A 57,671-nucleotide genomic window follows, 5' to 3' on the forward strand; every position below is an offset into this window, starting at 1 on the left:
GACGGCGGCGGCGTGAAGCCGTGCGAGAACGGCGAGGTGAGCAACAGCAGCACCAGCGTCGCGTGCACGAACGCGGAGAGGAGAAATCCTCCCGGGCCTTCGCGCTTTCGCCGCGGAGGGCCGGCGATGGCGGGCGATGCTTTGCGCGGCCTGGTCATATCAAATGATACGGCGGGCGAACCCAAAGGGTTCGCCCGCCGTGAAGAGCAGCACCACCAGCCTTACGATCCCGCCGGCGCCGCTTCCTTCGGCGTCACGCCGATCACCTTGACTCCCGCGCCGCGCGACACGTCCATCGCCCAGATCACGTCCGAGTACTTCACCGTCGGATGTCCCTTCACGAAGATGATCTTGTCGGGTCGCGGATCGTAGATCTTCTTGAGCTCCGCGTGAAGCGCAGCCTTCGCCACCGGCTGTTTGTTCACCTGAAAGACGCCGTTCGGCAGCACCTCGAGCACGATCTGCGCCGGGGGCGGCCCGGACGACGGTGGCGGGTTCGGATCCGGCAGCTGCAGATCGATCGCCTTCCGCGAGAGCGGGATCACCAGCATGAAGATGATCAGCAGCACGAGCAGGATGTCGATCATCGGCACGACGTTGGGCTCGTTGGCGAGCGTATTCCCCGCGCTCGAGCTTACGTTCATTCCCATTATTCCTGCCCTCCGGGGGGCGTCGTCGCCGTCGCCTCACGGCTCAGCAGGTTGTCACTCGCCACGAGAGACTGCGTCCCCGGGGTCTGGTCTGTGATCATCCCGGCCACCCTGACCCTGTTCTTCGCCGCGATATCCAGCGCGTCGAGGATCTTGGAGTACTCCAGATCCTTGTGCGCCTTCACGTACAGCAGAAAATCCTCTTCGCGATTTCCGAAAATCTCGTTCAGCCGCGCGCCGAGCTCGGCGTTCGGGATCGGCGCCCGATTCAGGTAGTACTGGCCGTCGGCGTCGATGCCGAGCACCTGATCCGTGTCTTCCTCCGGATGGGGCTTGAGGTTCTGCCCCTGCGGCGGGATCGCCTGAAAGCCGGCGCTCACCGCCGGGATGACGAGCATGAAGATGATGAGCAGGACGAGCATGATGTCGATCATCGGCACCACATTCGGCTCAGCCTTTATGCTGCGGCCCCCGCCTACGGACATTCCCATTGCCGTATCTCCTGGTCTAGGGGGTTATCCGGAGATCGGCTCGGTGCCGGCCGAAGCGGCGGTGTTGAATTCGCGCGTGAAGCGCGAGCGGCCGTATTCGCCGCTGACGCCGCGGATCAGGTAATCGATGAACTCCTTGGAGGTGTAGGTCATCTCCGCTGCGAGATTCTCGATCTTGACCTGGAAATAGTTGAAGGCCCACACCGCCGGAATGGCGACGAGCAGACCGAACGCCGTCGTGATCAGAGCTTCGGACACGCCAGCGGAGATCGCGCCGATACCGCCCGAGCCGGACACGGCCATTCCCTGGAACGCGTTGACGATACCCATCGTCGTACCGAGCAGTCCGACGAACGGCGCCGTGGCGCCGACGGTGGCAAGAATGCCGTTGCCGCGCTTCATGTCGGTCAACGTCATCAGCATCTCACGCTCGACCGCGCGCTCGGCCGAATTGATGTCGTTCACCCCCACCGAGCCGTCCTGGATCAGGGGCTTCACCTCGGCCAGCGCTCCGCCGAGAACGCGGGCCACGTGCGACCGCTTGTACCGCTCGGAGAGGTTGATCGCCTCGGTGATGTTGTCCTCCTCGAGGAACTGCGAGAACTCGGGCGCGAACTTGCGCGTCTCCGCCTGCGCCTTCCGCAGCTCCCACCACTTCTTCACGAATACGGACATCGACCAGATCGACATGAAGAGCAGAATGAACACGATGCCCTTCGCGAACCACATCATATCGTGCCACATGTCCAGCAGCGAAATCTGCATAACTCGGTGCTCTCCGGTTTCGGTTGGGAGTTGAGCGGTCTAGTTCTGGATGTTGAACACGAACGACTGTTGTACGAGCTGCCGGACCTTGCGCCCGCCGACTTCCGCGGGATAGAAGCGCATCCGCGGCAGGTGCGATCTCACGGCCGAGGCGAACATGTCGTTGGTGGCCTTGAGCACCTTGAAGCTGCCGCGCTCGATGCGGCCGAGCGTGTCGACCACGAACTGCGCGGAGACTTCACCGCCCACGCCCGAGGAGCGAAGCGCCTCCGGGAAGGCGACCTGCTGCGTGCTGGAAATGGGCTCCACCTGCTTTTCCACCTGGAACGAGAAGTAGGTCTGGTTGCTCGTAAGATCGATCGGCCTGCCGCCGACGACTCCGGTGGCAGTCCCACCAGCAACTCCCTTGCCGCTGAAGTCTTCTTCGTTGGTCACCCGCCTCGTGAGGTCGATCTTGGGGATCTCGATCGGGATCTCGACGGGCGCCCGCAGGACCTGGAAGCCCTTAGGCGGCGGAATCACCGCGATCTTGTCCGGCGGAGGCGGCTCGTCCTTCTTGACTTCGACTTCCTTGGGCTTGGGCGTCTCGATGAACTTGATGTTCTCCTGCCGTGTCTTCTCGGCCTCGATTCCGGCCGAAGCGGTCGCGTACACTGCCAGCAGGATGACCGCTGAATGCAGCACTACGCTCAGGACCGTCCCGCCAGCCTTCCTGTCCCTCTTGGCCCGCGACTCGATCAAGTTGTTGAACATGATTCGATCCTTTCCTCTCTCGAAAAAGCAATGGATGAGACGGGCTCGCTCCCGCCCGCTCGCAGCGATTCAAGTTCCCGGCGATTCAAGTTCCTATTGAACGTACCCCGACCTGGCGCTGATGGAATCCAGCGCGGATTAAGGTTCGATGAAGCTTTTCGGGGCGTCTTCAGCGGCGAGAGGCAGCGTCACCGTGAACAGGCTTCCCTTTCCCAGACGGGAAGTGACCGTCAGCGTACCGCCGTGCGCCTGCGCGATCCACTGACTGATCGCCAACCCGAGCCCTGAGCCGCCGCCCCCGCCTTCACCGGCGCGTCCGCGCGCGATGCTGCGGGAGCGAACCCGGTCCGCCCGCCAGAAACGGTCGAATACATATGGTAGGTCCGCGGCCGCGATGCCGATGCCCGTGTCGCGCACGACGAACGCGACGTGATCCGGATGCCGACCGAGCCCGATGTCGACCCGCCCACCGGCGGGCGTGTACTTGATGGCGTTCGTCACGAGGTTGAGGAACAGCTGCCGCAATCGCGGCGGATCGCCCATGACCACCGCCTCCGCGGTGAACGGCATGCTGACCTCGACCTGCGCCGACTCGCCGAGGATCAACGCGGTCTCGTACACGTCCCGCGCGATCGGGCCGAGCGACAGGGGCTCCATATGCAGGTCGAACCGACCCTCGTCGGCGCGCGCGAGCGTCAGCAAAGTCTCCACGAGGTCCGCCATTCGCGCGGTCTCATGCAGCGCCTCTTCCAGCGCGACCAGCTTCTCCGACTTCGACGAGCCGTCGCTCATCGCGCGCTCGACGTCCGCGCGCAGCACCGCCAGCGGCGTCTTGAGCTCGTGACTCGCGTCGGCGGTGAACCTGCGCAGGCCAAGAAACGACTGCTCGAGCCGGTCGATCATCGCGTTCAGCGTGGCCACGAGGTCCGACAGTTCCGCGCGGTTGTCATCCACCGGCAGCCGGCGATGCAGACTTCTGCCGTCGGTTATCGCCGCGAGCTCGTCAGTGATCCGCTTGAGCTGCTCGAACGGCTTGCCCAGCATCATCCACACCGCGACGAGCGCGGTCGCGAGGATCAAGGGGAAGAGGAAGAACACCGTTATCAGGTATTCGCGGGGCGCCTCCACTCTCCCGCCCACGTGCACGCCCGCGATCACGCGCGTGAGGACCGTGGTGGGGCCGCCGATCGAGCGCGCCACCAGCAGGACCCCGCCATCGACATCCAGCAGCGCGGCCGGACCATCGTCGGGAACATCGGTCAGCCCCGCCTGGATCGCCGCCCAATCGTCCCGGTCGAGCCGCATGAGGCGCTCCGACACGAACACGACGCTGCTGTCCCGGTCTACCACGATGAGATAGTCCGGCAGAGCCTCGAAGATTCGCCACAATCGCGGCGCGAGTATCCGGCGGGACGGCCCACCGGAAGCTCCGAGCAGCGGCTCCTCGGTGATGACCTCGCCCGCCTGCGCGGCCTCCTCGATCACGCGCACGGCAAGCGCGGCCTGCGCGGAGGCGTGCGCGCTCAGGTCGCGGTAGACGTACGCCCGGCGCGACAGCCACAGCGACGTCGTGACCGCCGCCAGCGCGGCGGTGAGCGTGGCGGCGAAGATGAGTGTGAGGCGAAGTCGGGTGGACATGGCAGGAGAAGCTATCAGCTATCAGCCTTTCCATCACCGCTCGGCCGGATCCCGGATCGCGTACCCTACGCCGCGCACCGTCGAGATCAGCTTCTGCGGCCGCCCTGCGTCGATCTTCTTGCGCAGATGGTTGATCACCACGTCCACGATGTTGGTGCCGGGGTCGAAGTGGTAGCCCCACGCGTACTCCGTGATGAGCGTACGGCTCATCACCCGCCCGGGATGCCGCATGAGATACTCCAGCACCGTGTATTCCTTGGGCGTCAGCTCGATCGGTTTGCCGGCGCGAGCGACCTGTCGCGTCGCGCGGTCGAGAACGAGATCGCCCACGCGCAGCTCCGGCAGCGCGAGCCCGGCGGGCCGGCGCGCGATCGCCTCGACTCTCGCGAGCAGCTCCTCGAGCGCGAACGGCTTGGTGACGTAGTCGTCGGCGCCCGCGCGCAGCGCGTCGACCTTCGCGTCCACGGCGTCCTGGGCCGTGAGCACCAGCACCGGCTTCTCGAACCCGCGCCCCCTGAGATCGCGCAGCACTTCCATGCCGGACTTCCCCGGCAGCCGCATGTCGAGAACGAGCACGTCGTACGAACCGGCTTCCGCGAGCCGCTGGCCCTCGTCACCCGAGGCGACCAGGTCGACCTGCCAGCGCTGCTCTTCCAGCCCTCGTTTGACGAACGTCCCGACAGTGGGATCGTCCTCGATGACGAGGACCCTCATCCGCCCTGCGCGTCGCGGGGCCGGACGAACCCATACTCGCGAATCTTCCGGTACAGCGTCTTGGACGAGATCCCCAGCTTCGCGGCGGCGTTGCCCTGATGCCAGTTCGTCTCCGCCAGAACCGCCTGGATGTGCTGCCGCTCGAGCTCGGCGAGCGGCATGCTGGACGAGGGAGCGGTGCGGCCCACGATGCCCTGAAGCGGCAGCTCCGGTCTGGTTATCAGGTCTCCCTTCGCGAGCATGGCCACCCGCTCGACGACGTTTTTCAGCTCGACGACGTTCCCGGGCCAGCTGTATTGCGACAGCGCGGTGATGGCGTCCGCATCGAAGACGCGGGCCTTTCCGCGCGAATACTTCTCCAGGAAATAATCCGCCAGCAGAACCACGTCGCCCGGCCGCTCACGCAGCGGCGGAAAGTCGATCCTGTGCGCCGACAGCTCGGCCAGCAGCGCCGAGGAGAACTTGCCTTCCGCTACCGCGACGGACAGGTCCCGCGACGTGGTCGCCATGACCCGCGCCGACGAGCGAAACGGGTCCTCCCCGCCGGCCCTGACGAACCGGCTCGAAGTAAGCAGCTGCAGCAGCTTGTCCTGGAGAGCTGGCGTCAGAGCATGCACGTTGCCGACTACCACGGTTCCGCTCCTGGCCGTCTCGAACGCGCCCGGCCGGGCCCGGTTCGCGCCCGGGTGCGAGCCAGCTTCGTGCCCGAACAACGCGCTGTCGACGTCGTACTCGGTGGGCCCGTCGGCGTCGACATTGACCAACTGCTTCGCCTGCGACGCCGCGCGGATCTCGTGGACGAAAATATCCTTTCCTGTCCCGCGCTCACCGGTGATCAAGACCGGGAGCCGGCTGTCCGCGATCTCCCGTATCCTCTCCACCGCGGCGAGCACGCGCGGGTCGCGACCTATGATCGGGTCGTGGTCCGCGGCTCTCCCCAGAGCGGACTGCAGGCGCGAGTTCTCGGCGGCGAGGTCCCGCTTCTCTCCCGCTTTCTGCACTACGACTTCGATCTCCCCCATCCGGTACGGCTTGGTCACGTAGTCGTAGGCGCCGAGCTTCACTGCCGTGATCGCGCTGTCTATCGTGCCCTCGCCGGTCATGATCACGACTTCGGGCGGCTCCGGCTCGTTGCGCATCTGGCGCAGAACCTCCAGCCCGTTGAGTCCCGGCATGTTGATGTCCACCAACGCGACATCGAACAGCTGCTCCCGAAGCCGGGCCAGCGCCGCCGTCCCATCCGCGACCGCCACGGTTGTGTGCCCCTTGCTCTTCAGATAGCGCTCGAGCAGAGCACGGAGGTCCTCGTCGTCCTCCGCGATCAGAACATACCGGTGGATACGAAGCTCCTGTTGGGTTGAACAAAGGGTATTAGAAGGACCACAATCGGTAAAGATGACCGAACGAGACTTTTGGTCGTGCCAACCTGGCAGACTGGAAAGCCAAAGCCATCGGCTCCCTTACCTTGGTCAAATCGGCAAGTCGTTGCAGGTACAGCGGTTGCGGAAAGCGCTAATCGCTCCGGGCGCGAGCATAAAAAAAGGCGAGTCTAGAAGACTCGCCTTTTTTGTCACTGCCTTGCAGATCCTCAGTGCACTTCGGTCCAGGCGCGCTCTACGAGTCGGCGCGGGGTGGACGACCCCCCGAGCGCCAGCTCGATCGCGCAGCTCGAGTAGTTAATCGTCGCGTCGCCGAGCACCGTATTCGTCTCCAGGTCTACGTTCGCCGCCATGACACCGCCGTTCAGCTTGCCGCCGGTGCCGGTGCTCTTGATGCGGCCGCGCACGATGACCGGGCCATAGAACTCGAATCCGCCGGAGATCTCGAGGTCGCCGTCCACTAGCAGAATGCCCTGGCCCTTGTTACCGGTAAGCTTGAGGGCGCCACCGGTTCCCGTCGCGTGGATGATCGGAAAATAGTTTTCGCACGCGTTCGCCGGCAGCGTGTGAGTGGGCGCGCCCCAATTGCTCAGCTGGCTCTTGTCGCACGCCCCGTTGGTCACCACAGGGTTGATCTGGCTGAGCGTGGTATTCGGCGGGATTATCTTCGTGGCAGCGGCCGTAAGCGTGGCCCAATCCTCATCGCCAAACTTGAAGTAGCTCGTGGTGTCGCCGGCGGACGGGTCCTGCAGGATTTGCGGCGAGCCGACCACGAGATGAGCATTACCAGAATAAGAGATCTGGGTAGAGTCGGCTATGGCGATGCCGGCCAGCACATCCGTCACGAGCGGGCAGGTTGCCCAACCCGCCGGATTGGTGTTGGCGCCGTTGATGACCGAGCTTCCGCCGATCTGCGTCGCTCCCCGCACGGTCAGAGCGCCCAGGAAGTCGAACTCCGGCGCCGAGAGGCGCACGCTGAGCAGCGTCTGCTTGCGCGAGCGCGCGAAGCGTCCCGCGCCCGCGGTCCCGGTAGAGAGCATCGAATACGCCCGCTGAGTGAGCTTGGTGACCACCACGGTGTCCACCCAGCCCGTCCCGGCATAGGCCAGCGTGCGCATCCCGCCGATGGGCATCGCGTACATATTGGGCGAGTCCCAGGTAGCGAGGGCGGTGTTGAGCCCGAGCTCCGCCGCTCTGAAGGCGCGCTCCTGCGCGATCGAGCCGCCGCTGATCTGGCTCTCCTGCGTGGACACGAAGAAGACTCCCGCTATCAGAGCGCCGATCACGACGATGCCGCCCAGGGCCGCGATGATCGCGATTCCGTTCCGTCTGGTGTTCATACGAGCACCTCTATCAAAGGCCTTGTCGCCGCGCATCATTGCCGGTTCCGGAGGGCCACGCTTAAGCGCAGCGAATCGCCGACTTGCGCGTTCTTGTATCCCAAGTCCACCAAACCTCTTGTTTGTCCTCGCACGACGATGCCGACCTGCGCGACGTTCGCCGGAACCGCGGTCACGTTCCCGGCCGCATCCTGGTAGCTGAACGCGACTCCAGCCGTCCCGGCGCCTGCCGGCAGAAACGGGCCTGCGATCGCTTGCGGCGCGACCCCCGCGCAGTCGGGCGAGCAGTAGCCCAGGTACCACGCGTTGTCCGCGGCCTGAAACAGGGTGTAGCGCGTCCGGCGGACGAACCGCAGCGGCGTGCCCTCGGATATGTCTGGGCGCAACGGCTCGCTCAGCGGAAACGCATACCGTGACGTCGTCGCATCCGCGAGCCCCGTCAAGCTGGCGCACTGAGCCAGCGACGATGTCGGCGGGCCGGTTATTCCGTAGGCATGCCAATAGTCGTCGCCCGAAGCTATCGTGCCGCCGTCATGGTACACGTATATCGTATCACCCGCTTGCGGTGTCAGCGTAAAGCTGGCGAGGATGTTGTTGTTGGCCAGCGCGAGCGGCGGTACGGCGATGCTGGTCGCCGAAGCGGCCGGCGCACAAGCCACAGCCTGGCCGATGGTCGCCCAGAAAAGCATCGCTGTTTCCGAGAGCTCGAGGATGTCGCCGCCCACGGTAGAGACGCCGCGAAGGTCGTAGGGGATGATCCCCGCCGCCTGCCGGATCTGGCTGCGAGTCTCGATCAGATCGGCGGTGCCGCGGTAGAACCGCTGCTGCCGAACGAGCACCGACGTAAGGCCGCCCATCACGATCGTGGACAGCGCCAGAATCACGATCAGCTCGACCAGCGAGAAGCCGCTTCGCCGCGCGCGGTGGTTTGTCATAGCGTGCACGCGATCGCAGTGCGGATTCCGATTTTCCGCGTCCCGGTATTTACGGCGTAGCTGACGGTGTCGTGCACGATCCTGGCGCGAGGGCCGAGCGGGGAGACCGTCCAGCTTTCGGTCATCCCCCGCACCGTGGCGGTCCCGCTCGTGATCGACGCGCACGGGTCCCCCTCGAGCTGCTCGAAGCGCGACTGCGCGATGGATACGGCTATCGTCTGGGCAGTTCCGCCCCGCGTCTGCTTGAGCACGACGGCGCCGACCGCGGCCAGCCCGAGCAGACCGATCGTGAGCATCAGCATCGCGACGATGAGCTCCACGAGCGTGAATCCGGCCCGACGACGTTTACGACCCTGAGTCGCTTTCATTAGAGCCCGCACGTTGGGGATATCATGCCGAGCCGAGTAACGCAGATGGAGTCGCTCGCGGACGCCTTGGAGACGACGAACTTCGAGGTCTGGGCCGGATAGATGGCGAAACCCCGCGCGTCGAATACGATCGAATCCGTCGTGGAGGTCATGGTGATGTTAAAGGTAGCCGCCAGGGGTATCGGCGGCGCGATGAGCTCCGGCGCGCCCGGCTGCTGAATCTCGATCCACATCGTGTCTGCCTGCGTCTTGAAGTTGGCACGCATCCCCCGGCGAATGGCGGACGCGCGCGCGGACGCCACATAGGCGCCGATCTGCTGCGTCGCCGACCGCACGGAGGCCTGGTCCCTGATTGATCCGAGCTTTGGCGCGGCGATTGCCGTGATGATCCCCATCAGCACGATGGCGATCATCAGCTCTATCATCGTAAATCCGCGTGGTGTGTGCATTCGCTAGTAGACGGCTGAGCGACCTGCACCGTCACAACTCCCGCGGTCGCCCCAGGTTGCGTGCTGCCAGCGCGATAGCTCGACGCGCTTAGCTCGAATGGTCGTGCACGGCCTTCCAGCCGGCTGCCGTGCGGGTCCAGACGAGGGTGAACCAACCGGTTTGATCAGGCTGACCGCCGCCGCTGAGGACGAACCGCCCGATTTGTAAAGCCGTATCGCTGTCGAGCCTGCGGATGACGATCTGCTCAAACCCCAATGCCTGCTTCGGTTTTCCCTCGCTGAAATAGACGCGGGAAAACTCCTGCTCGATTGCGCGAGCGCCGGTCCGGGGGCCGGTGCGCGTCATGAACGTCACGCTGTCGGCATAGATGGCGAGATGTCCCCGCAGATCGCCGCGGTTCCAGGCGTCGGCCGACGCGGTCGTCGCCGCGCGTATGGCGGCCTCGTCCGCTGCCCATGCGGATGCGGGCGAGCCATCACGCTGGCGGACCGCGCACGCTGTGAGCGCCGCGAGCGCGAAGGCGGGCAGGACGCGCACCAGGCGAGCAGACGCCATCGGTATCGCTCCTACTGCCGGGGCGGCGTGGGCGGCGTGGGCGGTGCGGGGGGTGGCGGCAACGGCTCGCGCGGCAGCAGCGTTGGCCTGTTCGCCGCGTGATACACGAAGCTCGCGACGATGACCGCGTTCTTCTTGAGGTCATCGGCGATCAGCCGCTCGTAGCTGTCCATGTTCGAGTGATGCGTGCGGCTGCGGTATTCGATCTCGTCCTGGATGAACTGAAAGCCCGGCAGTCCGACCGCGTCGAAGGCCTGGTGATCGGTCCCGCCCGTGTTCCGGATGGTGATGGTGGTCATGCCGAGGTCCTGGAACGGTTCCATCCACGCGCGGAAGATCGGTCCTATGGCTTCGTTCCCCTGGAGGTAAATGCCGCGAAACGCGCCGGTCCCGTTGTCCATGTTGAAGTACGCCTGGAACTTCGCGTGATCCGGCTTGAGCTGCATCGTGGCGCGGTCCGCGAAGTGATCGTTCACGTACGCGCGCGAGCCGAGCAGCCCCTGCTCTTCTCCCGTCCACAGCGCGAGCCGGACCGTCCGCCGGAGCGGCAGGTTGAGCGCTTCGAGGATGCGCATCGCCTCGAGCATCACCGCGCTGCCGGAAGCGTTGTCGGTCGCCCCGGTGGCGTAGTGCCAGGAGTCGAAGTGCGCGCCGAGCATCACTACTTCGTCTTTTTTGTCGGTGCCCGGGATTTCCGCGATCACGTTGAACGCCGTGCGGTCCTGCTCGTGCGCCGTGCTCTGCACGAACATCTCGAGCACGACCGGCAGCCCCTTCGCGAGCGTGCGCGCGATTCTATTGTAGTGCTCAGCGGCGAAGCCGAGCCCGATCAGGTTGGAGAGCGCGTCCTGCCGGCGCGTGCCGACGGAGGCCGCGGCGAACACCGTTCCGAAATCGTTGCGCGGGCTGCTCGATACGACGGCCGCCACGCCTTCATTCTCGAAAAACCGCAGTCTAGCGGCGGCTGACAGAGTGCCTTGCGGCTGCGGCGGGCCGAATTGCCCGTCGCCTGGAGAAGCGGGCGGGACGGCGATCGCGTCCAGCGCGCTGTCCGAGTAGCGCCGCGCATCCGGGCGGAAGCGCTGTGCGATGCCGGGCGGATCGGTGATCAGCACGAACTTGCCGCGCAGCTTCCCGGCGTACTTCGCGAAGACGCTGGAATCGGTCAGGTCGTTGACCATCACCGCTTCCCCGCGCACCCATCCGCTGGTGCTCGGCGTCCAGGCCGCCACGTTCGCGATGATCGGATACGCCTGCGGCTCGACCGCGCGCACGAACAGCGCCTGGTTGCTCCAGCCGATGCCGAACGTTCCCCACGGCTCCATACGGCCGTTGTCGATCCCCCACGAGGCGAGACGGCGAATCGTCCAGTCAGCCGCGGCGCGCGCATTGGGCGAGTTGGTCAGACGCGGGCCGTACACGTCGGTCAGCCAGCTCGCGGTCTCCATGACCTGCGAGCGGTTGAATCCTTCGTCCCGGATCCGGGTGACGACCGCCGTGTCGGCTCGGTCGGGTTGCTGCGCGTGCGCGGCCGCGGGCGAGAGGATGGCGAGCACGAGTATCGCCGCAACGGGACGCGCGCGGAAAGCGACCGGGTAGTACGACGGCATGACAGGCTTCCTTTGCTGAGGTCGTCGACGAATCGAAGATACGACAGCGCCGCTTCCGCCGCCTGCCGGACCATTTGCAATCTGCAAAAAATCAGGCAAAAAGCGAACGCGCAAGAACAAGCGAATACCGGCGAAACGGCATTACCAAAATCACCGCTGGCACGTCCGGGGAATAGAGAGATCGCGCTCCGCGCACGTGATGGAGGCATGCGCGGAGCACTACGTCCTTCTGGAGATTACCATGCGCACTCGTCAGAGCGCCCATAACTCGATGCACTCGGTAGTCCGGCACGCGGCCACAATCCTGTTTTGCGGCCTCGCCGCGCTCGGGTTGCTACGGCGTTCCGAGCCGGTTGGAATCCCTGTGGACCGCGACCTGGTGCTGCTGGAGCGGTTCGCCGCCACCGCGAACCCGAGCTCCGATCTCCTCGCCTCCGTGAAGCCACTGCTCGTCACCGAGAGATGGCGGCAGATGCTTCGATCCATCCGGGAGCGGAGCGCCAACGTAGCGCCGCGCTTCACGCATCTTGGCGGACCCGACTACGCGGTGACTTCGATTCCCATTGCGCCGGTCCCACGCCGGCCGGCACGCATCCCCATCTCGCGGACGACGACAATACCACCGGACTGATCGAGATCGGCTTCGACTTCAAGTTCTTCGGCACTACGCACTACTTACAACAAGATCAGCAGCGCCACGAACGGTATCGTCGGCTTCAACGCCGAGATGGGCTCGCGGTCACGCCCCGCCAGAGTACCTACTAACAGCAGTAGTGCGGGGCGGCCCGCTGGGGGCTGACGCCCAATCAAGGCCAAGTTCCCGGCGCAATTCTATCGCTGCAGAATCGCCGACAAAAATCTTACCGTTGATGAAGAATGTTGGGGTCCCGGTGACACCGTAGCGCTGCCCGTCCTGTAGGTCCTGTAAGACGACATTCTTCTTCTTCCCGGAATTTAGGCAGGCCTCGAACCTTGCCGTGTCCAGCCCGAGTCGCGCGGCGAACCGCGTGAGACTGTCGCGTGGAAATCTTGGCGACCGCTCGAAGAGTGCTCTATAGGTACTCCCAAAACTTTCCTTGTTCGAACGCGCATTCAGCCGCTTCTGCTGCCTTCTGTGCATTGGGATGCAGACTAGCTACAGGAAAGTTGCGCACGACATGAACGAAGGTGCCCCGCGTTAGCGGAGAGGAGTGTGTCGTACGTTTCCATGAAATGCCGAGCACAGTATGGACACTGGTAGTCCGTAAACTCGACGAGCGTCACAGCGGCGCGTTCAGGACCTCTCGCGGGGCGACCCGATATCCTCACAATGACTCCTGGGAAAGTCAGTCGCGACCGTAGGTGGCTGGCACCAGGAATTCGTGTGTCCCGCGATGCCTCACCGCGCCGCGGCAGTGGGGACTTCGCTCGAATTTACCCCGCCGACGAGGACGAACGATGCCCAGCTCGAAGGATGCGCGCGGTCCCCGCGACTCGTCGCCCATTCGCGCCGCATCTCCAGCAATGCCCCGGCGGGCGATCTGCCCTCGCGTACCCGTCCGTAGAAGCTGACCATGAAATCGGCTGCCAGCCGATCCGCTATCGGCCACAGCGTCACGACCACGCTTCGCGCACCGGCCGCGAGAAACGCATGCGGGAGGCCGATCACGCCTTCTCCGCGCATACGCTGGCCAAGGCCCGTCTCGCAGGCGGAGAGCGTCACGAGCTCGGCGCGCAGCGGCAGCTCCCGGATGCGCGCGAGGTCGAGCCGGCCGTCGACCAGAACGAGCGCCGTCTGCATTGCCTCGCGGTCGCTCACCTGAGCGTGTGCAGCGAAGTGGAGGTACCGGTAGCGCGCCGGCTGTATGGAAAGCCACCGTTCCAGAGTCGCTCTGCGGCCGACGAGTGCGTCGGCTCCCCGGCGGCGGAACATCTCGGCTATCGCCCGCGCCTCCTCGGCCGCGTGCGGCAAAGGGCGCAGCGGCGACGCGCGGTCCCCATCGGCACCGCGTCGAATCCATTCCCGGGCCTGGGATGGGTTGCCGACCGCGAGCATGGTGCGCGCCCAACCCTCGGATCTCGGCGCGCGGGCGAGCGCCAGGAGCACGGATGCCGACGGCCCATACGTGATATGCCGCGCTGTGCCCCATGGCAGTCCGCTTCGGGGGACGAGAACTTCCAGCGGCACATAGGTGAGCGGCCCGTCGGCCACCACGAACAACTCTTCCGCGTCCGTCGGGTTGAGCGGCGCGACGAAGACGTCGAAGGCGTGACGAGCCGGAGCTGTCCAGTCTGCGCCGGACGACGGGCTCTCCACGGCGCCGCGAAGGAAATCGGCGAGCGCCGCGAGCGAATCGGCGGCGCCGAGACGCGCTGCGCGCACGCTTTCCGCGGTGATCCACCATCCGTAGACCGCGCTGTCACCCCAGAAGTATGCGAGTATCGCGCGCTTACCTCCGAGAAGCTCGGATCGGAGATTCGACATCGAGGCCAAATGTGGATTGCCGATGGTGGCCCCCCCGCCGGCGGAGCGGTTACCGCGCTCGAGCAGCTCCAACTCGCGTCCGAGTCGGCCTACCTCGCTCTGGATCTGCTCGCGCAGATCGTTTCGGCGTACGGCGCCCGATGCCTCGTGCTGCTCCTGGAGCAGGCGCAAGAGCTCGGTGCGCCGTGAGCTTGTTCGGTCACTTCGCCCACGCTCGGCCATCATCTCGAGCAATAGGCGTCCTCGCGCCCGCTCCGCGACGAGGAACGCCTCCTCCGCGCGGCCGCGGGCGAGCAGCGTTCGGATAGCACCCTCGTACACCCCCAGCCGGGGCTCGGCGACGCCCATCCGCAGGTCGCCGAGTGCGAGCCGGCCCCGCCATGACTCGAGCAGCTCAATCACGTTCAGGTATGCTGCGGTCGCGTCGACACTTCCCGCCGCCTCCAACGCCGCGCCGTGCGCCTCCCCTGCCTCGTATTGCGCCTCGGGATCGCCGAGCGAGTCGGCGAGCAGTACCGCTTCGTTGGCCCACCGGCGTGCGGCGCGTGCGTCACCGCGCGCCACCGCTAGCTCGGCGAGAAATGCTCTCGCGCCCGCACGCTGACGTCCGTAACCCAACGAGTCGGCGAGTGTGAGCGTCTCGGTAAGCGCGCGCCCGGCCGCCGCCAGTGATCCTGTGCGCAGCTCAAGCTCGCCGAGGTTGAGCAGGATGACCGTCACGTTGTATGAAAGCCCGGCGCGCCGGGCGAAATCGAGCGCACGCCGGAGCGGCGCCCGGGCGGCCTCCAGATTTCCCGCCTGCAGGTACACGGTGGCGAGACCGGTCAGAACGAAGGCCTGCCCGCGAGGATCCTCGATCTGTTGGGTGAGCGGTACCGCTTCGGTGAGCAGGGCCAGGGCCTCGTCCCTCTCCCCGGACATCAGGTGGACATTGGCCAGATTGTTGAGCACGCGTGCCTGCCCCTCGGGGTTACCGTTCGCACGGTAGAAGGCGAGCGCCTGCCCGTAGACAGCGGCAGCGTCCGTGAAGCGGCCGAGATGCCGGTAATCAATCCCAAGCTCGTTGTACGCGTCCGCGATTTGTTTCGGCGACGCTCCGTCTGCCTGCCGCGCCGCCAGCAACCGCATGTGCGCGGCGAGGGCATCGCGGTAGCGACCGCTCAATGAGTGGATCCGCCCGAGCGCATTATGTGCGTCCCCCTGGCGCGCGAGATCGCCGCTCTGGCGTCCCAGCTCGAGCGCGCGGGTCGCCTCGGCGAACGCGAGGTCGAACTGCCCCTGCCGGTCGAGGAGCACGCTCCGCGTATAACGGGTCTGGCTCTCCCGCCGCGGATCGTTGCCTGCAAGCGCCATCGCCACATCGAGCGCTGCGGCTGCGCTGTCGCGTTGGCCGAGACGCATGAGCGCATCCGCCCACCAGAGCTGAGCGCGCCAATGACGCTGCGTATCGGGCGTCTGCGCGAGGGAGTCACGGAGAGCGCGGTAGTGATCAAGCGCCTCCGCGAACCGGCCTTCGAGACGGAGGCTGTCGGCAACGGCGAATATCGGATCGCGCGCCGGCTCCGCCGCGGATGGACGCCGGTCGCATGCGGCCGTGCAGAGGACCATGGCCAGGACAAGTGCCGGCGCAACGGACGCCCGCAAGCTGCAGGGCAATTGGCTTCTCTTCAGAATGATTCTACGGGCAGCTGAAGGCTCCTCGGCCCGGACCGGGCAACCACGCGGCGGAGTGCGTCGAGCGCCTGCACGTCCCAGTAAATCACCGAGCGCGGCGCCGCGCGCATAAGCGAGTCGATGGCGACAGAGACCGTAGTGGCGGCTGTCTCGCGCTCCATCAGCAGCGCGCCGCCCGCCGTCAGCAGGCGCACGCGGTAACGGTCGCCACCGCGCGAGGGTCTCCAGGAGGCAAACACGGAATCGGCGTCGGCCCGCGTCGTGACGGGAAGGGAGTCCACCTCGCCCCGAACCGTCTCCGTCAAGCCGGCGTTACCGCGTCCGTCCGCCTGCCATATGGCGACCGCCCCGAACATGATCGACGCCGCAGCGGCCACTGGCCACCAACGGCGAGCTCGGACGTTGCGCGACTGCAGCGGTACGACGCCAGGGGCAGAATTCTGGACCACCGCCGGGGGTGCATGACCCGCTTGCGCGTCCGCCGCTCCAGTCTCCGCGGCGCGTACATCGAGCGCGCGCTGAACTGCCGTCCAGCAACGCTCGCAGCCAAAGTAGTGCGCCTCGAACGCTTCAGCCTCTTCGGGCGGGAGTGTTCCGGCAAGGTAGCGCGCCTCCATGTCCCTCTCCTGAACCGCCGCGCAGGTCAGCTCGCGTGTTCCCATATACCCCCGTGTTCCCGATAAGGCCGGATCGTTTCAGGGTTCACGTTCGTCGAGCAGCTTGGCCAACCGATGTAGCGCCCGGTGCTTTCGGACGCGCAAGGCCGCGGCCGGCATGCCGAGTCTGCCGGCGATCTCACTGGCATCCAATCGTTCGAAAAAATACAGTCGAAGCAATTCGCGATCACTGTCTGCCAAGCGATCGAGTGCTGCTCGCACGGTCGCACGGCGCTCTTCGCTGATCAGCGCGACGAGCGCGTCGGGCGCCTCGGCCCCGCCGGTCGGTTCGTCGTGCAGCCGTGCCAGCGCGCGAGCCTCTCGTCCAGCCGAGCGCTGATGCTGGAGGCAAACGTGGGACGCCGTCTGGAACACGAAGCCAGGCAGTGCGAGCGGATTTTCGATACGGCCGGCGCGCATCGCATCGATCACCCTGCGCAGTGTCTCCTGCGCGACGTCCTCCGCGGCAGCAGCGTCCCGGAGCCGGCGTGTCGCGAACAGTCGCAATCGATCGCTGAAGCGAAGGACGAGCTCCGCCTCTGGGACAAGCAGGACCGCCCGAGGGGGTTCCGCCTGTGCCGAGGCGCCTGTCGCCGGGGTGTAACGCTTTCCGTCGAGCGGCGACATAGGGATGGAGAAGCCGGGTGGACGCGTGGACCAATCCTCATGGGCCAGAGGCGGCTACAGATCGATCGCCGAGCGCGTACGGAGATACTACCGCCTTCCAATGCCGGGAACAAGAAGCGCCGCCGATCGGCGCGAGCTGAAATAAACCCATTTCGAGTCACGAGGTTCCAATGCATCGTTCACACGGCTTCTTGCTAGCCGCATTGTCGGTCCTGACCCTGGTGCCGTTCGGCCGGCAGCCATCGGCTCAGCGAAGGCCGCCGGTTGCTCGTCCCACAATTGCTCGACCTCTGCCTCCCCCTCCCGCACCGGACTCGACGCCGAGCAAGCCGGGCACCAGGCCGGACGTGGCCGCTGTCGCGCCGCAGGATCTCCGCCGGTGGACGATGCCAACGATTTCTTACGGGCCTCCCCAGCCGCGCACGCTCGCCTCGCTCGCCTCGCTCGCCTCGCGCGGTGGACGCGACCTGTTCGCCGAGCCCGGCCCCGACGAGAAAGCGGTTCCGCGCGAGTTGACGACTGTCGTCGCTGGTCAAAACGTCACCAGGAAGGTCCTGCGTCTTCGCGGCCTGGATGACATCGAGCAGTCCGAGCTTCCAGACGGAGCCAAGCGACTCCTTCTCATGCACATGGGAACGATCGCCGCCGATCAATCCGATCAGTACATCGTCAATCCCGACCTGGCCGAAGAGTGGATGCGAACCCATCCGCCGGTGCCTTCCCACATCAAACCACCGGAAAAAAAGAAGGAGAGTCAGGGATGCAGCACGAGGCACATGTCGTGGAAGTGCGTGAAGAACGAGGGCCAGCAAGCCATAGACAAGGCCTCGGAAGAATGGGAGAACCTGCGCCGGGAGGCGCAGCGCGCCTGGAGCAACGCCTCCGACGAGCTGAGCCGGTCGTGGGAGATGGCGGAGGGCTGCTTTGCCGATCATACCCTGTCGCTCAGGGAGATCCCCGTTACGTTCGACATCGACCCCACCATGTCCATCCCCATCGAGGGGGGGGAAATGAAGAGCAGCTCAGTGAGGGGAGAACTCTCGGGAAGCGTGAGTCTCGGGATTCCGATGAAATCGGATTTCACCGCTCAGCTCGAGCTGTTCTACATCCCCTGCCTGCCATTCGTGCTCAGACCCAAGGCGCTCTCGGCGGATGGCAGCATGACGGTCGGCGAAACACTCACCGGCACCGTGACGGCCACGGGAAGATTCGGCCGGGAGTTCAAGATCCCCCCGGGCGGTGGTCCCTCGATTCCCATAGCGATGCTCCCGATCGTCGTGGGCGGGGTGCCGGTGGCAGAGCTCGATATAGCAGCATATATCGAGGGCTCGGTGACGCTGGCCGGGGACGGCAAGGCTGAGGGGAGCTTTCAGGTCAAGAACACGAACACCGTCGAGTTCGACGTCGCGTGCGATGGCGGCGGATGTAGCTCCAGGTCGCAGATGACACGCGACCCGATCATCGTCACCGAGAGCGCCCAGCTCCAGGGACAGGTATCTGTCGAGCCGGCCATCTATACGGCGCTGCAGCTCAACTTCAACTTCAACGCCCTGAGCTTGCGGGCGGGCCCGCAGCCGTATCTCCTGGCTGAGATGGCGGGCTGCATTGCGGGGGCCGCGCAACAGACAGAAGGCGGCGGCTCGAGGTCCAGTCACAACGAAGGGCTCATGGCCGATCTGGATTGGGGAGTCAAGTTTAGGGCAGAAGCGCTGGTCATGGGCGAGGTCGTCGGCAATCCCTACGTCAAGTCGGTCACGGGAAACAGGCACGTCATGTTCCGCGACTTGGTCCGTGAAGGCTCGACCGCGCTGGTGGCGGTCGTAGACACCGCGCCGCAAGTGACCGCGGGAAAGCCCGCCACGTACAGGGTGAGGATGCCCTCGTGCTACCCCTACACCACTCCGGTCCAGTACCGCATTTCATGGACGGGCGGCGCGACGGCTCGGCCAACCGAGGGCTGCGACTGGCAAAGGGGCATCTGCAAGTTCGACCCCAAGAAGGACCTGGTGATCGATCTCACCTGGCCGGCCGAGGGCAGCTATTCGCTGACAATCGTTCCGGTCGGCGATGAACACGGGACCGGCCGGAGCACACAGCTTCGCACGTTCGAGCCGGCGCCAAAGGCCACGGAGCTGAGCATCACCGTAATGCCAGAGGGTTGAGCTCATAATCGCTGCGAGCTGCGAAGAGGAGAGAAGGTAAGCGGCCTCAGAACCAACCTTTTACTAGAGGAAACGAGGACATGCAAAAACAGCTTCTAACCATTGTTCTGGCGGCGCTAATCGGAGGGATCGCGTCCGACGCTACGGCGCAGCAGCGTCCGGCGGTGCGAACCCAGACGTCGCCAGCAAGAGCGGAATGGCGCACCCCAATCCCGCGGACCGTGATCTACGGCGAGCTCAACGGAGCTCAGTTGATCGCCGTGGAAATGCTGAACCACAACGTTGGCTGGGCGCTTGGCCATGGCTCCCCGCATACCGTGCTATTCCGCACCGCCGACGGGGGTAAATCGTGGGAACGGCTGACGACGTTCGATGGCCAGATTTCCCATTTGAACGACATCGGTTTCGCGGACGCGAACAATGGGTGGATTGTCGGGTCCGCGCACATTCTTCGCACCACCGACGGTGGCGAGTCGTGGTCACCAGTGGACACCGAGAAGGTGACCGGAACCGGTTATTACGTTTCCGCGAAGGAGCTCCTCGTGCTGGGGCCGGACGCGATTGTTGTAGGCACAGACGGACAGAACAGACAGATCATGCGGACCCTCGATGGGGGCATTACGTGGGAGGCTATCGGGCTCGTAAAGGATGGCGGCGGAGGGGCGGCGAGCGAGAATACTGTGACGGGGCTCGCCCTTGCCCAAGGCACGAGGATATTTGCTACGACCGGCGGTCACGCTTACACCAAAGGAAGGATCTACCGCTCGGATGACGGCGGGCATTCCTGGGAGAACGTGGCGGAAGCCCAGGGGCCCCTGCACGGCATTGCCGTTCGGGGCCAGCGCGGCGTTGCCGTCGGGGAGAATGTTGCCTTCTTTACCGAGAATGGTGGCGATACCTGGCAGCGTGTAGTGATTCCCGGGAGGCGATACGCAGTCGATTTCCTCGATGGGAACTCGGTTATCGCGGTCGGCAGAGACCCCGGTGTGGTAATCAGCAGGAATGGTGGCAAGACATGGCAAGCCGCGACAAGTCCGGCCCTCGAATCGGGCGCGTTCATAGCTGTTGATGCTGTCGATCCGGGCTGGTGGTTCGTGGCGAGCACCCACGCGCTGCACCACTTCATCGATCCCAATCACACCGAACCGATCGTGAGCGGACGGTTTCCCATACCGGTCGATCTTCGGATTCCGGGCGGCCGCGCCCTGCCACGTGGCGTCTACGATGTCATGCTGGGCCATCGCGGCGATGAGCACGTGCTGAGACTCGATCGGAAGGGGGACGTAACCACCTCCCGCCCGGGAAGCTCGTCCGGAGAGCAGGAGTCCTCAGCCGAGCTGGACGCGGCAGTTGCTCGGCAACGGAGCCAGACACCACCTGCCTGCGCCGCGCCCTGTGCGGCAACGTTTCCCGCTGATGTCACCTATGAGAAGGAAGATGTCGCAGGGGAAGCCGACATCGGATCGTTCTTCCGGATCTCGCTCGAGCCGACCGGGAGCGGATTTGCCGTAGTGGTTCGAACCGCGCTTACTCCGCCACGCAATGTCGCGCTCGCGCTGGCCGCGGTCGGCGCGCCGCAGAGCTCGGAACAGGAAGTTCGCCAGACCGCGAGAAGCGCCGGTACCAGGGCCGGGGGGCTTCTCGGTCGGATCCAAAAGGCGGCTACGGGCGACGTGCGCGGGGCTGTCGCGGGATCTGGGCTCGACGCACGGGCGACGCAGGCACGATTGCGTGCGGCGAAAGCCGCTCCACCCGCTGTCTACAAAGTCACCCTCCGCCACTCGCTCGACCTGTTCGGTGAAAATAAGGAGTAACGACCCGGGGTACGTCCGGCGATCGGATCGTTGAGGATATGGAAGACTCCATCCCTAGTTTTGAGGATGCAACGAGAGCGACAATATTCACAAGGTCTAGATTTCGCGAATCAGACAGATCGCGAACTCCCTCGGAGATTGCAATGAAATGGAGGACGTTGGGTGCGGCGGCGTTTCTCATCGCCATGGGCGCGGTTCCCGTTGCGTCTCAAACGCTGACGATATCGGTGACCGGAACGGGCAAGGTTACCGGGACAGGAATTGACTGCCCTTCGGACTGCAGCGAGGCGTTTCAACAGACTTTGTCACGGGTACGCCCGGGCCGATCGCGTACCGTAGTCCTGACAGCAACGGGATGGGGAACCGACCCCGTCAATGGAGCGGCCACGTGGGGCAGCGGGCCCAACTGGGGCGGAGCGTGTCAGGGGACGACGGGCTCGACATGCACTGTTACGGTGCCGGCAGGTGGAGCGACCGTTTCGGCCGGATTCGCGACGGTCAGCATGCCGGATGTTGGCGGGATCTTCGGTTCGATGCAGGATGCGATGATTTTGGCCCCTTCTACTGTCGGCCCTGGCACCGTTACCAGCTCGACATCCGGTACCTCGCGGACGCACCGCGCCGAGCCGAATGCCGGCGCCTCATTTGCCGGCTGGTCGGGAGCGTGCACGGGGACTGATCTGGTTTGTACGCATTCCCTCGGCGGCACTGTGCAGAGCCTTAAAGCGAGCTTCGGCTGGCCGGTGACAGTGGTAATGATCGGAGGCGGCGGCCGTGTCACAGGCCCGGGAATCGACTGCCCCATGTCTTGCACAGCAGTGGCCGTGCCACCCACTCTTATTCTCGAGGCCACCGCGATCGCATCCGTCTCTCTCAAGGAATGGGGTGGCGACTGCAAAACGGCTGGGAGCACGACGTCTGGAGCCGTGTGTTCCCTCGCCATTACAGGACCGAAGAGCGTCAGTGCCGGATTCCAGGCTACCCTCCTCACCCCCTCCGGCGTCCCCCCTTCACCATGAACGGGGCGTAGTCCCGCTCGGATTCTGCGCGACTCTGTCCTGCGGTCTCGATATAGGGGAGGAAGCGGCACCGCAGTAACCCGCCCCATTGTTTGCACGAGCTGCCGCTAGTTCCCGCTGCAGGACCTGCCTGATCGCGAGTTCGTCATTCGGATTCGCAGTCGATGTTGACGCGCCATTCTGTTGCCCCTGCTGACAGGCTGTGATTGTCAGAAGTACTAGAGCTGTGCAACACGAAGTGGCCCACGGTCCACAGCATAGAAAAAGGCTCGACCGCGTAACCAGCGACCGAGCCTAGACATAGAGAAGTGGAGCGGAGGGGAATCGAACCCCTGACCCCCTGCTTGCAAAGCAGGTGCTCTCCCAACTGAGCTACCGCCCCGGCAGAAGAAATATAGTGATCAGTGATCAGTGATCACTGACTGCCGGTTGGCTCTTACTAGTCACTAGTCACTAGTCACTAGTCACTAGTCACTAGTCACTAGTCACCGTCACTCGTGCGCCGGCAGCGGCTCCATCGTCTTCGGATCCACCGGCACCTGCACCTCGTCGCGATACGGCGAAGTGATGAGCGTCACGCGCATCCGCGGGAACGCGTCCATGAACGCGACGTAGCACAGCCCCCACAGTCCCAGGTACCCTAGTCCGATGGCGATCTCCCAAATGCCGAACGGCAGATTCGCCGCCGCGCCGTAGATCGACGGATAGATCTCCAGATAGCGGTGGAACCAGAGCCCGACCACCGTGCAGCTCGTGAACAGCGCCAGCGTCGGCAGGTACACCTTCGCGGCGCGGGACAGCAGGCCGAAGAACGGCAGCACGAACATCAGCGCCACGACCGCCAGCGACAGCCCTATCCACGGATCCATCAGGCGCAGGCGCATCCAATGCGTCTCCTCCGAGATGTTGCCGTACCAGATCACCAGGTACTGGGCGAACGTGATGTAGCCCCAGAACGCGGTGAAGGCGAAGCACAACTTGCCGAGATCGTGGAAATGATGCTCGGTGATCAGATCGTCTCTGCGCAGGTGCCTCCGCCACGCTATCGTCAGCAGCGTGAAGCTCGCGAGCGCCGCCACCCAGCCGCTCATGAACACCCACCAGCCGTACATCGTGCTGAAGAAGTGCGGGTCCAGCGACATGGACAAATCCCACGCCAGCACGATCCAGCCGAAGGCGAACGCGAATGCCAGGAAGACGGCGAGCTTGCCCTGGAGCGAGTGCGTCGAGTGGATCTCACGCCGCTCGTCCCGGAACCCGCGCCGCATGCGCTCGCGCAGCGACCGTGCCCAGATCGCGCCGCCTTCCGGCGAGTGCCCGACGTCCAGCCGCACCGACGTGTAGATGTACCACAGGCTCAGGCCCGTCATGATCGCGAACACGCCGAGCACGCGCAGCGTGAAGAACAGCGTGTTGCCCAGGTAGAGCTGCTTCTCCGGCCCGGGGATCGGCTCGTGCGTCCACGGGAAGATGTGTCCCTTCCCGAAGCTGATCAGCAGCAGCAGGATCACGAACGCGACCGGGAGCCACGCCACGTACCCCTCGAGGAAGCGGATGATGGTGCGCGACCAGCGCGCGGTCGTGATCCGCTGCACGGCGACGAACATCACGCCGGCGGAGGAGATCGTGGTGAACACCAGCCAGTTGAAGTGCATGGACTGCCAGGCGCGATCCGGCGCGAGGAACAGCCCCACGAGAAAAGCGAGCAGACCGATCGCGGCCAGGACGATGCATGCGGTCTTGATCCACGCCGCAACCGGCTTCGAAGTGCCCGCGAGAATCTCCTCGCGCGTCAGGTGCGGGGCGTGCGTGTGCAGATTCATGGCTGCGGCCTCGCGGGCGCAGTCGCCGGGGCGACGGGAGCGCCGGCGCGCGCGGCGGGCGAATTGAAGTACGGCGACGGTCGCGTCGGGCCGCGGTGCGTCGCTCCGGGGATCTTGTCGCCCGTCACGCCCGGAGCCGCCAGCGGCCCGACCGCGACGGCCGCTCCGCTCTGCAGCGCGCGCACGTAATTCACCACGTCCCACCGGTCCGGCTCTTCGATCCGGTTGTACGTCGGCATCAGCCCGCGCCCGTTGCGGATCATCCCGTAGATGTAGCCGTCGCTCCGCCCGCGCGTGGCGTCGCCGGTTATCGCGATGCCCGGCATCCCGTACTTGGTCACAGGGCCGTCGCCCATCCCGCGGTCGCCGTGACACACCGCGCAGTTGATCTGGAAGTACATCCGGCCGTTCGCGAGCGACGCCGCGCTGCTCGGTGTCGGATTCGTCAGCCCCGACATCGAGTCCACCGTCGTGGGCATGCCGCTGTACGAGACCTCGAATCCGCTCACGGCCATCCCCGAGATCGGCACCGATCCCTGTGGATTGCCGCGCGAGGCGGTGAGCGTGTCCGGGCTCGCCCACGGATAGATCACGGGCTGCTTCTTGAAATCGGAAAACCACTCGCACCCGCCGAGCGGAACGAGCATAAGCAGTATTGCTCGAGCCGCGAGCCTGCGACAGCGCGCGATCGCCGTGCCGGCTGAGGCGGCGTGAGCGTTCGCAAGGCCGCCGGTCACGGCGCCGCCGCGAACGTCTCTAGCCGCCGATGCCGGCATGGCATCGCGCGCGGGCCATGGCGAGCGAACGTCTCTAGCCGCTGACGCCGGCATAGGCTGGCGCGCGGGCCATGGCGAGCTATCGCTCACGCCGCACCTCGGTCGCGCCTTTCGCGCGCAGCAGCTCCTCGCACCGCGCGGCGTCTTCCGGATCACACTCCACCCACACGCCGAAATCCCCGTGGCTGAATCGCGCATCATAGCCCACGGTGTGAGTCACCCTGGGCAGCCGCGAGTTGATGAACAGGCCGGCTACCGTGGACAGCGCCCCGACCAGCACCATCACCTCGAACCCGATGATCGTGTACGGCACCCACGACGCTATCGGCTTGCCGCCCACCACCAGCGGCCAGTAATCCGACACCCAGATCGCGATCCAGTAGCCGAACGTCACGCCCAGCAGACCGCCGATGAGCGTGTACTTCCGCACCGCGCTCGGGCCGGCCGAGATCACGTGCTCCAGCTCGTGCCGCGGCGTCGGCGAATACACGGTGATCGGGCCGTAGTCGCCCCGCTTCAGCTCCTCGATCGCCTCGACCGCCATGTCCAGCTCGCGGAAATGCCCGAGTACGCCGCGCATTACTCGTGCTCTCCCGGCGTCTCACGCTCGAAGGCGAGATGCTGCCCGGCAGTGTCGATGCCGTGATCGTGCGGCTTCCTGAGCCGCGGCTTCACGATCTCCTTCACCTCGGCGATAGCGATCACCGGGAACTGCTTGATGAACAGCAGGAACCACATGCTGAACCAACCGAAGCTTCCCGCCAGAATCGCCATATCGACCCACGTCACACGGTAGCCGGACCACTGCCACGGATTGTACTCGTGCGCCAGCGACGGGACCACGATCACGAACCGCTCGAACCACATCCCGATGTTGATGAAGATCGAGAGGATGAACAGCCAGGTCGTGTTCCGCCTGAGCCTCTGCGAGAACAGCGATAGGGGCAACACCATGTTGCACGTGTACAGGATCGCCGACGCCCACCAGTACTGGCCGAAGACGCGGTTCCAGAAATAATCCTGCTCCACCTGGAGCCCGCTGTACCACGCGATGAACCACTCGACCATGTACGCGCAGCCGACGACCAGCGACGTGAACAGGGCAAGCTTCGCCGCCGCGTCGAGATGATTGAGCGTCACGTAGTGCTGCAGCCGGAACCACTTTCTCACCGGAATGATGATCGTGAAGACCATCCCGAGTCCCGAGAAGATCGCGCCGGCCACGAAGTACGGTGCGAAGATCGTCGTGTGCCAGCCGGGGGGCAGGCCCATCGCGAAGTCGAAGGAGACGACGGAGTGGACCGACAGCACCAGCGGCGTCGAGAACGCCGCCAGGAAGAGATAAGCCCGCGCGAAGTGCCGCCACTCCCGGTCGCTGTTCCGCCAGCCGAGCGAGAGCACGGCGTAGATCCGGCGGCGGACCGGGTTTTTCTCCCGGTCGCGCAGCACCGCGATGTCCGGAATCAGGCCGATGTACAGGAACGTCGTCGAGACAGTGAGGTACGTGAGGATCGCGAACACGTCCCATACCAGCGGGCTCTTGAAGTTCGGCCAGATGTAGCGCCAGTTCGGGTACGGGATCAGCCAGAAGAACTTCCACGGGCGGCCGAGGTGCAGGATCGGGAACAGTCCCGCCGTCATGACCGCGAATACGGTCATCGCTTCGGCACAGCGGTAGATCGTCGTCCTGAATCCGGCCCGGAACAGGTACAGAATCGCGGAGATCAGCGTGCCCGCGTGTCCGATACCGATCCAGAACACGAAGGTGATGATGTACACGCCCCACATCACCGGCGGGTTGTAGCCCGCGACTCCGAGCCCCGAGTAGATCTGGTACATCCACGCCGCGATGCCGATCAGCAGGAACGTGATGGCGGTGAACAGCCCGATGTACCAGGCCCCGGTCGGACTCAGCGTCGCCGAGATCTCGTTGTCTACCTGCTCGTAATCCCGGACCGCGGGGAGCTGCACGTCCGCCGACGCGATGTTCGGCCGGTGCAGCACCTCCAGGTCGCGCGCTTCGTCCACGGGCTTGGCTGCGGCTGCCATGGCTAGTGTGCCGCCTGCGGAGCCGCGCCGGCTCCGGTGGTCGCGCCGGCTGCCGCGGTCGCGGCTCCCTCGCGTGGATGATTCACTTTCTTCAGATAGACGACCGCCGTGTAGGTGTTCAGCTCCTCGAACACGTGATACGCCCGCTCGTCGTCGATCAGCTTCGTCACGGCCCACGACGAGTCCGCCGCGTCGCCGAACGTGATCGCGCGCGACGGGCACGCCTGCGCGCACGCCACCGTGAACTCGTCCGCCTGCAGCGGCCGCTTCTCGGACGACGCTCTATGCTCCGCCTCGCGGATGCGCTGGACGCAGAACGTGCACTTCTCCATCACGCCCTTCCCGCGGACCGTGACGTCCGGATTGAGCTGCCAGTTGAGCGGCTCGGGGAACGCGTACTGCGACCGGTTCGGCTCGCCGTAGCCGAACCAGTTGAAGTAGCGGACCTTGTACGGGCAGTTGTTCGAGCAGTACCGCGTCCCGACGCAGCGGTTGTACACCTGCACGTTCAGCCCGTCCGGGGCGTGATACGTAGCGTACACCGGGCACACCGGCTCGCAGGGGGCGTTGCCGCAGTGCTGGCACAGCATCGGAATGAACCGCGTCTCGAAATCGCTCCCGCCGTCCTCTCCGCCCTCGAAGTACCGCTCCAGCCGGATCCACGCCATCTCGCGGCTGCGGACGATGTTCGCGCCGAAGCCGGTGCGATCCGGGAACACCTTCGCGTTCTGCCAGTCCCCGCCGACGGTGGGAATGTTGTTCTCCGCGTAGCACGCGGTAACGCACGCCGAGCACCCCGTGCAGCGCGCGAGGTCGATCGTCATCGCCCAGCGACGCTTCGCCATCCCGCTCCAGTGGTCGGGATGGTACATCCCCTTGTCGTTGGAGTTGGGGTCGCCGAGGTCGCCCTGCGCGTCGTTCGCGACGGGCGCGCGCAGTCCCGGGAGGAACTCGCGGCTCGCCATCCCTTCCATCTCGGGCACGACGTGTCCGTCTTCGTGGTGCCCGCCTTCGTCCGCGCCGTGCGCATCCGCCGCGGCGGGCGCGTGCGCCTGACCGAGCGAGCCGGCTGCTACCGCGCGCGCGATTCCGCGACCGTGCTGGCGCGCCGAGCCTTCGGTGGTGACCAGCTCGTGATGCCCGCCGGCCTTCGTCACCTGCGCCTTCGTGCTGACGTACGCCAGCGCGCCGCTCGAGTCGGCGGCGGCCGCGGGGAGCAGATCGAGCGCGTTCATTCCCGCTCGCGCGTACCGGCCCGAGTGGTCCCGCCCGCGGCCGATCGCGATCGCGACCGTGTCCTCGCGCACGCCGAGATAGACGAGCGCGGGGAGCGTGAGCGATCCCGCCGCAGTCTGCACCGTCAGGAGATCGCCGTTCTCGACGCCGAGCCGCTCTGCCGCGCGCGGATGAATCTCGGCGACCGTCTGCCAGCAGATCTTGGTGACGGGATCGGGCATCTCCTGGAGCCACGGCTTGTTGGCGCCGCGCCCGTCGCCGAGGAGCGGGTGCTGGTACAGCATCAGGTACATGTCGCCGCGCGTGGACTCGATCGCCGGGCTCGCCACCGCGGTGACCGCCGCGGCGCCCGTTCCGCCCGCGATGGCTCCAGCGGTCACGCCGCTCGGCAGCGCTTCCGTGAGGCCGCGCGCTCCTCCCGGGAACCGCGAGATCAGCCAGTTGCGATAGCCCGGCTCGGGGGTCTGCGCCGCCGTGGAGGGGCTGCGGCGGGACAGCTCGAGCAGGACGTCGGCCGTCGCGCGCGTGTCGAACACCGGCTCCATCGCCGGCTGCTGGAGTCCGATCGTGCCGCGCACCGGCGCCGCGTCACCCCAGCTCTCGAGCGAGTGGTTGTCCGGCAGGATGAGATCGCACAGCTCCGTGGTCTCGTCGGGCACGCTGGAGAAGCTGACCTTGAATGGAACCTTCGCGATCGCTTCCGCGACGCGCGCCGCCTTGCCGAAGGCATGCACTGGATTGACGCCTCGCACGAACAGCAGCGGAACAGTCCCGGCGCGCATCCGCTCCACCGCCGCGCGTACAACCGCGGGAGAATCCATGCCGTCGTAAGCGGTCACTGCTTCGGCGACGTTTACGGTCGAGCCGACGTTCCCCGCGTTCAGCGCGTTCACCGCGAGCGCGAGCTGCATGGCTCCCGGTCCGCTGCCGCCGGCCAGCGCGAGGTTCGGGCGCAGTGCGGTGAAATCCTGCTGCAGGCTCGCCAGCTGTTCGGCGGGCACACCGGAGGCCGCGGCTGCCGCTGCTACCGGAATGCCTCCGGCAAGCATGCGCACGATGAAGAGCTCCTTGCCGGGCATGCACGGGATCCACTCGTCCGCGTTGAGACCCGTGAGCGACCGGCGCGGGCCTACATAGATCAACCGCGGCGCGTTCGCCACGTCGGCACGGGCGTCGGCCCAGGCGAGCTGCTGCGAGACGCTCGGCCCCCAGCTGTCGAGGAAGTCGGCGCCGAAGGAGATCACCATTCGCGCGGCGCGGAAGTCGTACCGCGGCCAGGAGACGCCGTACGTCTGCCGGTTGGCGGCGATGGCGGCGAAGTCGCTCTGCGCGTCGAAGCTGATGTGCGGCGGCATGCCGATCGCGTTCAGCCACGCGTCCAGGAATCCGGGGAAGCTACCGCTCTCGTGCTGGTTGATGAACACCGCGGACGACGCGCGCCCGCCCGCGCGCGTCTCGCCGAGCTTCTGCGCGAGCAGCTGCAGCGCCTGCTCCCACGTCACGCGCTCGAGCGTTCCGTTGCGCCGGATCATAGGACCGCGGAAGCGGTCGGGGTTGTACAGCCCCTGCACCGCCGCCTGCCCGCGCGCGCAGATCGCGCCACGGCTGAGCGGATGCTGCGGATTCCCCTCGACCTTGATGACGCGCCCGTCGCGCGTCTCCGCCAGTACGCCGCATGCGGCCGAGCACTCGCGGCACGTGGTCGCGTAATAGTTCGACACTCCCGGCACCGTCTCGTCGGGCGAGACGAGGTACGGGATGAGCCGCTCGACCTCGCCGGTGCCGCAGCCGATCGTGGCGGTAGCCGTGCCGGCGCCGAGAACCTTGAGAAAATCTCTGCGCTTTACCGACATACGGCGCTATTAGCTCTTGGCTGTTGGCTATTAGCTCGAAGCGATTGTCCGTTGGTAGTTAGCCAACAGCCAATAGCCAATAGCCAATAGCTCTCTTTCAGTGGTGGCATGTCGAGCAATCGTATCTCGCCCTGAAGGGCGGATTGGATTTTCCGATGTGACAGCTCACGCACCACCCCATGCCCAGCGACTGCGTCTGGGACACCTGCGCCATGTTCTGCACGTTGCCGTGACATGTCTGACAGGAAACGCCGGCGCCCACGTGCCGCATGTGGGGAAACTTCACGTACTCCGGCAGCTTGTGGATGCGGACCCATGGCACCGGCTGCTGCCTCGTCCAATAGCCGGCGAGCTTCTGGATCTCCGGCTTGGCCGCGCCTGCCACCGTGTGACAGCCCATGCACGTGCTCATCGCCGGCATGCCGGGATCGGGCGATTTGTTCGCGGCGAAGTGGCAATACAGGCAGTTCATCTTCAGCGTCTGGACGTGGATCGGGTGCGGAAACCGGACCGGTTGCGTCGGGCTGTTGCCCGTGCGGGACGAGGCGCCGCTGTATGCGGATACGATCGCCGCCAGGGTGGCGAGCGCAAAGAAAGCCGGCACTGCTGCCCACTGACGCCGCAGTTTCATCAATACTCGAGAGAGTGCATTTGGGGAGGCCTTGTGAAGTTTTTCACAAGGAGTCGGAATGAAGATTAGTCTGACTCTCGGCTCGCGCAAGCGCCCTCAGCACCTCGATCGCCATCGCGCGCAGCAAGTCCAGCTCGCGCGCATCCGGCGCGGCGCGGAAGACCAGCGTACGGACGGACCGCATGATGTGCTCGTGGTTTCTCGTCTTGAAGAAGTCGATCGCTTCGAGCGCCTTCTCCGCGTCGGCAAACATCAATTCGTAGTGCCCTGCCGTCGGTGGCGGGGCCTGCTTCCTCGGAGGCGGCAGCTCCCGCGTCGAGTCCGACGCGCGCAGATGCAGCTCGTACGCCGCGAGGAGCACCGCCTGTGCCAGATTGAGGGACGCGTGCCCGGTGGTCGGTATCGTCACGACGACGTGGCACATGTCCAGCGCTTCATTCGGGAGACCGTGATCCTCACGGCCGAACAGCAGCGCCACCGGACCGTCCCGCTCGAGCAGCTCGCGAGCCGCTTCCTTGGGCGTGGTTATCCGCCATTTCGCGGCCCGCCTGCGCGCCGAAAAGCCGGCGACGGCGACGCAATCGGCGACTGCCTCCTCAAGCGTGGGGAAATGCTCGATGGCGCCGAGAATGTCCGCGGTGTCGTGGGCGATACCCTCGAGCCGCCACGGATCGTATTCCACGGGCCGCACCAGCCGCAGCCTGGCGAGCCCCATGTTCTTCATCGCGCGCACGGCGGCGGCGATGTTGACCGGGTCCTGCGGCTCGTACAGGACGACGCGGATCGCGTCGAGCGCGGACCCGGTCACTGCTTCATCAGCTGCGGATCAGGGGATCGGCTTCCGCCCCGTGATGATGCGGTACAGCACGACGATGATGGCGATGACGAGGAGGATGTGAATGAGACTGCCTCCAACCGGCATCACGAACGCGCCCAGCAACCAGAGAATGAAGATGATTACGGCGATCGTCCACAGCATGACCGAGCTCCTCTAAGAGAGTGAGTACTGCCCGCCAGCAACAGCGCGTACCGCACCGGCAACAGTCGTACCGTTACAGCTGTGACTAGTGACTAGTGACTAGTGGCTAGTGACTAGTGGCTAGTCAACTGAAAACCGCGGTTCCTAGTCACTAGTCACTAGCCACTAGTCACCGTTTCAACGCGGGCCCCGCTCCACGAACTCCTTCTTCGGCGGATCGGCCTGGTGCAGCTGCATGCGGCCGAGCAGGATCCGTCCGGCGCGAACGTCGTGCCCCATGTCTATCAGGAGAATGGCGAGATCGCCGCTCCCCCACAATAGACCCGCGAGAACTACGAGCCGGCTGGTCTCGGCGAGCAGCGTCGGGATCGCCGCCCTGCCTTGCGCCACCAGCCCCGTGATTATCTCCGCCACGAGCAGCAGGAGGAGAATTATCGCCATCAGCTTGAACAGCTTGGACAGATACCGCAAGCCGACGTACGGCTGGAGATCGTCGGCGCGCACCTGCATCGTCGGATCCCCCGGATGGTCGCGCTTCGGCGTGGTCCGGTATTCGTCCTGCTCCGCTGCTGTGATATCGCCTGTCATCATGCTTCTCCGGTTGCGGTCACCAACGCGCCCTGTACCCGCGCGTGTCGATGTGAGTAAAGGGGCCGTGGGCGGCGTTCGCCCGGTACACACCTATCCCGCCTATCAGCGAAGGATGTGCCCGTTCGACGCGCTCGGCCGCGGAACGAATGAATTGTGCGTCTCCGATGTCGACCCGGCCGTCCCTGTTCAGGTCGTCCATGCTGCCGTTCCCATCGTTGTCGATGTAGATGTCGGCGGCGTCCCCGTACATGTGCCGGCTGAGCGACGCCCGGCCGCGCGTGTCGCCCACTCCACTGTTGTACTGCGGCGTACGGAAGCCGCTCATCACGCGCACACCCCTGGTGTCCACGCCCTGCTTGCGCAGCTCTTCCAGCACCAGCTCGAGCTTATCCAGCAGTTTGGTCTCGAGGACCAGGTATTTCGGCCAGACGTTGAACTGATCCTTCGGGAGGAAATCCCGCAGCCGGAAGTGCTCCGATACGTATGTATCCCGGTTCTCCAGCGTGACTTCGATGAAGCCACGGGGCGGCGCGTAGTTGCCCTTGGCGGCGGCGCCGCCCCGCGCCGAGGGCCAGTTGCCGATGTAGTACAGGCCGATCCGTCCGCCCTTGGCCGCGCTGGCCGGCTTGAGCGTTATGACGCGGAAGTCGGTCATCGGCTTGATAGCGCTCCCGACCTTTATCGCGAGACTCCAGATGCCCGCCCGCCGGGGCGCGCGCGGCGCCGAGCCTGCCTCGGTACCGGCGACAGTCACGATCGCTCCGCTCGGGAGCGTATCCCGCAGAATCGGAGCGCCCTCGGCGGAGATCTGCGCCCGGAGCCGGCCGCTCTCGCCGCGAAGCGGCACGAACGCGTTGAGCACGGCGTCGGTGAGGTACGCGGTTGACGTCGCATTAGGCTCGGTTATCGAGGCCGCCATCGCCGACGCCGCGGGCGCGACGGCCGTGCTGTCCCCCCCCCAATTCGCCGACGTCGGCCGCGCCGTGGCGATGGACCACGACCAGCCCATCGCGATGAGCAGCACGAACACGCTCGACAGCACGTTGAACGCGCGCTCGCTCCGCGTGGAGAGCCCCGCGCGATGGTACCAGCGCGACGGCCGGGGTGGCACGCGAATCGCCCAATCAGACATACTTCGCCGCTTCGCGCAGGACCCTTCTCGGCTTTCTCTCTTTTCCGGCAGCGTTCACCGCATGGATTGGTTTCGCGAGCTCTATCATCTGCTGTCCGATCTCCCGACCCTGATCAAGTGGGGCGGATACGTCGGTCTTACGACTATTGTATTCACGGAGACGGGCCTCCTCGTCGGCTTTTTTCTGCCGGGCGACTCTCTGCTCGTCACGGCCGGGCTGCTGGCTTCGCAGGGTTTTCTAAACGTATACGTCATGGGCGCGCTGCTGACAGTGGCCGCGATCGCGGGCGATTCCGTGGGTTACTCCATAGGCCGCGCCGCGGGCCCGCGGCTGTTCCGCCGGGAAGACTCGTTTTTCTTCAACAAGAAACACCTCTATCGAGCCCATGATTTTTACCTCCGGCACGGGGGCAAGACCATCGTCATTGCGCGTTTCGTGCCTATTTTGCGGACCTTCGCCCCCGTCGTGGCCGGCGCCGCCGACATGCCCTACCGCAGGTTCATCTTTTTCAACATTGCCGGCGGCATCGGCTGGATCTGGAGCATGCTCATGGTCGGCTACGTGCTCGGCCGCTACATCCCCGGCATCGAGAAACGCATCGAGTGGGTGATCGTCGCGGTCATCGGGCTGTCGCTGGTGCCGATTCTCGTCGAATACTTGAAGTCGCGCAAGAAAAATGTGACTAGTGACTAGTGACTAGTGACTAGTAACCGCCCCGCCCCCTACCCCTTTCCACGTCTTCCGCATTTACTAGTCACTAGTCACCAGTCACTAGTCACAGTTCTTAAGTCACTAGTCACGGTTTCCAAGGAGCCCCCATGCCGCACTCGCTGCCTCCCCTGCCGTACGATTTCGGCGCGCTCGAGCCGCACATCGACGCGAAGACGATGGAGATCCACCACGGCAAGCATCATCAGGCGTACGTCACCAAGCTGAACGAGGCGCTGGAGAAGGCGCCTGACCTCGCGAACAAATCGCTCGACGAGCTGATGCAGAGCCTGGACAAGGCGCCCGAGGCGGTAAAGACCGCGATCCGCAACAACGGCGGCGGGCACTGGAACCACAGCTTCTTCTGGCAGCTCATGGCGCCGAATGCGGGCGGTAAGCCGGCCTCGCGCGAGCAATTCCACGGGCAGCAAAAACTGATGGACGCCATCAACTCTTCTTTCGGCGACTTCGCGAAGTTCAAGGAGCAGTTCGCGTCCGCGGGCGTCGGCCGGTTCGGCTCGGGCTGGGCCTGGCTGGTGCGCGACGGCGACAAGCTCGCGATCACCAGCACGCCCAACCAGGACAACCCGCTCATGGAAGGCAAGCGCGCGATCCTGGGCCTCGACGTGTGGGAGCACGCGTATTACCTGAAATACCAGAACCGCCGCCCCGACTACATCACCGCGTGGTGGAATGTGGTCAACTGGAACGCGGTCGCGAAGAACTTCGGCAGTTAACAGATCGCGGTTTCAACGTTGGTGTAAGGGCCGAACTGCCGGGGGTCCCTCGCGTGGCGGCTACGCGCGCAAACTACGCGCGCTAAGACGCCGCCTGCGAGGGACCCCTCGGCGCGTTCGGCCTCCTGACATCGCGGCAACCGCGAACACGTTGTCCCGCCGCCGTTCGCGCCCGCTTCCAGAATTGTCTTTTGCGCTAGGAACGGAAAGAGCGGGAAACGTGGGCGGTCGCGAGGGGCTACACGGGCCTGGTTGTGCGCCGTCCGATCGGCGATGCCTGGGCGGTCGAGCGAGCCGGGTGCCGTTCGCAGGACCGTCTTAGCGAGCGCAGTTTGCGAGCGTAGGTCCAGCGAACGGTCATCCGGCTCGCTCAACCGCCGCGGAACGACTATCGAGCGGCTTCGCCTTCCAGATATGTGTAGCCCTCGAGCCCGGCCACGTAATCGGCGATGAAGGTGTTGGCTTCTTCGCGGGTTATGCTCGTCGCGGCGCCTACTTTTCGGCGGAATGTCGCCAGTAGATCCGGCGCGCGGAACTGCACGTAGGCGAGCACCTCGGTCACCGTGTCGCCGTGCACGAGGTCGGTGATCTCGTACCCGTCAGTGGACAGCTCCACGTGCACCGCGTTCGTGTCGCCGAACAGGTTGTGGAGATCGCCCAGGATCTCCTGGTACGCGCCCGTGAGAAAGATCCCCAGGATGTACTGCTCGTTGTCGTCGAAGGTGTGCAGCTCGAGGCTGGGCCGCGGATCGCGCGAGCCCACGAACCGGTCGATCTTACCGTCCGAGTCGCACGTCACGTCCTGAATCGTCCCGCGCCGCGTCGGCTCCTCGTTCAGCCGGTGGATCGGCATGATCGGGAAGAGCTGGTCGATCGCCCAGCTGTCCGGCAGCGACTGGAAGAGGGAGAAGTTGCAGAAGTACCGGTCCACCAGCGTCGCCTCGACGTCATCGATGATGTCCTGATACTCCTCGACGTCGCGCTGGGCGATGCGCGCGACCGCGTTGACCGTCGCGAGATACAGCTGCTCGGCCATCGCCCGGCCGCGAAGCGAGAGCACGCCGCTGTTGAACAGCTCCTGCGCGCGCTCCTTGGCGAAGATCGCGTCGTGGTACACCTCGCGCGCGCGCCGCTTGCTCACGCGCTTGAGCTCCGCCGCCATGTCGTGCAGCAGCGGATGGTCGTCCTTCTTCAACTCCGGAATCGCGACGTCGCCCTGCGACTCCACCTCGATCACGCTCAGCAGCAGCAGCGAATGGTGCGCGGTCAGCGCCCGGCCCGACTCGCTGATGATGTGCGGCATGTCCAGCCCGCCGCGCCGGCACGTCTCCGCCAGCGTGTACACGACGTCGTTGGCGTACTCCTGAATCGAGTAGTTGACGCTTGCGTGCGCCGTGGAGTTCGTGCCGTCGTAATCGACGCCGAGCCCGCCGCCGACGTCCACGTGGGTGAGCTTGAGACCCATGCCGCACAGCTCGGCGTAGAAGCGGCTGGCCTCCTGGAGCCCGGCCTTGATGTAATGGATGTCGGTGATCTGGCTGCCGAGGTGGAAGTGGATCAGCTTGATCACGTCGAGCCGGTCCAGCTCGGTGAGACGGTCGATCAGCTTCACCAGCTGCGCGGTGGTCAGACCGAACTTCGATTTCTCGCCGCCGCTCCGCGCCCACCGGCCCGCGCCTTCCGCGTACAGCTTGATCCTGACCCCGGCGGTGGGATTCACGCCCATCTCGTCGGCGACCTTGAGCAGCACCTCGAGCTCGCTCACCTGCTCCAGCACGATGAAGACCTGGTGTCCGAGCTTCTGCGCCATCAGCGCGAGCCGCATGAACTCCTCGTCCTTGTAGCCATTGCACACGATCAGATGATCGGTGTGCGTCGCCAGGCCGAGGATCGCCTGCAGCTCCGGCTTGCTCCCGCACTCGAGCCCGATTCCGTCCTCGTGCCCGAACTCGACGATCTCCTCGATGACGTGCCGCTGCTGGTTGACCTTGATCGGGTACACGGTCGTGTACGGGCCGGCATACGAGAACTCCCTGATCGCCTCCGCGAAGCTCCGCGACAGCAGCCGGATGCGGGAGCGCAGAATGTCGGAGAAGCGCAGCAGCAAGGGCATGCCGATGCCCTGCGCTTCCAGATCCAAAGCGAGCTCGTACAGGTTCAGCTCGCGCGCGGGCGAAGACGCGTCCGGGCGCACAACTACGTGGCCCTGGTCGTTGATCTCGAAGTACCCGCCCCCCCATCCCCCGACGTTGTAGAGAACGCGGGAGTCGTCGACGGTCCAGGTGGGCGGGGCTTCGGTGTCCATCGCTTTACTTGCTGTAGCCATGGGCGGATTCTAACTGGTTCAAAATGAGCTGTTGGCTATTGGCTATTGGCTTTTTGTACCGGCGAAACAGCAGCAGCGGCAGCGGCAGGCTGTTCGCTAACAGCCAATAGCCAACAGCCAATAGCGCCGTTACGGATAAAGCGTCTCGACCTTCCATCCTCCGCCTTCGCGAGTGTAGCGCGTGCGGTCATGCAGCCGGTTCGCCCTGTTCCGCCAGAACTCGATCCTCTCCGGATGCACGCGGAAACCGGACCAGAACTCCGGGCGGGGCACGGCCCGTCCCTCGAACTCCCGCTCGTACCGCGCGACCCGCGCGTCCAGCTCGCCCGCCGGCTCGATCGCTTCGCTCTGTCTCGACGCCCAGGCGCCGATCTGGCTGCCGCGCGGGCGCGAGGCGAAGTATTCGTCGGCCTCCTCGTCGCTCACCTGCGTCACCTTCCCGTCGATCCTGATCTGCAGGTCCAGCGCCGACCAGTAGAAGCACAGCGCCGCGCGCGGCCTGGCGCGCAGGTCACGCCCCTTCCGGCTCGCCAGGTTGGTGTAGAACACGAATCCACTCTCGTCCACGCCTTTCAGCAGCACGATCCGCAGCGTCGGCGCTCCGTCCGCGCCCACCGTCGCCAGGCTCATCGCGCTCGGCTCCGGCAGCAGCGCGCGGTCGGTACGCTGCGCGCGCGCGAACGCGTCCTGGAAGATCGCGATCGGGTCCGTCAACGCTTCCGTCACTCGTCAGTACCTCGGCACCGACGGATCGACTTCCACGGACCAGCGCGATATCCCGCCCGCCAGGTTCGCCACCCTGGCGAAGCCCGCGCCCGCGAGCTGGGTCGCGGCCGCCATGCTCCGCATCCCCGACTTGCAGTACACGATCATCTCCCGCCGCGGGTCGAGAGAATGCATCTCATCCGGAAGAGTGCCGAGTGGGACGTGCCGCGCGCCGGGCAGCCGCGCGATGGCCCACTCGTACGGCTCCCGCACGTCGAGCAGCTCGAAGTCGTCGCCGCGCGCGATGCGCTCGGCCAGCTCCGCGGGAGTTATCTCTCCGACCGCCGAGCCCCGCTCTTCGGCCGGCGCGGCGGAGGCGGCGCCGCACCACGCCTCGTAATCCACGAGCTCGCGGATCTCGCGCGTGCCGCACATCGGACACGCCGGATCGCGGTGCACCTCCATTGTGCGAAAACGCATCGCCAGGGCGTCGAACAGCAGCAGGCGGCCCACGAGCGGCGACCCGGCCCCCGTGATCAGCTTGATGGTCTCCGACGCCTGTATGCTCCCCATGATCCCCGGGACCACGCCGAGCACGCCGGCCTCCGCGCAATTGGGGATCAGTCCCGGCGGGGGCGGATCGCGGAAGAGACAGCGATAGCAGGGGCCGTCCGGCGCGGCGAACACGGACGCCTGCCCCTCGAAGCGCAGCACGCTCGCGTACACGTTCGTCTTGCCGAGCAGTACCGCCGTGTCGTTCACCAGGTAGCGCGTGGCAAAGTTGTCCGTGCCGTCCACGATGATGTCGTAATCGCCGGCGATCTCGAGCGCGTTGTGCGAGGTCAGCCGCGTGTCGTACGTCTCGACGTGCACGTGCGGATTCGCCGCGCGTACGCGCGCCGCGGCGGCTTGCGTCTTCGAGCCCCCGACGTCGGCGTCCGTGTACAGGATCTGCCGGTGCAGGTTGGTGACGTCCACCGGATCGAAATCCACCAGTCCTATCGTGCCCACTCCGGCGGACGCCAGGTACAGCAGCGCCGGCGAGCCGAGGCCGCCCGCCCCCACGACCAGAACGCGGGCGCGCTTGAGCTTCCGCTGGCCGTCGATGCCGACGGACGGCAGCGACAGCTGGCGGCTGTAGCGCTCGAGCTCCTGCTGCGACAGATCGGACAGGCTCCCTGCTGTCATCCGGCTCCGCTGGTTGGTGACTAGTGACTGGTGACTAGTGACTGGTGACTAGTGACTGGTGATTCGTAATTGCAGGCCCTGACCCTGTAGCTGCTACTTTCCGTCTTGAACTAGTCACTAGTCACTAGTCACCAGTCACTAACTAATATCCACTCCTTCCGCCCGTGACGCACCCGCCGACAGGCGGATTCATACCGCCGACCCGACCCGACACCCGCGACACGACGTGGCGCGAGCGGCTGGAGGCGCTGCGATACGTGCCGGCGCTCGCCAAGCTGGTGTGGGAGAGCCATCGCGGGCTCGCCTTCGCGATGGCGTCGCTCCGGATCGCGCGCGGCTTCGTCCCGATCCTCACGTTCTGGATCGGCAAGCTGATCATCGACTCCGTACTCGAGGCGCGCGCGGGACGGGGCGACTTCGGCGACGTCTGGCGCTATCTCGCGATGGAGCTCGCGGTGGTCGTCACGGGCGAAGTCCTCGCGCGGGCATCCTCCCTGGTCGAGAGCCTGCTCGGCGACCTCTTCTCGAACAGGATGAGCGTGCGGCTGATGCAGCACGCCGCCACGCTCGATCTCGCGCAGTTCGAGGACCCCGGCTTCTACGATCATCTCGAGCGCGCCCGGCGGCAGACCGTCGGCCGCATCGCGCTGCTCACGCAGCTGCTCGCGATCGGCCAGGACCTGATCACGCTGCTCACTGTCGGCGCCGCGCTGGTCGCGTACAACCCGCTGCTCCTGCTGCTGCTCGCGGCCGCGATCGTCCCGAGCTTCCTCGGCGAGACGCACTTCGCGTCCCTCGGCTACTCGCTGCTGTTTCGCTGGACGCCGGAGCGGCGCCAGCTCGACTACATCCGCTACGTGGGCGCGAGCGACGCGACGGCGAAGGAAGTGCAGATGTTCGGGCTCGCGTCGTGGCTGACCGACAGGTACCGCACGCTGGCGCAGCGCTTCTACGAGGAGAATCGGAAGCTCTCGATCAGGCGGGGAATCGTGAGTACGCTGCTCTCGATTCTGGGCACTATCGGGTACTACGCTGCGTACGTGATCATCGTGCTCCGCGCGGTCCGCGGGGAAATCACGATCGGCGATCTTACTTTCCTCGCCGCGTCGTTCGCGCGCGGGCGCGACGTCATCCAGGCGGTGCTGCTGGCGGCGAGCGCGGTGTACGAGCAGGCGCTCTTCCTCCGCGACCTGTTCGTCTTCCTCGACATGAAGCCGACGATCACGTCGGGGCCGGCAGCGCTGCCGGTACCGCGCCCGGTTCGCGACGGCTTCGTGTTCGAGGGCGTTTCATTCCGATATCCCGGGAGCGAGCGCTGGGCCGTGCGCGATCTCAACTTCACGTTAAATCCCGGCGAGCGGCTGGCGCTCGTCGGTGAGAACGGCGCGGGCAAGACGACCATAACGAAGCTGATCGCGCGGCTGTACGATCCGACCGAGGGACGGATTCTCCTCGACGGGCGCGACCTGCGGGAGTACGACCTTGCGTCGGTGCGGAACGCAATCGGCGTGATCTTCCAGGACTTCGTGCGCTACGACCTGCGCTTCGACGAGAACATAGGCGTCGGCGAGATCGAGTCGGTTCGCGGCGGGCTGGAGAACGGCGACGAGATCCCGGAAAGCATCCGCGCGGCGGCCGACAAGTCACTCGCCTCGAGCCTGCTCCCGCGCTTTCCCAAGGGCTACAAGCAGATGCTCGGCCGCCGCTTCGAGCAGGGAGTGAATCTGTCCGGCGGCGAATGGCAGAAGATCGCTTTGGCACGCGCCTACATGCGCGACGCGCAGGTGCTCATTCTCGACGAGCCGACCGCCGCGCTCGACGCGCGCGCCGAGTATGAGGTCTTTCTCCGCTTCTCGGAGCTCGTCGCGGGAAGAATGGCGATCCTGATCTCACACCGCTTCTCGACGGTGCGGATGGCCGACCGGATCATCGTCCTCAGCAACGGCGCCGTCGAGGACGAGGGGACGCATCAGGAGCTGGTCGCGCGAGGCGGGCTGTACGAGGAGCTGTTCAGGATGCAGGCGGCGGGGTACAAGTGACTATTTCACCGCCGCCACCGAGATGTCGATCTTGACCTCGTCCCCTATCAGCCATCCACCGGCCTCGACCACGCGATTCCACGCGAGCCCGAAGTCCTTCCGGTTGATCGTCGTCGACGCCTCGAAGCCGGCGCGCGTGCGGCCGCGCTCCTGCGCGGTTCCGGTGAGCTGACCCTCGAGCACCACCGGCCGCGTCACACCGCGAATGGTCAGATCACCCGTCATGCGCAGCCTGTCGCCGCTGCGCTCGATCCTGGTGCTATTGAACGTGATCGTCGGATACGTCTCGACCTCGAAATGATCCTTCCCGCGCAGGTCCGCGTCGCGCCGCTCGTGATTGGTGTCGATGCTCGACGCGTCGATCGTGACGTCCACGATCGCGCTCTCCCAGTCGGTGAGGTCGCCTGTGATCGTGCCGCTCCAATTGTTGAACTGGCCGCGCACGCGGCTCACCATGTGTCGTATCGAGAACGTCAGCTCGGAATGACCGCGGTCTATCCGCCAGCCGGCGGCCGCCGCCTGAGCAGGCGCGCCGGCGGGGTTCTGCGCGAGCGCCGGCGTCGCGAGTCCAATGAGCAGGGCGGTGAGCGCGTAACGTGGCATTTTCATTTTGTGTCGGGCCGAGGTGCGTTTCTCCAGCGGGCCGGCTCGAAGAGGGCCGGTAAGAAGGGCACGTTCACGCGCACGTCGGCGTAAACCTCCCTGAACACCGGCCTGCCCGCGCGGTACACCGTGATCTCGGCGGGAACCGCTTGGCCCTCGATGTTCTTGTACGCGCCAAGCCGCGTATCGCTGGACGCGCGGCGCGCACCGGTCCCCTGCCGCTCGATCCAGCGCACCAGCAGCAGCCGGTCCGCGTCGACCCACAGCTGATTGGAGAGCGTGTCGCCCGCGGCCGCGCCGACGACGTACACGCGCCGGCCCTCCCAGCGGTCCTCGCGAAAGCGCGACCTTCTGACGCCGAGCGAATCGAGCCGGCGGAGCGTCACCGAGGGCGGCAGGACGTAGACGTCGCTGGTCAGAAGAACCAGCGGATGGATCTGCCGCTTCGTGTCGATCCTTCTTCCGCCCTCGAACGTGTACGCGCGGCCGTTGGTGAAGAGAATCCCGCTGCCCGAGCTTCGCGGCAGGAACTCGATTCTGAGCTTACCCGGCACCGACATGTACTCCATCCACTGGCTCTTCTCTTCCCTGCCGTCGGTCGTGAAGCGGGTGTTGTTCTGGAGAAAGGTCAGGGTCCGGTACCACTTGCCGTCGTAGCGCTCGCGCATCTCCCGCACGAGCTCCGCGGCGCTGGTGATCTCCACGCGTTCGCCGCGCGGGGCGGGGATGCCGGCCTCGGGGGCGCCGCGGAATACCTGGCAGCCCGACAGAGCCAGCACCAGAACAACAGCGACGAACCCGCGCCGGGAGGTCACCGCCAAGCCTGCGCCCCTCCGTAGTGAATCCCGTTGAACAGTAGCTTGAACGTCCCGTGCGGCTGCGCGCGGAAGAGCACCTCGGGGCCGTACAGGACCAGCGTGCCCTGTCCCACCTGCGCCTCGACGATCGCCGCGGCGTTCTCGAGGTAGCGCTGACCCCAGGCCCAGCCGCTGCGCAGCGGAGTCGCCGAATCGAACCACGCGATCCGTCGGATCCCCTGCTGGGCCGCGCTCTGCGCGAGCCGGAACGAGGGGCTGTTGTCGAAGAACATGTCGGCGTACCGCGGCATGCCGTGGGCGAGCGGATGCGTGTTGTCCACGCGCGCGCGCAGGATGGAGCCGGGAACGTAGTACGCCGACCGCTGCAGCCCGCGCCCCGCGGAATCCGTCAGCGCGTCTTCCACCGGCAAGCCGAGTGAGGCGGCCAGCTCCGTCGCGCTGCCGATCGCCAGGATCCTCCCGCCGTTCTGCAGGAACTCGCGCAGCCGCGGGACGGTGATCGTCTCGCTTATGAATCCGCTGCGAGCGCGCCACTCCGCCGGCGCGTCTTCCGGCGCCGTCGAGGACGCCAGCGCGCGCTGCGCGCCCCGTGAGGCCGGATCCACAGGCGCCGCGCCATCGGGAAGAATGACGACGTCGAACCGCTCACGCAGATTGCCGGCGTCGAGGTCCGGCGGATACACCACCGTGAACGGAAATTCGAACTGCTCGAGCAGCCAGCGCGTCCACCCGGAGGGCATCGATCCGCCGTACGTATCCCACAGGGCGACCCGCACAGGGCGGAGCTTTATCGCTGCGCCCGCCGCCGGCGCGCGTTGCGCCGCGCGGATCGTCAGGCCTTTTTCGGCCGCGACTTGCCGGAGGAGCGGCAGTACTGCCGCTCCGGCGGGGACGTAGTACGCTCCCGCACCGAAGCTCTGCTCACCCGCGCGGACGCTGTCCCGCAGCCAGTACACGTCGTGCCCGGCCGCGAGCAGCCGGTTCACCGCGACGAACGCGTCGTTCGTCTCGTGTCCGAGCAGATAGCCCGGCGCGCCGGCGACTTCCACGACCGCTCCCCGCGGAACCGGCGCGAAGCCCGAGATCCGCTCGAACGGCCCGGTGAACCCGTCGAGGATCCGGTCGAACGCCACGCCCATCTGGTACGCCAACGTCCAACCCGCCGCGTCGTACGGCGGAGTCGGCGGGCCGCCGGGATAAGGAATGTCGTTGGGATGGTTCTGCGGCTCGAACATGTCGCGCACATGCGGCCGGAACGCCTGCGCCGCAAGCACGACGAACGAGCCGGCGGGATAGCTCTTCCCCGCGACCGGGAACGGCGCGGTCGCGCGGTGGACTGTGACGCCGGTCTTGATCAGGGTGTTCACGAACTTCGTGGCCGTCGCGAAGTCGCGCTGGTCCGCGCTGATGATGTAGCCGCGCGGATCGCGGTCCTCCGGCTCCTTGAACGTGGCGACGTACCGCTGGATGTCCGCCGGGGTCTGGGTGCCGGTGTCGGCGGCGACTGCCTCGGACAGCTCGGCCACCCGGTCGGGCGTGCTCGTCCAGTGGTCGCGGCTGCCGCGCTCGATCGAATTGCGCCCCATCCTATAGATGTTGTACAACAGCTCTTCCCGGTGCTTCGAGGCGAAGTCGAGCACCGCGCGATTCGCCGTACGCTCGTAATTCATCGACTGCCGGAAGCGCCAGAGCTGCGGCTCGATCGGGAACGGCAGGCTGCCGCTGGGCAGCAGCCGGCGCGGCACCAGCTGGATCCAGCTCGGCGTGGGATTACCGAACGTCTCCGTAAGCAGGCCGACCATGTTGTGGAAATACACCGTCGTGCGCAGCCCGCCGTTCCACCAGGTGGAGAAGTTCGCGCCGCCGCGCATCACGGTGCCCGGCTTGCCCTCAGCGATCATCCTGCTGTGCATCGCCGAACCGACCTGGTCGAGCATCGTCACGACCAGCGGATCGAAGTTGTAGTTGAACGGGTCGCGGAAGGGTGGCGCGAACATGATCGTCCCCGCCGGCGCCGTCTGGTGGTGGTTGTACATGATCTGCGGATACCAGGCGCGGAACATCACGCTGTCCATCGCTCGCGTTTCCAGCTGCGACGCCATGAAGGAATCGCGGTTGTTGTCGTGCCCGACGTACTTGTGGTACAGCCGCGGAACGCCACGCGTGGAGCGCTGCAGCGTGTCGCTCCGGCGCATGTACCAGTCCGCCAGCAGATCGTGCCCGTCGGGATTGGCGTGCACCGCCAGCACGATCACGTCCCGCAGAAAGCGCGTCGTCTCGGCGTCGGTTCCGCTCGCCAGCTCGTACACCAGCTCCATGAGCTGCTGGGCGCCGAGCACCTCGCTGGCGTGCAGCCCGCCGTCCACCCACACCACGGCGCGCCCCTCGCCGGCGAGCGCCCGGGCCTGCTCGTCGGAGATGCCTTCCGCGAGCGCGAGCGTGCGGGCGATCTCCTGGTACCGGCCGAGCTTCGCGTGGTTCTCCGGCGAGGTGATCAGCGCCAGCAGCATGGGCCGGCCTTCGCTCGTGACGCCGATCTGCTCGACCCGCACCCTGTCGGACTCGGCGTCGATCTTCCGCCAGTAATCCGTGAGCTGGCGATAGTTGGCAAGGAAGTAGTCGTCACCCAATCCGTGGCCGAACTGCTGGCGGGGAGTCGTGATCGGGAGCTGGGCCGAGGCAGGCAGCGACCCCAGGAGGGCGACACACAGCGCGAGTGCGAAGCGGAGCATGGGTCTCATATTTTGAGGAAAACGGCGATTTAACCGGCTGCTTCTTAACCGGCTGCTTCTGTAGTATAAACGGCTGCCTCGCCCCGCCCGCTGGGGCGCTCGCCCAGGACGGTCAGCACGACGCCGGCAAGTATCACCGCGCCGCCGGCGATCGTGGACAGCGGCGGGATCTCGCGGATTCCCGGGAGCGCGGCCGCGATCAGAGTCGCGCCGACCGGCTCGGCGAGCACCGTGAGGTTGACCACGTAGGCCGGCCGGTAGCGGAGCGCGTAGTTCATCGCCGTGTGTCCCAGCAGCATCGGGCCGATCGCGAGCCCGAGGAAAATCCATATCTCGCGCGCGGGCTGCGGCGCGAGATCCACACCGGATACGACGGCCATCGCGGCCAGCGAGGCGAAGCACGCGCCGTATACCACGGCGACGTAGGGCCAGAGGCCGAGACCGGTCCGGAGCCGTCGTCCGCTCAGATAATAGATGGAGGCCGTGACCGCGCCGAGCAGCGCGAGCGTATTCCCGAGAGGCGCGTTCGGGCTCACGGCCGCGGCCGCGGAGAAAAGCGCGGGCGTGCTGATCACGAATGCGCCGGCCAGCGCGATCAGAATGCCGGCGACCTGCACGGCCCGCGGCCGCTCGCGCAGCAGAACTGCTGAGAGCACGGCAACGATGGCAGGCTGCAGGCTGACCAGAGTGGTAGACGCCGCGATCGTGGTGAGATCGACCGAGGCGTTCCACGACCAGAAGTGCACGGCCAGCATGACACCCGCGGCGACGCCGATCGCCAGCTCGCGCCGGCTCAGCGCCCGCAGCTCACGCCACGTGCCGGTCGCAAGCAGCGCGACGAGCACGAAGGCGAGCGAGAACGCCAGCCGCCAGAAAGCGATCGCAATGGGATGGGCGTCCGACAGCCGGACGAGCGGCGCGGCGACGGAGATGCCGAGTACGGCTAGGGCGAGCGCAGCCTCTGGGTGGGGCCGGTGCATCGCCGAATTATAGGAGGTGCGTGTGAGTCCGGGCTGCGACCGGCTGCTCCGCGCAGGCCCGTCTTGGCGAGCGAGCGCAGCGAGGGAGCGTAGGGCCCGCGCGGAGTGCCCGGCCGGCAGCCCGGGCTCACCCAAGGCACGACTATTTCGAGAGCTTGATCTCGCCCAGCACGACCTGCCTTGGCACCTTGATCGGCGCTGGCTTGGGCGTCGCCCGCGGACGCGTGGTCCGCGCGCGCGTCGCGCGCTTGCTGGCGGTTCTCGTAGTGGTCGCGCGCTTCGCCGTGCGCACCTTCTTCGGCGCGGCCGGCACGCTGTACCGGCGTACTTCCGTTCCACCGAGCGACGCCATCAGGCGCGACGCGTTGTTCGCGTGCTTGTAGACCTTGGACGAGTACGTGTAGCAGCGGGGAGTGTTCGTCCCGCGGACGCAGCCGTTGTAGCGCAGCAACGCCTTGTGGAGATTCTTGGGCGAGCGGCGGACGTAATCCGCCAGGATCGCAACGCCGTGACAGATGTTCGACTCGACGTTGACGAGATTGTCCGAGCCGCAGCCCCATTCCCCGGCGTGGAAGGGCATCACCTGCATCAGCCCCGTGGCGCCCACGTTGCTCTTGGCCAGCGGATCGATGGCGGAGTTCTCCGTGATCATCAGGCCGACGAGCAGCACGGGGTCGATGTTCTTCCTGGCGGCCTCGCGCACCAGCGCCGTCGCGGCGCGATCGGCAATGCGGTCGTCCTTGGCGAACTTGCGCAGGACGAACGCGATTCGCTGCGTGACCGGAGCCGACAGATCGGGCGTGGCGTCGCCAATGAGAATCTCTTCCGGCGTGAGCGTCTGCTTCACTACTGTAGCGGGGAGCGCGAGCAGCTCGCCGGGCCTGGCGTACACCGTCCCCACGCGCGTCCCCGCCCAGACCACGCCGGCAAGCATCATCACGGCGGCAAAGACCATCTGCGGTACCGTGCCCAGCCGCGCGCGCATCGATCGCGACGGCGGCGCCTGCTCGATCCTGCGGCGGTCGTAGTTGGAGCTCATGTCCGTCCTGGTTCCAAGGTTGAGAAGTCCGTCAGGCGACAGGGACCAGAATCCGGCCCTTGTCGTCCTTGAATGCTCTTCCGAGGCGATCAGCATAGCGCTCCATCGCCGCCACATCGTGTTCCCCAACTTCGTATTCCGCAGCCGTGGTAGGCGCGCGCTTCAGTCCCGTCCAGCTTAGCGCCTTCTTCACCAGCTTCCGCTCCCGCACGCGCGTGGCACCGCGCGCATTCGCGAACCCCCACATCCGCCGGCCTATCTGCGAATTCGTCAACGGACAGTCGGGATGGTTCTCCCGGATGAGGTGGATGAAGTGATCGCTCGCGATCACCCGTCTCGCCTCCTCCGCCCGTGCCTTCGATTCGACTTCCCGCGGCTCCAGCGTGACCCGCACGTCCGCGCCCAGTACCTGGGCGATCTGACCCAGCAGATCGAGCGAGACGTTATACCGTTCGTCGTGCTCGATGTTGCGGATCGTGGAAACGGACACGGGTTGCCGGAGCTGAGCGGCTACATCCTGGCGGCGCATCCCTCTAAGCTTCCGAAGACGCTTGAGGTCGCGCCCGATCCACTCGGCCATGACCTTTGTTGGTAATACGGTTGTAGTTATACGTATAAAGGTAGTGTCATTTACGGATTAGAGCAATACAATCCGGGGGTTAACGGCTTCTGGCGGGGCTCAAGGGAATCCAAGAGGTGAGAAGCCAGATCGCCAGCTTGGCAGATGGCCAGATGACTGCACCGGAAGCCCCTGCATTTTTGTGATATCGTTCTCGCCAGCTGGCACTCTGGCTCTCTGGCCTCTCAATTCTTGGATTCCCCGTCCAAATTCCGGAGCCTGAGATGATCCATTGCGGGGTATGGAGCTTGCCCCTTCTCCCCCGGCAGATCCCCAGGGGAAATTCCAGGAAATGAAAGAATCTGAAGGGCTGTACCGCTCGTTCCGGCTGCTCCGGCGCCTGGCGATCGGGAGCCTCGTGATCGTGCTCGGGATCGCCGTGTTCGGCTACGTCTTTTTCATGCGCGGGGTGGACATCCCGGAGGCCCGGGAGCTGGCCGAGCGCGAGCTCTCGAGCGGCACTCTCCGGTTCGGCGAGAAGGTGCACCGGCAGGCGCACGTGTACATGCGCCGCCCTGCGGACTATTTCCGCGGCACCAACGGGGTCCTCGCCGCTACCGACGAGCGGCTGATCTTCATCGGCGTGGCCCCCCAGGACAACCTCGAGAGCCTCGACGCGCCCCCGTCCATCATCGTGGAGGAGTTCCCCAACGATACTCTTTTAGGGGTGGATCCCGGGCACGTCTATTTCCTGAGCGCGCCGGGAGTGACGGTCAGGCGCGAGGGACGATCGGCGACCTTCGCCGCCACCCGCGCGCACCGCCGGGAGCTGGACTCGCTCGAAGCCTACGTCAACGGCTCGCACACGGCCCAGCGCGAGCTCGCGGCGCGGGAAGCGCAGCTCCGCGCCAAGGTGCGGGAGATCGCGAACGCGCCGCTCCATTACGTCGTGCAGCGCGGCGACGCCGTCTCCACCATCGCCAACACCTTCGGCACGACTGTCGAGCAGCTGCAGGCGTGGAACAATCTCGCCGGTCCGCGTATCCGGATCGGCGACCGGATGATCGTGAAGCCGCCGGGCCCGCGTCAGCCTCCCGCCGAGCCGGCTACGCCCAGGAGATGAGCAGGATGATCGCGCCCGCGCCCATGAGCAGCGCGGCCGCGATCCCGCCGGTGTTGATCAGCCAGCCGTTCCGCTTCTCGCCCATCACGCCGCGGTTGTTGCAGATGAGCAGGATCACGACGATGAGCGGCGGCGCGAGCACGCCGTTTACCACGGCCGCGCCGAACAGCATGCGCATCGGGTTCACCCCGCCGAAGTTCAGCGCCATGCCGATCAGCATCGCGAGCACGATGACGAAGTAGAAATGATGGGCCTGGCGCGGCTTGCGATTCATCCCCCGGTGCCACTGGCCCGCTTCCGCCACCGCATAGGCCGCCGAGCCCGCGAGGACCGGGACCGCGAGCATTCCCGTGCCGATGATTCCGATCGAGAACACGAGCGCCGCGGCCTTCCCCGCGAGCGGCTCGAGGGCCATGGCGGCATCCGCCGCGGAGTCGACCGTCGTGATCCCGGCCGGGTGCAGCGTCGCGCCGGCGGTGAGGATGATGAAGAACATGATCACGTTCGATATCAGCATCCCGGCGCCGACGTCTCGACCGGCGGACCTGAGCTCCCGCTCGATCGCGCGGCGCGGGCGGCCGGGCTCGGCTGCATCCGCGTAGTGCTCGACGTTTTGCGCTGCCTGCCAAAAAAAGAGATAGGGCGATATGGTCGTCCCGAGGATGGCGACGAACGTGAGCAGGTACCGGCGGTCCATCGCGAAGTGCGGATGGAACGTGCCGTCGAGCACCTCGATCCAATCCGGCTTGGCCAGAAAAGCAGCCGCGACGTAGGCAAACAGCGCCAACGCCAGCCACTTGAGCACGGAGCTCATCAGCCGGTACGACGAAAACACCAGGAACGCGATCGTGATCACGGTGAACAGGGGCACCCAGAGAATGCTTCTCCGCCCCGTGACGAGCCCGGCCGCGGCGCCCATCCCGCCGAGGTTGGCCGCGATGTTGACGACGTTGCCGAACAGCAGCAGCGCGCACACCGCCCAGAGCAGGTACTTCGAGTAATGATCCCGCACCACGGCCGCCAGTCCCTGCTGCGACACGAGCCCGATGCGCGCGCACATCAGCTGCACCGCTGTCATCAGCGGGAGCGTGATGATCGTCGTCCACAGCAAGCCGAAGCCGAACGCTGCTCCGGCCTGGGAGTAGGTCGCGATTCCCGACGGGTCGTCGTCCGCGGCGCCGGTGATGAGCCCGGGCCCGAGCTCGCGTCCGAAGCTCCGCAGCCGCGTCACGATAGTGCGGTCGTACTCCCGCTCGGGACGCGGCGCCTCGCGCCTCTCCTCCTTTTTCGGTGCGTCGGGCATAGGACCGAATCCTAGTGGCTGGCTACTGGGATTTGGATGGGGGATCCAAGTCGGGAGTGTGGCAGTCAGGAGGGAGCAGTTAGGAGAAACTCCCTACTCCCTCACTCCAGACTGCCACACTCCAGACTTGGATTCCTCGTAAGAATCCCAGGAGCCGTCAGAATCCGAACCAGTAGCTCGCCTTCACGAGGAAGATGTTGTCCGGATGCGCCCCGAACAGCGCGCTGCGGTCCCGTGAGAAATCGAAATCTCCGAGGGGCGCGAAGCCATGGCCTCACTCCTAGACGCGAGCTACCCTCGAAAAGGTTTCACAGCCGGCTGCGAAGAAACTCCGGGGTCATCGGCTGCAGCCACTGCGACAGCAGGATCATGGTGTCCGTGAGCATCAGCAGTCCGATCGCGATGAGCAGCGCGCCCGCGATCCGCGACATCCACACGAGTCCGCCGCGGTACCGCTCGAACAGGGCCACGAACCTGTCCACCATCAGCGCGGCCGCCACGAACGGAACCGCGAGGCCAAGCGAATAGGCGAGCAGCAGCACGAGCCCGCGATTGAGATCAGCCGAGCTCGCGGTGTAGGTGAGCACCGCTCCCAGAATCGGTCCGATGCACGGCGTCCACCCCGCCGCGAACGCCATTCCAACTACCAGCGTTCCGACATAGCCGAGCGGCTTCGTTGCCAGGTGAACCCGCCGCTCCCGCGCGAACGGCCCGAAGTTGAACGCGCCTATCAAATACAGCCCGAGCAGCACCACCAGCACGCCGCCGATCCGTCCCACCCACACCCGGTGGTAGCCCAGCAGCCGTCCGAAAGCCGTCGCAGTCGCGCCGAGGGCGAGGAAGACGAGCGTGAACCCGGTGACGAAAAGAAGCGAGTGCACCAGCGCGATCCGGCGCGATCGCTTCACGTCCTCGAGGCCGAGTCCGGTGATGAACGTCACGTAGCTGGGAATCAGCGGGAGGACGCAGGGCGAGAGAAAGCTCAGCACGCCCGCGGTGAAGCTGATCGCGAGGCCGACGGAATCAGATCCCTGCATCAGCTCCCGAGCGCCTCTTCGAGCGCTCTGGCAAGCGTCGCGTCTCCGGGCTGAATGGGCCCGGTCTTACGCCACCGGAGCACGCCCTCCCTGTCGATCAGGAAGGTCGCGGGCACGCCCACGACGTGGAACTGCGCGGAGACACGCTCGGCGGGATCGCGCCACACGGGATACGTCATCCGGAAATCGCGCATGAACGCGCGGATCGCGTCGTCAGCGCTCTCGGCGTCGACACTGATGCCGACCAGCTCGAGCCCGCGCGCCGCGTACCGCTCGTGCAGCGCCTGCAGCTCGGGGATCTCGTCCCGGCACGGATGGCACCACGTCGCCCACACGTTCAGCAGCACGACTTTCCCCCGCAGCGCCGCGAGCGACACGCTGTCACCGGCCAGCGACGTCGCGGCGTACGCGGGAACCGGCGCGCCGATGTCCACGCGCGCGATGCCCGCTTCGCCCGAGCATCCGGCAGCCGCCAGCGCGCAAAAGGCGAGCGCCCGCAACGTCAATCGCACTCGCGCTTCGCTCACCGGCCGGGATTCGACAGCTTCGCGAGCCGTATCGCGGACGGCTTCCCCGGCTCCGTCCAGGCGAAGATCGCGTCACCGCCGTGAATGATCATTCGGGGAAATCCGCTGGCGCGCGCGGCCGACGACGTGGCGACCGTGATCGCCGGCGCGAGCTTGCCGTCGGCCGTCATGTGCCGCACCCGCACCGCGGCGGTGTCTCCGCCGGTGCGCTCGATCCAGCTCACCAGCGCGCCGCCGTCACGCAGCAGCGCGACGTCGACGCGCCCCGCCGGCTGTCCTTCATCGATGCGCACCGGCGCCCCGAAAGACGCCCCCGCATCGGACGAGAAAGCGACTTTCACCTTGGCGCTGTCGTTCGCCGAAGTGAACCACGCGAGCGCCACTCGCTCGTCCTTCGCCGCCAGGGCCGGCCCGTTGACCGGGCACGCGGCGATCTTCCAGCCGTCGGCGTGAACCGGCACGGGCGTCGTCCACCGGTCGTTCACGCGCCGCGCGACGTAGATGTCGCGGATCTCGTCCGCCGACCTGTCGCGATACGCCACGATCGGTCCACCGGACGTGATCGCGACCGCGGTCTGGCAGCAATCGCACGCGCGCTCGTCGATCGGAGACTCCACGCCGAGGCGTCCGTCAGGCGCGATAGTCGTAGTCATGACCATCATCTCGTTCGTGGGCGAATGGCCGGCGGTGTTGTATTTCCGTCCGTCGAGCCAGACGGCGCCCACGTTCAAGCCTTCGCGCCAGAGCGTGACGAAACCGTGCTCGGTGTCGGACGAATCGCGGTGCGGTATCAGCGGCTCGCTCCACGTCGCGCCGCCGTCAGCGGACTGCGAGACGCGCACGCCATACGCGTAGGTCGCGGACCCGGTCCTCTGCAGCCAGTGCGCGACGAGCCGCCCGTCCCCCATCACCTTGATCGACGGGAAATCGGCCCAGTTCACGAAAAAATCGCGGCCCTCGCGAATCGTGCGCGGCGCTGACCACGACGCGCCGTCGTAAACGGCAAACTTGAGCGCGTGCGCCGAATCGATTGGCTCGAGCCAGCTGAGGTACATGACTCCGTCGGAGCCCAGCGCGAGGAACGGCTCGCCGGATCCAGGGCCCGCGGGACTCGTGACAGGCGTGACGAGAGGGACGGCACCCCGTCCGCCGGCATCTCCAACGCCCCCGCACGCCGCCGCGCCAAAGAGTGCGATCGGCACGAGAAGGCTGAAGGACAAAACGCATTTCATACCCACTGCTTCTCCGTTGCAAGACTCATCAGTCCAGCGGCGCAGAGCTTCTTGCATCGCTTGATCTCCTTTGCGCGAGTCTACGGACGCCGCTCGTCCCACCGTTTCCGCGGGTCTGGAGAAATATAGACCGCGACCACCCACGATCGATGGCGTATAAGTGTGGCCATCCGATATTCGTGGAAGCGAATGCGAGCGCGACCCGATTCACCCGCGACACGCGGAGCGCACGGAAGACATCGCGTCCAGCGAGCGAAGAATCGTCGCGATGACCGTCAGCGCGCCGAGAATCGGAGCGGCGTGCGATGCGATGACATCGGTACGTCAGTTTGACCGGGCAAAGGCACGTTTTATGCCCCATAAAATAAGCAGGCACATGCCCGTTCCCCACCCCGGAGAAACCAAGATGCCGCACCCAGCGAAGTCCGCCATGATGGAGAGCTGTATATCAGCCTGTACCGACTGTGCACGCACCTGCTGGGAAACCCACGCGCACTGTCTCGAGCTGGGCGGCGAGCACGCGTCCCGCTCGCACATCACACTGCTCGCCGACTGCGCCGAGATTTGCGCGACCAACGCGGCTTTCATGGCGCGAGGCTCGGACCTGCATGGGAAAATCTGTACCGCATGTGCCGCGGTCTGCGAAGCATGCGCGGAAAGCTGCGAGAGCATGGCCGGTTCCGACCAGACGATGAAGCGATGCGCCGAGATTTGCCGGAAGTGCGCGGCAGAGTGCCGGAAGATGGCCGCATGAGCGCCAACTCGAGGATCGCCGCCGGCTTGATGGTGATTTCGGCCGGTACCTTGGCTGCGGCATGCGCCGGCGAGCGCGAGGTGCCGGGCGAGGATACCGCCGTGGCCGCGGCTGCGCCTGCGGTCGGCGCCGCCGCCGAAGCCGATAAGGAGTTTCTTGCGAAGATGATCGGCCACCATAGCGGCATGCTTGTGATGGCAGAGGCCGCGATGGCATCCGCGACCGGCGAGGCGAAAAGCGACGCGCAAACAGCGCATCACATGCAGGCCATGGAAATAGACAGCATGTCCGCGATACTGAGTATGCGATACCTGACCATGATCACGCCAGCCGTGAGCGCAGAGGCCCGAATGATGGCCGACTCGCTGAAAAACCTGTCGGGCGCGTTCGTGACACACGCTTTCTATGACATGACGATCCAACACCACAGGGCGGCGATCGCAATGGTCGACGAATATTTGCCGCGCCTCTCACCGGCCATAGCAGCCATGACTTCCAAAATGAAGGTCGATCAGACCGCGGAGATCTCGGAGTTCCAGCGGAAGGCGGGCGAGGCTCATCCGTCCCGACCCTCACCATAGTCGCTAGTCCATCGGCATAGGAAGCGCGACCAGCACCGCCGTTACGGCGACAACCAGCGCCGCGATTCCGATCTCGACGCCGGCGGTCCGGCGCAGGCGCAATGCGCCGGTCTGGTCTCCGAGCGTCGGACGAACCCGCAACCAGTTGTACGCGCCAGTCAGCGCAGTCAAGGACAGCAGCCCGACCTTGAGCAGCAACACCCTGCCATAATCGGTGCCCGTGAGCGCGGCGAGGGAGCCCACATGAGTCCACGCCATGAACACTCCGGTCGCTCCGGCGAGCCCGCCGAAACCAAGTGCCGCCGGCGAGAACGCGTTTACGACATCGCGTACCACCGTCCATCTGTCATCGCGGTCGAGACGCCACGCCAATGGGAGTCCAACGAGGAACACCACCAACAGATTTCCGAGCCACCCGGACGCAGCGACGGTATGTATGGAGTTGGCCACGATCGATTGCGCAACCAGCCGTGGGACCGACGCGGCGTGACTCGCCAGCGCGAGTCCGACCACGAGCGCAACGGTTGCCGCGCCGGCCACATACCACGCTGCCTGCCGCGAGCGATGGATAGCGGCATACGAGGCGACCGCGGTGATCGCAGCGGCCATCTGCAGCAGCCACGCCCTCCCCCAGTTGGTATCGGTGAGCATCGGCGCGATCAGCGCTGGATCCCACATCTCGTTCCCGCCATGCATGGCGCGCGATTGAAGCAGGAGCCGCGCGATCGCCACTACAGCCACCGTGGCGGACGCGACGAGCCCCACTATGGCGGCCCCCCTCGCCGCCGCCGGGAGATAATCCGTCTTGATCTCGCGGTCGATTTCCAGCGAAACCCGTGCGAGCACGGTAAGCCGGAAAGCCACTGCCCCGATCGCGACGATCGCGCCGGCGAGCGTGAACCACCGCAGAATCACGGCGAGAAAATCCTTCGCCACCCCGCCCCGCTCATCGCCCGACGTAGCCGTGTGGCCCACCATCTCCGCATGCGACTGCGCGGGCGGCGACATCGTATCTCCGCCGGCCGCGTTGGAGTCGATCGCCAATTTGACCGTAAAGGGAAACTGGCCCGAGACGGGATGCCCGTCGGCGCCGGCCGTGCGCCATTCGACGCGATAGACTCCGGGCTCCAACACGCCGGGAATTTTCGCCGCCGCCACCATCCCCGGCAAAATTTCGAGGGGACCCAGTAATATGTCCCCGGCCGGTCCCGCAAGCCGGATCCGCGTGAACGTAAGCTCGGGCGCTTCTGTAAAAGTCAGCCGGATCACCCGCGGCGGGCTCGTGAGAACCGACTGCGCCGCGGGAGACGAGCTCCGCAATAGGCCGTGCGCGAGTGCCGCTCCCGGCAGTGCAATGGCGACAGCCCAGACAATTGCCGATAGTCGGCCGGCCCCGAAACGCATCAGTGCTGTCCGTGCGTTGTCGTCGAACTTGCCGCCACCGCGTGCGGACACGGCTTGCCCCCGACTACGTAGTGAGTACAGAACAGATGCGATGCGGCCCATCCGGAATGCTCCAGACATGCACTTCCGGCCGCGTCCGGACCGTGGAGCGGGTGAGCGACCACCGCGCCCGAAAGCCAGACGACGGCGAGAGCCGCTGTCGCCCCGGCGAACGCACGGCGGGTTATACGCGATGGGAGTGGAGGGCACTCTCCGGCCAGCCGGCGCACCCGCACGTCGAGCAGATCGTCGCGAATGAGGGGACTCACATGCGCGAGGCGAAGCGTGGTCCGCTCCTTCGCCGCCTTGATCAGTGCCGAGGCCATGACCAGGGGTCGGTCTCCTGCGCCGGCCAGATCAGCTTCCAGCTCGGCCTCGATCGCTACGTCGGCGGCCATGCGACTCAACGCGGGAATCCAGAACAGCGTCAGCCCTAAAAAGCGCAGTACGGAAAGGCGGAGTGGATCCCGGCGGAGGACATGACAAGCCTCGTGCGCGAGCACGCAGCGCAGCTCGTCGTCGGAGAGTGACGACTCGAGGGCTTCGGAAATACACACCTTCGGCCGCCAGCCTCCGAAAGTGAAAGCAGGATTCCCTGCCTCTCTCGCGATGAACACAACGGCGGGATTCAAGCCGGCCGTGTGCGCAGCGACGAACATCCGCGATCCCGGCACCGCCGGGCTGATGTCGAGACGTCGCATCCCGCGTCGCAGGCGAACTCCGGCACGCACCCTGTCAAAAATGGCGTACGCAAGACCGCCAGCGAGCAGCACGTGAATGACCCCGTGAATCGGCGCGAGCGCGAGGTGAAGAGTTACGAGGCAGATCGCGCCTACGCGCTCAAGCTGCCCCAGCTCTCCGAGTCCCGGGAGAGGAAGGTGGTGCGCGAACACCGGAACCGTACCCATCAGCAAGACAACAGCGATGCCTACGAGTAGCGCGCGCTCGTGCGCCGCCCCGCGTCGGGGGATCGCCCGGCTCGTCAACGATCCTCCTCTTCCGCCAATCTCTCTTGCACCAGGCGCGCAAGCTCTTCGAGCGCCTCATGGTCGGTTTCTGCCAGCACGTCCACTAGCGAGGCCGTGACGAGGTCCCGACTGAAACCAAGGACGCCCTCGACGAGACGGCGCGAGACATACGTGTCGAATGCGGCGCGGGAATACCGTGCGCCGAAATGGAGCAGGCCGTCGCGGCGCACGCGCTTGACCAATGCTTTCGCGACGAGCTTGTTGAGCACAGTGACGACCGTCAGCAGTTGCACCGGGTGCTGCCGCGCCACGCGCTCATGAACGGCGCGCGCCGGTGCCTCGCACTCGATATCCCATAGTGCAATCATGACTTTGGCTTCGAGGTCGCCCAGCACCTTGGCTACGCCGCGCGCGTCGAGACGCAGCGTGGGCCGTAATCGCGGGGGCTTCATCGCAACGCGGCGTGAAACACGATGCTGACCCAGTGCGTGTCCCAATCAGCGCCGGAGCCCGGCTCGGCGGGGGCGATGTGGATCCCGCGCACGTTCCAGAGCCCCGCCGCGCCCAGACGCACGACGATCTCACCGGACCGATCGGTCACGAGAGTCGTGTCGGGTGAAGTCACGACAGGCGACTCAAGGCTGGTCGCCGAGTGGACGACCGCCCCAGCCGTGAGACGCGCACCCTCGAGCGGCGCACCTCTATATAGAAGTCGAAAGCGCAACGTGTCACCGCGCCGCGCGGCGGATGGATCACGCACGGGGAGGAGCTCCAAAGGATGGCCTGCAACTTCGGCAAATGCGCGTGGGCCACCACGCCCGACCTGCACGAAAGTCTTCGCGTACTTCGCGTACCGCCGCGTCACGCTGTCCCGGCCAGCCAGCGTTCCGTCGGCCTCCAGACGTCGACGGGCTTCCGGCGCCCCCTCAAGCTCCAGGTATCGGAGAAAACTGCCGACGGATTCCCTGATGGAGCGTGGCTCGAGAGACACGGCGACGACGTATTGCGCGGAGCGGCGTGGGCGATGCCGGAGTCGCAGCGACTTGCCGTCAATCGCCAAGCCTGTAATGCGATCGGCGCCGCCCTTTGATATCAGCCGCGCATCGGCAACCCGCTCGACGGCGACCGCAGACT

52 protein-coding genes and 1 tRNA gene (2 of these 53 running past the window's edge) are annotated in these 57,671 nt (G+C 65.9%); 8 read left to right on the top strand and 45 right to left on the bottom strand.

All coding sequences use genetic code 11. The features are described from left to right. The 14 genes from WEA80_01020 to WEA80_01085 form a co-directional block, all read right to left on the bottom strand. A protein-coding gene (locus WEA80_01020; protein MEX1185155.1) for a hypothetical protein crosses the window boundary here: on the bottom strand, positions 1-158 show its start. 601 nt of this gene lie to the left of the window's left edge; 158 of the gene's 759 nt are visible here — the first part of the coding sequence; its start codon is at positions 156-158; the stop codon falls past the left edge of the window. Positions 159-221: 63 nt separating this feature from the next. After that, positions 222-650: a biopolymer transporter ExbD gene (locus tag WEA80_01025; protein ID MEX1185156.1), complete on the bottom strand. Its 429-nt coding sequence runs from the start codon at positions 648-650 to the stop codon at positions 222-224. After that, on the bottom strand, positions 650-1,141 hold the full coding sequence (locus WEA80_01030; protein MEX1185157.1) for a biopolymer transporter ExbD: 492 nt from the start codon (positions 1,139-1,141) through the stop codon (positions 650-652). The genes WEA80_01025 and WEA80_01030 overlap by 1 nt, the downstream gene beginning before the upstream one ends. Positions 1,142-1,165: 24 nt before the next feature. Beyond that, positions 1,166-1,906, bottom strand: a complete 741-nt coding sequence (locus WEA80_01035; protein MEX1185158.1) for a MotA/TolQ/ExbB proton channel family protein — start codon at positions 1,904-1,906, stop codon at positions 1,166-1,168. Positions 1,907-1,945: 39 nt separating this feature from the next. Continuing rightward, positions 1,946-2,659: an energy transducer TonB gene (locus WEA80_01040; protein ID MEX1185159.1), complete on the bottom strand. Its 714-nt coding sequence runs from the start codon at positions 2,657-2,659 to the stop codon at positions 1,946-1,948. Positions 2,660-2,797: 138 nt separating this feature from the next. Continuing rightward, positions 2,798-4,297, bottom strand: coding sequence for a HAMP domain-containing sensor histidine kinase (locus WEA80_01045; GenBank protein ID MEX1185160.1), 1,500 nt, complete (start codon positions 4,295-4,297; stop codon positions 2,798-2,800). 33 nt (positions 4,298-4,330) lie between these two features. Beyond that, the gene (locus WEA80_01050) at positions 4,331-5,011 is read right to left on the bottom strand and encodes a response regulator transcription factor (GenBank protein MEX1185161.1); all 681 of its coding nucleotides are present in this window, start codon (positions 5,009-5,011) and stop codon (positions 4,331-4,333) included. After that, positions 5,008-6,444, bottom strand: a complete 1,437-nt coding sequence (locus WEA80_01055) for a sigma-54 dependent transcriptional regulator (protein ID MEX1185162.1) — start codon at positions 6,442-6,444, stop codon at positions 5,008-5,010. The genes WEA80_01050 and WEA80_01055 overlap by 4 nt, the downstream gene beginning before the upstream one ends. Before the next feature lie 155 nt (positions 6,445-6,599). Then, positions 6,600-7,730: a hypothetical protein gene (locus tag WEA80_01060; GenBank protein ID MEX1185163.1), complete on the bottom strand. Its 1,131-nt coding sequence runs from the start codon at positions 7,728-7,730 to the stop codon at positions 6,600-6,602. Between the two features lie 35 nt (positions 7,731-7,765). Continuing rightward, complete coding sequence (locus tag WEA80_01065) at positions 7,766-8,665, bottom strand: prepilin-type N-terminal cleavage/methylation domain-containing protein (protein ID MEX1185164.1); 900 nt, start codon at positions 8,663-8,665, stop codon at positions 7,766-7,768. Continuing rightward, positions 8,662-9,033: a prepilin-type N-terminal cleavage/methylation domain-containing protein gene (locus WEA80_01070; protein MEX1185165.1), complete on the bottom strand. Its 372-nt coding sequence runs from the start codon at positions 9,031-9,033 to the stop codon at positions 8,662-8,664. The genes WEA80_01065 and WEA80_01070 overlap by 4 nt, the downstream gene beginning before the upstream one ends. After that, the gene (locus WEA80_01075) at positions 9,033-9,482 is read right to left on the bottom strand and encodes a GspH/FimT family protein (GenBank protein MEX1185166.1); all 450 of its coding nucleotides are present in this window, start codon (positions 9,480-9,482) and stop codon (positions 9,033-9,035) included. The genes WEA80_01070 and WEA80_01075 overlap by 1 nt, the downstream gene beginning before the upstream one ends. Positions 9,483-9,570: 88 nt before the next feature. Beyond that, positions 9,571-10,038, bottom strand: coding sequence for a DUF4440 domain-containing protein (locus tag WEA80_01080; GenBank protein ID MEX1185167.1), 468 nt, complete (start codon positions 10,036-10,038; stop codon positions 9,571-9,573). Positions 10,039-10,049: 11 nt separating this feature from the next. Continuing rightward, a complete protein-coding gene (locus WEA80_01085; protein MEX1185168.1) occupies positions 10,050-11,648 on the bottom strand; it encodes a M20/M25/M40 family metallo-hydrolase in 1,599 nt (532 codons plus the stop codon). Between the two features lie 364 nt (positions 11,649-12,012). On the opposite strand from WEA80_01085, the gene WEA80_01090 reads away from it, so the two are divergent. After that, positions 12,013-12,279 (top strand): hypothetical protein, encoded by a 267-nt coding sequence (locus tag WEA80_01090; GenBank protein ID MEX1185169.1) that lies wholly within the window; start codon positions 12,013-12,015, stop codon positions 12,277-12,279. 747 nt (positions 12,280-13,026) lie between these two features. On the opposite strand, the gene WEA80_01095 is transcribed toward WEA80_01090, so the two are convergent. From WEA80_01095 to WEA80_01105, 3 genes are all read right to left on the bottom strand, one after another. After that, complete coding sequence (locus tag WEA80_01095) at positions 13,027-15,720, bottom strand: CHAT domain-containing tetratricopeptide repeat protein (GenBank protein MEX1185170.1); 2,694 nt, start codon at positions 15,718-15,720, stop codon at positions 13,027-13,029. Between the two features lie 59 nt (positions 15,721-15,779). Then, complete coding sequence (locus WEA80_01100; GenBank protein ID MEX1185171.1) at positions 15,780-16,163, bottom strand: hypothetical protein; 384 nt, start codon at positions 16,161-16,163, stop codon at positions 15,780-15,782. Positions 16,164-16,481: 318 nt separating this feature from the next. After that, entirely contained in the window at positions 16,482-17,069 is a 588-nt protein-coding gene (locus tag WEA80_01105; protein ID MEX1185172.1) for a sigma-70 family RNA polymerase sigma factor, read from the bottom strand. A 386-nt stretch (positions 17,070-17,455) separates the two neighbouring features. On the opposite strand from WEA80_01105, the gene WEA80_01110 reads away from it, so the two are divergent. Together WEA80_01110 and WEA80_01115 are read left to right on the top strand one after the other, a co-directional pair. Next, positions 17,456-19,231: a hypothetical protein gene (locus WEA80_01110; GenBank protein MEX1185173.1), complete on the top strand. Its 1,776-nt coding sequence runs from the start codon at positions 17,456-17,458 to the stop codon at positions 19,229-19,231. Positions 19,232-19,311: 80 nt separating this feature from the next. Beyond that, positions 19,312-21,045 (top strand): YCF48-related protein, encoded by a 1,734-nt coding sequence (locus WEA80_01115; protein MEX1185174.1) that lies wholly within the window; start codon positions 19,312-19,314, stop codon positions 21,043-21,045. 1,328 nt (positions 21,046-22,373) lie between these two features. On the opposite strand, the gene WEA80_01120 is transcribed toward WEA80_01115, so the two are convergent. The 11 genes from WEA80_01120 to WEA80_01170 all read right to left on the bottom strand — a co-directional run bounded on the left by WEA80_01120 (position 22,374) and on the right by WEA80_01170 (position 33,113). Beyond that, positions 22,374-22,446, bottom strand: a tRNA-Ala gene (locus tag WEA80_01120). A gap of 109 nt (positions 22,447-22,555) precedes the next feature. Continuing rightward, complete coding sequence (locus WEA80_01125) at positions 22,556-23,887, bottom strand: hypothetical protein (protein ID MEX1185175.1); 1,332 nt, start codon at positions 23,885-23,887, stop codon at positions 22,556-22,558. Next, entirely contained in the window at positions 23,884-24,534 is a 651-nt protein-coding gene (locus tag WEA80_01130; GenBank protein MEX1185176.1) for a cytochrome c, read from the bottom strand. The genes WEA80_01125 and WEA80_01130 overlap by 4 nt, the downstream gene beginning before the upstream one ends. Positions 24,535-24,742: 208 nt before the next feature. After that, positions 24,743-25,243 carry a DUF3341 domain-containing protein gene (locus WEA80_01135; GenBank protein MEX1185177.1) on the bottom strand — a complete coding sequence of 167 codons (501 nt, stop codon included), beginning with the start codon at positions 25,241-25,243 and terminating at the stop codon, positions 24,743-24,745. Further along, on the bottom strand, positions 25,243-26,712 hold the full coding sequence (gene nrfD / locus WEA80_01140) for an NrfD/PsrC family molybdoenzyme membrane anchor subunit (protein ID MEX1185178.1): 1,470 nt from the start codon (positions 26,710-26,712) through the stop codon (positions 25,243-25,245). The genes WEA80_01135 and nrfD overlap by 1 nt, the downstream gene beginning before the upstream one ends. 2 nt (positions 26,713-26,714) lie before the next feature. Further along, complete coding sequence (locus WEA80_01145) at positions 26,715-29,801, bottom strand: molybdopterin-dependent oxidoreductase (GenBank protein ID MEX1185179.1); 3,087 nt, start codon at positions 29,799-29,801, stop codon at positions 26,715-26,717. 97 nt (positions 29,802-29,898) lie between these two features. After that, complete coding sequence (locus tag WEA80_01150; GenBank protein ID MEX1185180.1) at positions 29,899-30,405, bottom strand: cytochrome c3 family protein; 507 nt, start codon at positions 30,403-30,405, stop codon at positions 29,899-29,901. 70 nt (positions 30,406-30,475) lie between these two features. Further along, positions 30,476-31,240 carry a TrmJ/YjtD family RNA methyltransferase gene (locus WEA80_01155; GenBank protein ID MEX1185181.1) on the bottom strand — a complete coding sequence of 255 codons (765 nt, stop codon included), beginning with the start codon at positions 31,238-31,240 and terminating at the stop codon, positions 30,476-30,478. An 18-nt stretch (positions 31,241-31,258) separates the two neighbouring features. Further along, complete coding sequence (locus WEA80_01160; protein MEX1185182.1) at positions 31,259-31,411, bottom strand: lmo0937 family membrane protein; 153 nt, start codon at positions 31,409-31,411, stop codon at positions 31,259-31,261. 177 nt (positions 31,412-31,588) lie between these two features. After that, on the bottom strand, positions 31,589-31,999 hold the full coding sequence (locus tag WEA80_01165; GenBank protein MEX1185183.1) for a hypothetical protein: 411 nt from the start codon (positions 31,997-31,999) through the stop codon (positions 31,589-31,591). A 19-nt stretch (positions 32,000-32,018) separates the two neighbouring features. Further along, on the bottom strand, positions 32,019-33,113 hold the full coding sequence (locus WEA80_01170; GenBank protein ID MEX1185184.1) for a D-Ala-D-Ala carboxypeptidase family metallohydrolase: 1,095 nt from the start codon (positions 33,111-33,113) through the stop codon (positions 32,019-32,021). A gap of 82 nt (positions 33,114-33,195) precedes the next feature. Here WEA80_01170 and WEA80_01175 point away from each other — a divergent pair, with 82 nt between their 5' ends. Both WEA80_01175 and WEA80_01180 read left to right on the top strand, forming a co-directional pair. After that, the gene (locus WEA80_01175; protein MEX1185185.1) at positions 33,196-33,828 is read left to right on the top strand and encodes a VTT domain-containing protein; all 633 of its coding nucleotides are present in this window, start codon (positions 33,196-33,198) and stop codon (positions 33,826-33,828) included. Positions 33,829-33,953: 125 nt separating this feature from the next. Then, positions 33,954-34,580: a superoxide dismutase gene (locus tag WEA80_01180; GenBank protein MEX1185186.1), complete on the top strand. Its 627-nt coding sequence runs from the start codon at positions 33,954-33,956 to the stop codon at positions 34,578-34,580. A gap of 388 nt (positions 34,581-34,968) precedes the next feature. Here WEA80_01180 and speA read toward each other — a convergent pair whose 3' ends face one another. The 3 genes from speA to moeB form a co-directional block, all read right to left on the bottom strand. Then, positions 34,969-36,906 carry a biosynthetic arginine decarboxylase gene (speA, locus tag WEA80_01185; GenBank protein MEX1185187.1) on the bottom strand — a complete coding sequence of 646 codons (1,938 nt, stop codon included), beginning with the start codon at positions 36,904-36,906 and terminating at the stop codon, positions 34,969-34,971. 129 nt (positions 36,907-37,035) lie between these two features. Continuing rightward, positions 37,036-37,632, bottom strand: a complete 597-nt coding sequence (pdxH, locus tag WEA80_01190) for a pyridoxamine 5'-phosphate oxidase (protein ID MEX1185188.1) — start codon at positions 37,630-37,632, stop codon at positions 37,036-37,038. 3 nt (positions 37,633-37,635) lie between these two features. Beyond that, complete coding sequence (moeB, locus tag WEA80_01195) at positions 37,636-38,799, bottom strand: molybdopterin-synthase adenylyltransferase MoeB (GenBank protein MEX1185189.1); 1,164 nt, start codon at positions 38,797-38,799, stop codon at positions 37,636-37,638. 164 nt (positions 38,800-38,963) lie between these two features. On the opposite strand from moeB, the gene WEA80_01200 reads away from it, so the two are divergent. After that, complete coding sequence (locus WEA80_01200) at positions 38,964-40,838, top strand: ABC transporter ATP-binding protein (protein ID MEX1185190.1); 1,875 nt, start codon at positions 38,964-38,966, stop codon at positions 40,836-40,838. On the opposite strand, the gene WEA80_01205 is transcribed toward WEA80_01200, so the two are convergent. The 6 genes from WEA80_01205 to WEA80_01230 all read right to left on the bottom strand — a co-directional run bounded on the left by WEA80_01205 (position 40,839) and on the right by WEA80_01230 (position 47,590). After that, positions 40,839-41,447, bottom strand: coding sequence for a YceI family protein (locus WEA80_01205; protein MEX1185191.1), 609 nt, complete (start codon positions 41,445-41,447; stop codon positions 40,839-40,841). After that, a complete protein-coding gene (locus tag WEA80_01210) occupies positions 41,444-42,256 on the bottom strand; it encodes a hypothetical protein (protein MEX1185192.1) in 813 nt (270 codons plus the stop codon). The genes WEA80_01205 and WEA80_01210 overlap by 4 nt, the downstream gene beginning before the upstream one ends. Continuing rightward, the gene (locus WEA80_01215) at positions 42,253-44,991 is read right to left on the bottom strand and encodes a M14 metallopeptidase family protein (protein ID MEX1185193.1); all 2,739 of its coding nucleotides are present in this window, start codon (positions 44,989-44,991) and stop codon (positions 42,253-42,255) included. Before WEA80_01215 ends, WEA80_01210 begins: the two co-directional genes overlap by 4 nt. Before the next feature lie 44 nt (positions 44,992-45,035). Then, complete coding sequence (locus tag WEA80_01220) at positions 45,036-45,971, bottom strand: DMT family transporter (GenBank protein MEX1185194.1); 936 nt, start codon at positions 45,969-45,971, stop codon at positions 45,036-45,038. Between the two features lie 142 nt (positions 45,972-46,113). Then, the gene (locus WEA80_01225) at positions 46,114-47,010 is read right to left on the bottom strand and encodes a lytic transglycosylase domain-containing protein (protein MEX1185195.1); all 897 of its coding nucleotides are present in this window, start codon (positions 47,008-47,010) and stop codon (positions 46,114-46,116) included. Between the two features lie 31 nt (positions 47,011-47,041). Then, entirely contained in the window at positions 47,042-47,590 is a 549-nt protein-coding gene (locus tag WEA80_01230; GenBank protein MEX1185196.1) for a helix-turn-helix transcriptional regulator, read from the bottom strand. 331 nt (positions 47,591-47,921) lie between these two features. Between WEA80_01230 and WEA80_01235 the strand changes: the two genes are divergently transcribed. Further along, on the top strand, positions 47,922-48,692 hold the full coding sequence (locus tag WEA80_01235; GenBank protein ID MEX1185197.1) for a LysM peptidoglycan-binding domain-containing protein: 771 nt from the start codon (positions 47,922-47,924) through the stop codon (positions 48,690-48,692). Here WEA80_01235 and WEA80_01240 read toward each other — a convergent pair. From WEA80_01240 to WEA80_01255, 4 genes are all read right to left on the bottom strand, one after another. Beyond that, a complete protein-coding gene (locus WEA80_01240) occupies positions 48,676-49,995 on the bottom strand; it encodes a divalent metal cation transporter (protein MEX1185198.1) in 1,320 nt (439 codons plus the stop codon). The two genes, WEA80_01235 and WEA80_01240, sit on opposite strands and share 17 nt — an antisense overlap. Before the next feature lie 308 nt (positions 49,996-50,303). Next, a complete protein-coding gene (locus tag WEA80_01245) occupies positions 50,304-51,032 on the bottom strand; it encodes a cytochrome c biogenesis protein CcdA (protein MEX1185199.1) in 729 nt (242 codons plus the stop codon). After that, positions 51,032-51,559, bottom strand: coding sequence for a TlpA disulfide reductase family protein (locus WEA80_01250; protein MEX1185200.1), 528 nt, complete (start codon positions 51,557-51,559; stop codon positions 51,032-51,034). Before WEA80_01250 ends, WEA80_01245 begins: the two co-directional genes overlap by 1 nt. Beyond that, entirely contained in the window at positions 51,556-52,791 is a 1,236-nt protein-coding gene (locus tag WEA80_01255) for a sialidase family protein (protein ID MEX1185201.1), read from the bottom strand. Before WEA80_01255 ends, WEA80_01250 begins: the two co-directional genes overlap by 4 nt. Before the next feature lie 648 nt (positions 52,792-53,439). Here WEA80_01255 and WEA80_01260 point away from each other — a divergent pair. Then, entirely contained in the window at positions 53,440-54,126 is a 687-nt protein-coding gene (locus WEA80_01260; GenBank protein MEX1185202.1) for a DUF305 domain-containing protein, read from the top strand. Between the two features lie 3 nt (positions 54,127-54,129). Here the strand turns inward: WEA80_01260 and WEA80_01265 are convergent, their stop codons facing one another. The 4 genes in view from WEA80_01265 to WEA80_01280 are tightly spaced (each overlapping or abutting the next) and all read right to left on the bottom strand, a layout consistent with a single transcriptional unit that may run on beyond the window. Continuing rightward, the gene (locus tag WEA80_01265; protein ID MEX1185203.1) at positions 54,130-55,530 is read right to left on the bottom strand and encodes a CopD family protein; all 1,401 of its coding nucleotides are present in this window, start codon (positions 55,528-55,530) and stop codon (positions 54,130-54,132) included. Continuing rightward, entirely contained in the window at positions 55,530-56,555 is a 1,026-nt protein-coding gene (locus WEA80_01270) for a M56 family metallopeptidase (protein ID MEX1185204.1), read from the bottom strand. The genes WEA80_01265 and WEA80_01270 overlap by 1 nt, the downstream gene beginning before the upstream one ends. Then, a complete protein-coding gene (locus WEA80_01275; GenBank protein ID MEX1185205.1) occupies positions 56,552-56,989 on the bottom strand; it encodes a BlaI/MecI/CopY family transcriptional regulator in 438 nt (145 codons plus the stop codon). The genes WEA80_01270 and WEA80_01275 overlap by 4 nt, the downstream gene beginning before the upstream one ends. After that, positions 56,986-57,671, bottom strand: the 3' portion of a protein-coding gene (locus tag WEA80_01280; GenBank protein ID MEX1185206.1) for a DUF4198 domain-containing protein. The gene runs 211 nt beyond the window's last position; 686 of the gene's 897 nt are visible here — the last part of the coding sequence; the start codon falls outside the window, past its right edge; it ends in the stop codon at positions 56,986-56,988. The genes WEA80_01275 and WEA80_01280 overlap by 4 nt, the downstream gene beginning before the upstream one ends.

The sequence above is a fragment of the Gemmatimonadaceae bacterium genome (assembly GCA_040882285.1).
GTDB lineage: Bacteria > Gemmatimonadota > Gemmatimonadetes > Gemmatimonadales > Gemmatimonadaceae > JACDCY01.

Bases quoted from the DNA above. Each gene is read 5' to 3' on its own strand.
- WEA80_01025 (MEX1185156.1), bottom strand. From the start codon at position 650: ATGGGAATGAACGTAAGCTCGAGCGCGGGGAATACGCTCGCCAACGAG.
- WEA80_01130 (MEX1185176.1), bottom strand. From the start codon at position 24,534: ATGCTCGTTCCGCTCGGCGGGTGCGAGTGGTTTTCCGATTTCAAGAAG.
- WEA80_01110 (MEX1185173.1), top strand. From the start codon at position 17,456: ATGCCAACGATTTCTTACGGGCCTCCCCAGCCGCGCACGCTCGCCTCG.
- WEA80_01075 (MEX1185166.1), bottom strand. From the start codon at position 9,482: ATGCACACACCACGCGGATTTACGATGATAGAGCTGATGATCGCCATC.
- WEA80_01235 (MEX1185197.1), top strand. From the start codon at position 47,922: ATGAAAGAATCTGAAGGGCTGTACCGCTCGTTCCGGCTGCTCCGGCGC.
- WEA80_01105 (MEX1185172.1), bottom strand. From the start codon at position 17,069: ATGTCGCCGCTCGACGGAAAGCGTTACACCCCGGCGACAGGCGCCTCG.
- WEA80_01050 (MEX1185161.1), bottom strand. From the start codon at position 5,011: ATGAGGGTCCTCGTCATCGAGGACGATCCCACTGTCGGGACGTTCGTC.
- WEA80_01220 (MEX1185194.1), bottom strand. From the start codon at position 45,971: ATGCACCGGCCCCACCCAGAGGCTGCGCTCGCCCTAGCCGTACTCGGC.
- WEA80_01070 (MEX1185165.1), bottom strand. From the start codon at position 9,033: ATGAAAGCGACTCAGGGTCGTAAACGTCGTCGGGCCGGATTCACGCTC.
- WEA80_01060 (MEX1185163.1), bottom strand. From the start codon at position 7,730: ATGAACACCAGACGGAACGGAATCGCGATCATCGCGGCCCTGGGCGGC.
- WEA80_01125 (MEX1185175.1), bottom strand. From the start codon at position 23,887: ATGAATCTGCACACGCACGCCCCGCACCTGACGCGCGAGGAGATTCTC.
- WEA80_01215 (MEX1185193.1), bottom strand. From the start codon at position 44,991: ATGCTCCGCTTCGCACTCGCGCTGTGTGTCGCCCTCCTGGGGTCGCTG.
- WEA80_01175 (MEX1185185.1), top strand. From the start codon at position 33,196: ATGGATTGGTTTCGCGAGCTCTATCATCTGCTGTCCGATCTCCCGACC.
- speA (MEX1185187.1), bottom strand. From the start codon at position 36,906: ATGGCTACAGCAAGTAAAGCGATGGACACCGAAGCCCCGCCCACCTGG.
- WEA80_01035 (MEX1185158.1), bottom strand. From the start codon at position 1,906: ATGCAGATTTCGCTGCTGGACATGTGGCACGATATGATGTGGTTCGCG.
- WEA80_01165 (MEX1185183.1), bottom strand. From the start codon at position 31,999: ATGACAGGCGATATCACAGCAGCGGAGCAGGACGAATACCGGACCACG.
- WEA80_01275 (MEX1185205.1), bottom strand. From the start codon at position 56,989: ATGAAGCCCCCGCGATTACGGCCCACGCTGCGTCTCGACGCGCGCGGC.
- WEA80_01225 (MEX1185195.1), bottom strand. From the start codon at position 47,010: ATGAGCTCCAACTACGACCGCCGCAGGATCGAGCAGGCGCCGCCGTCG.
- WEA80_01135 (MEX1185177.1), bottom strand. From the start codon at position 25,243: ATGCGCGGCGTACTCGGGCATTTCCGCGAGCTGGACATGGCGGTCGAG.
- WEA80_01240 (MEX1185198.1), bottom strand. From the start codon at position 49,995: ATGCCCGACGCACCGAAAAAGGAGGAGAGGCGCGAGGCGCCGCGTCCC.
- WEA80_01205 (MEX1185191.1), bottom strand. From the start codon at position 41,447: ATGAAAATGCCACGTTACGCGCTCACCGCCCTGCTCATTGGACTCGCG.
- nrfD (MEX1185178.1), bottom strand. From the start codon at position 26,712: ATGGCAGCCGCAGCCAAGCCCGTGGACGAAGCGCGCGACCTGGAGGTG.
- WEA80_01145 (MEX1185179.1), bottom strand. From the start codon at position 29,801: ATGTCGGTAAAGCGCAGAGATTTTCTCAAGGTTCTCGGCGCCGGCACG.
- WEA80_01245 (MEX1185199.1), bottom strand. From the start codon at position 51,032: ATGCAGGGATCTGATTCCGTCGGCCTCGCGATCAGCTTCACCGCGGGC.
- WEA80_01065 (MEX1185164.1), bottom strand. From the start codon at position 8,665: ATGACAAACCACCGCGCGCGGCGAAGCGGCTTCTCGCTGGTCGAGCTG.
- WEA80_01040 (MEX1185159.1), bottom strand. From the start codon at position 2,659: ATGTTCAACAACTTGATCGAGTCGCGGGCCAAGAGGGACAGGAAGGCT.
- WEA80_01115 (MEX1185174.1), top strand. From the start codon at position 19,312: ATGCAAAAACAGCTTCTAACCATTGTTCTGGCGGCGCTAATCGGAGGG.
- WEA80_01030 (MEX1185157.1), bottom strand. From the start codon at position 1,141: ATGGGAATGTCCGTAGGCGGGGGCCGCAGCATAAAGGCTGAGCCGAAT.
- WEA80_01230 (MEX1185196.1), bottom strand. From the start codon at position 47,590: ATGGCCGAGTGGATCGGGCGCGACCTCAAGCGTCTTCGGAAGCTTAGA.
- WEA80_01160 (MEX1185182.1), bottom strand. From the start codon at position 31,411: ATGCTGTGGACGATCGCCGTAATCATCTTCATTCTCTGGTTGCTGGGC.
- WEA80_01255 (MEX1185201.1), bottom strand. From the start codon at position 52,791: ATGAAATGCGTTTTGTCCTTCAGCCTTCTCGTGCCGATCGCACTCTTT.
- WEA80_01180 (MEX1185186.1), top strand. From the start codon at position 33,954: ATGCCGCACTCGCTGCCTCCCCTGCCGTACGATTTCGGCGCGCTCGAG.
- WEA80_01045 (MEX1185160.1), bottom strand. From the start codon at position 4,297: ATGTCCACCCGACTTCGCCTCACACTCATCTTCGCCGCCACGCTCACC.
- WEA80_01095 (MEX1185170.1), bottom strand. From the start codon at position 15,720: ATGGTCCTCTGCACGGCCGCATGCGACCGGCGTCCATCCGCGGCGGAG.
- WEA80_01260 (MEX1185202.1), top strand. From the start codon at position 53,440: ATGCGCGGAAAGCTGCGAGAGCATGGCCGGTTCCGACCAGACGATGAA.
- WEA80_01080 (MEX1185167.1), bottom strand. From the start codon at position 10,038: ATGGCGTCTGCTCGCCTGGTGCGCGTCCTGCCCGCCTTCGCGCTCGCG.
- WEA80_01265 (MEX1185203.1), bottom strand. From the start codon at position 55,530: ATGCGTTTCGGGGCCGGCCGACTATCGGCAATTGTCTGGGCTGTCGCC.
- WEA80_01085 (MEX1185168.1), bottom strand. From the start codon at position 11,648: ATGCCGTCGTACTACCCGGTCGCTTTCCGCGCGCGTCCCGTTGCGGCG.
- moeB (MEX1185189.1), bottom strand. From the start codon at position 38,799: ATGACAGCAGGGAGCCTGTCCGATCTGTCGCAGCAGGAGCTCGAGCGC.